We start from the raw sequence: 57,671 nt of genomic DNA on the forward strand, positions 1-57,671 counted from the left end.
CCGGCCTCCGGCCTCCGGCCTCCGGCCTCCGGCCTCCGGCCTCCGGCCTCCGACCTCCGGCCGCGGCCACTGCCCTTCCCGCGACCCGCGGAGCTCCTCCTCGCGTCCCCGGTGGGGAGCCTCCGGCCCCCGCGCCGGGTCCCGACCCTCGCCGGCGGCTCTCGTCTGCGGGCCGGGGGCGCGACCCGGAATCAGGGTGGGGTGGGAGGCTGTTATCCGCACGAACACGCGGGCTCCGTGCCCGCTGTCCGCTGACGCTGGAGGAGCGACCGTGTCCTTGCCACCCCTGGTGGAGCCCGCCGCCGACCTCTCCATCGAGGAGGTCCGCCGGTACAGCCGCCACCTGATCATCCCGGACGTCGGGATGGACGGGCAGAAGCGGCTGAAGAACGCCAAGGTGCTCGCCGTCGGCGCCGGTGGTCTCGGCTCGCCGGTGCTCATGTACCTGGCCGCGGCCGGTGTCGGCACCATCGGCATCGTCGAGTTCGACGTCGTCGACGAGTCCAACTTGCAGCGGCAGATCATCCACGGGCAGTCCGACGTCGGCCGGTCGAAGGCCGAGAGCGCGCGGGACTCCGTCAAGGAGATCAACCCGTTCATCGACGTCCGGCTGCACGAGACGCGGCTGGACAGCTCCAACGTGCTCGACATCTTCGGCGAGTACGACCTGATCGTCGACGGCACCGACAACTTCGCCACGCGCTACCTGGTGAACGATGCCTGCGTGCTGCTCGGCAAGCCGTACGTGTGGGGCTCGATCTACCGCTTCGACGGCCAGGTGTCGGTCTTCTGGGCCGAGCACGGGCCGAACTACCGCGACCTCTACCCGGTGCCCCCGCCGCCGGGCATGGTCCCGAGTTGCGCCGAGGGCGGCGTGCTCGGTGTCCTCTGCGCCACGATCGGCGCCATCCAGGCCACCGAGGCGGTCAAGCTGATCACCGGCGTCGGTGAGACGCTGCTCGGCCGGCTGATGGTCTACGACGCCCTGGAGATGACCTTCCGCACCATCAAGGTGCGCACGGACCCGGACGCCGAGCCGATCACCGGTCTCATCGACTACGAGGCGTTCTGCGGCGTGGTGTCCGACGAGGCCCAGCAGGCCGCCGCCGGCTCGACGATCACCGTCGACGAGCTCAAGGAGATGATGGACGCCGGCAAGGACTTCGAGCTGATCGACGTCCGCGAGCCGAACGAGTACGAGATCGTGTCCATCCCCGGCGCGAAGCTGATCCCCAAGGACGAGATCCTCTCCGGCCGGGCGCTGGCGCAGCTGCCGAACGACAAGCCGATCGTGCTGCACTGCAAGACCGGCGTCCGCTCCGCGGAGGCGCTGGCCGCGGTCAAGAACGCCGGTTTCCGCGACGCCGTCCACGTGCAGGGTGGCGTGACCGCGTGGGCCACCCGCATCGACAAGACGCTGCCCACCTACTGAAAGGACCACCCTTCCCCCCACGCCTCGCAGGCTCGGCGCGGGGCCCTGAAGGGTGGCCGTTCCAGTCCGTCACCAGGCCCAGGGCGGGGCCCTGACGCGGGGCCGTTCCCGTCCGTCACCAGGCTCGGGGCGGGGCCCTGAAGGGGGGCCGTTCCAGTCCGTCACCAGGCTCGGGGCGGGGCCCTGAAGGGTGGCTGTTCCAGTCCGTCACCAGGCTCGGGGCGGGGCCCTGACGCGGGGCCGTGCCCCGGACGGCGACAGCGGCCCGGTCCGTTCCCTCGGGGAGCGGGCCGGGCCGCCGCGCTGTTGACTGGCCGGCATGGCCGACTTCTCACCCGTCGAGCTGCTCGAGCTCTACCAGCGGGCGCAGGCCCAGTTCACCGATCGGGTCGACGCCGTCCCGCCCGACCAGTGGGACGACCCGGCGCTGCCCGGGTGGACCGTCGCCGACCTGGTCGCGCACCTGGTCAACGAGGCATTGTGGGTGCCCCCGCTCATGGCCGGCGAGACCGTCGCCGCGGTGGGGGACCGGATCCCCGACGGGACCCGCGAGCTGCTCGGCGACGACCCGCTGACCAGCTGGGAGTCCGCGTCGGACGGCGCGCTCGCGGCCGTCGCCGCGGACGGCGCGCTCGGCCGCACCGTGCACCTGTCCACCGGCCCGCGGCCGGCTGCCGACTACGTCCTGGAGATGACCACCGACCTCACCGTGCACGCGTGGGACCTCGCGCGCGCCACCGACGGTGACACGGAACTGGACGGCGGGCTGGTCGCCGCCGGGCTGGTCTCCGCCGAGGGGCTGCCCCCGGACGGGATCCCGGGCCTGATCGACCCGCCGCTCGACGTCCCGACCGACGCTCCGCCGCAGACCCGGCTGCTGGCCCGGTTCGGCCGCCGGGCCTGACCGGCGGTCGGACGCGTCGGCCAGGATGGCCGGGTGTCCGATCCGGCGCTGGACGTCGACGAGGCGGTGTTCGACGTCGTCGAGCGCATCCCGCCGGGCCGGGTGAGCACCTACGGTGCGATCGGCCGGCTGGTCGGCGTCGGCCCGCGGCGGGTGGCCCGGGCGCTGGCGTCCGGTGGGGGTGCGGTGCCCTGGTACCGGGTGGTGCGGGCCGACGGGACGGCGGCCGAGCCGGTCCGCGTACGGCAGCTGGAGCTGCTGGCCGCCGAGGGGGTGCCCGTGCGGAGCGGCCGCGTCGACCTCGCCGCGGTCGGCTGGCCGTGACCTCGGTCCGGGACGGCGCCCGGACCGGTCTCGTCCGGCTTCCCGCGTCATCTGTCGGGCCGACTCCTCCACGGTCCGGTGCACGGATGGGCCGACTACACCAGCTGGGCCGATGACCGGCGGACCCTGGAGCGGATCAACCGGCTGATCGAGGAAGCCCGTCGCGATCCCGGGACTGGGGCGGGGAAGCCGGAACGGCTCAGCGGTGACCTCTCGGGGTACTGGTCTCGGCGCATCGATCAGGAGCACCGGCTCGTCCACACGGTGGAAGCCGACCAGCTGATCATCGTGCAGGCCCGCTACCACTACTGACCTCGCTCGGTCGGCCGCCGGTGCACGGACGTGTCGGTCAGCCGTGCTCCAATCGCAGGCGTGGTGCAGCGGGGAGCGGCGGGGGTCGCGGAACGGACGGCGATGCCCGGGGGAGCGCCGGTCTACCGGCTGGTCGTGCCGCCGGCCGGGCCGGCTGCTGCGCCGCCCGCGCTCGACCCGACCCAGCGCGCCGTCGTCGACCACCCGGGCGGGCCGCTGCTCGTGCTCGCCGGTCCCGGCACGGGCAAGACGACGACGATCGTCGAGGCCGTCGCAGCCCGGATCGACGCCGGCGTCGATCCGGAGCAGATCCTCGTGCTCACCTTCAGCCGGAAGGCCGCGGCCGAGCTGCGCGCCCGCATCACCGCCCGCGTGGCCCGCACCATCCGCGAGCCGCTGGCCCGGACCTTCCACTCCTACGCCTTCGGGGTGCTGCGCCGGGCCGCGATGCTCCGCGGTGACCCGCCGCCGCGGCTGCTGACCGCTGCCGAGCAGGACGCCGTCATCGCCGAGCTGCTGCGCGGCGACGTCGAGGAGGAGGGCGCCGTCCGCTGGCCGGCATCGCTGACCCCGGCGCTGGGCACCGCTGGCTTCCGCGCCGAGCTGCGCGACTTCCTGCTGCGCGCCACCGAGCGCGGCGTCGACCCCGAGCGGCTCGCCGCCTGGGGACGCGACCTCGACCACGAGCAGTGGGTGCACGCGGCCGCCTTCGCCGAGCAGTACGAGGCGGTCACCGCGTTCTCGACGGCCGCGGGTGGTGATGCGTCGGGCTACGACCAGGCCGAGCTGGTCCGCGCGGCCATCGCCGAGCTCGACGGCGACCCCGACCTGCTGCGCCAGGAGCGCGAGCGCGCCCGGTGGCTGTTCGTCGACGAGTACCAGGACACCGATCCGGCGCAGGTCGAGCTGCTCGACCTGCTGGCCGGCCGCGGCGGCAACCTCGTCGCCGTCGGCGACCCCGACCAGGCCATCTACGCCTTCCGCGGATCCGAGCCGCGGGGCATCGTCGAGTTCCCCGACCGCTTCCGCGGCCCCGACGGCCGGCCGGCGCCGCGGGTCTCGCTGGGCGTCTGCCGCCGCTCCGGGGCGGAGCTGCTCGCGGTGAGCCGCCGCGTCGCCGACGGCCTGCCCGGCCCCTGGGAGCACCGACGGCTCGCGGCGGGGGAGGCGACCGCGCCCGGCGCCGCCGAGGTGCACGTGTTCGCGTCGGCGGCGGTGGAGGCCGCCTACCTCGCCGACGTCCTCCGCCGGGCCCACCTGCTCGACGGCCTGCCCTGGTCGGAGATGGCGGTCGTGGTGCGCACCGCGGCCGCGCTGGCGCCGCTCCGCCGGGCGCTGGCCCAGGCCGGGGTGCCGGTCGCGGTGTCCGCCGACGACCTGCCGCTGGCCGCCCAGCCGGCGGTCGCGCCGTTCCTCTCCGCGCTGACCGCGCTGCTGCGGCCCGCGCGCGGCGGGCCGGAGGTCGGGCTCGACGAGCCCGCCGCCGAGGCGCTGCTGGCCAGCCCGCTGGGCGGGGCCACGGTGCTCGACCTGCGCCGGCTGCGCCGCGCCGTGCGGATCGCGCTCAACGAGCGCGGCATCGACGGCGCCGAGCGAGGCGAACCGCTGGCGACCGCGCTGGCCGACGACACGCTGCTCGCCGTGCTGCCCGAGGCGGTGGCGCGCCCGGCGCTGCGGGTCGCCGGGGTGCTCGCCGCCGGCCGCCTCGCCCTGGCCGACGGCGGCTCGGCGGAGGACGTGCTGTGGGCGATGTGGCAGCGCAGCGGCCTCGCCGGCCGGTGGGCGCGGGCCAGCGCCGCCGGCGGACCGGCCGGCGCCGTCGCCGACCGCGACCTCGACGCCGTCGTCGCCCTCTTCGACGCCGCCGCGGCGTTCGTCGACCGGTTGCCCTCGGCGGAGGTCCGCGCCTTCGTCGAGCACCTGTCGGCCCAGGAGCTGCCCGGTGGCACCGATGCCGCCCGCGCCGTCCAGGGCGACACGGTCCGCCTGCTCACCGCGCACGCGGCCAAGGGCCTGGAGTGGGACCTCGTCTGCGTCGCCGGGGTGCAGGAGGGCATCTGGCCCGACCTGCGGGAGCGGGCATCGCTGCTGGGCACCGAGGAGCTCGTGGAGCGCGCCGCGGGTGGCGGCGGCACACCGGTCGACCGGCGCACGTTGGCGCTCGCCGAGGAGCGCCGGCTGTTCTACGTCGCCTGCACCCGCGCCCGGCGGCGGCTGCTGGTCTCCGCCGTCCACGGCGCCGTCGACGGGCCGGACGCCGATGCCACCGCCTCCCGCTTCCTCGACCTGGTGGAGCAACCGCCGCCGGAGGGCCGCACGCCGACCGAGCTGCCCCGGTCGCTCACCCTGCCCGCGCTGGTGGCCGAGCTGCGGCGGGCGGTCGCCGACCCGGCCACGCCGGCCACCCGCCGGTCGGTGGCCGCGTCCGTGCTGCACCGGCTGGCCGACGACGGCGTACCGGGTGCCTCGCCCGCGGACTGGTGGGGGCTCGCGCCTTTGTCCGACGACGCCCCGCTCGTGCCGGACGACGGGACCGTGCCGGTCCGCCCGTCGGCCATCGAGGGCTACCAGAAGTGCCCGCTGCGCTGGGTGCTGGGCGCGGTCGGCGCCGAGGCCGCGCCGGACACGAGCCGGACGGTCGGCTCGGCGGTGCACGCGGTCGCCCAGCGGGTGGCCGAGGGCCTGCCGCCGGCGGAGGCACCGGCCGCGCTGGCCGCCGAGCTCGACCAGCTCGACCTCGGACCCGGCTGGGCCGACCAGCGGCAGCGGCAGTCCGCCCACGAGATGCTCGACCGCTTCCTGCGCTGGCACGCCGGCAACGACCGGGAGCTGATCGCCGCCGAGGCGCGCATCGACGTCACCCTCGGCCGCGTGCAGATCACCGGCCGGGTCGACCGGCTGGAACGCGACGCCTCCGGGCGGCTGGTCGTCGTCGACCTCAAGACCGGGAAGTCCGCCGCGAAGAACACCGAGGAGCACGGCCAGCTGGCCGCCTACCAGGCCGCCGTGGCCGCGGGCGCCTTCGCCGCGCTCGGCACCACCTCCGGCGGAGCGGCGCTGCTGCAGGTGGGCACGGGCAGCAAGGCCAAGGAGCAGCACCAGGAGGCGTTGCCGGACGACGTCCCGCTGGAGCGGACCTGGGCCGCGCAGCTCGTGGCCGACGTGGGGGAGGGCATGGGCGCGGCCACCTTCGAGGTGCGCACCGGCACCCACTGCTCCCGCTGCCCGATGCGGCGCAGCTGCCCGATGCACGAGCGCGGCCGGCAGGTGACCGGATGACCCCGGCGCGCGGTCTGCCGCGTTCCGAGTTCCCTCGCGAGCCCGCGAACGGGGCGGACGGGGTCCTTCCGGGGGTCCTCGAACAGCTCTCCCTCGACGACCTGTTCGCCGGCGGGCCGGCGGACCCGGCGGCGACCCACCGCACCCTCTCCCCGGCCGAGGTGGCCGAGCGCTGCGGGCTGTCCTACGCGCCGTCCCCCGAGCAGGCCCGGGTCGTCGCCGCACCGCACGACCGGCCGCTCGTCGTCGTGGCCGGCGCCGGATCCGGCAAGACCGAGACGATGGCGGCCCGGGTGTGCTGGCTGGTGGCCAACCGGCTCGTCGAACCCGAGGCGATCCTCGGCCTGACCTTCACCCGGAAGGCGGCCGGCGAGCTCAACGAGCGGATCCTCCGGCGGCTCGCCGCGCTCGCCCGCCACCCCGCCACCGATCCGGCGCTGCGCGACCGGCTCGCGGTCGCCCTGCCCACCGTCTCCACCTACCACGGGTACGCGGCGTCGCTGGTCGCCGAGCACGGCCTGCGCATCGGGGTCGAGCCCGGCGCCGGGGTGCTCGGTCCAGCGATGTGCTGGGGCCAGGCCGCCTCCGTCGTGTCCGCCTGGACCGGCGACATGAGCGACGTGCCGCTGACCCTGCTCACCACGGTCGAGGACGTGCTCGCCCTGGCCGCGGAGATGGGCGAGCACGACGTCACCCCGGCCGCGCTGCGCGCCTGGACGACGACGCTCGAGGCGCGGATCGCCGGCTACGCCGACGCGCCGCGCAAGAAGGGGCCCTACAAGGACGTCGCGGACATGCTCGCCCGCCAGCGCGCCCGCCTGGCGCTGCTGCCGCTCGTCGAGGCCTTCCAGACGCGCAAACGGGCGCTCGGGGCCATCGACTACGCCGACCAGGTCGCCTCCGCCGCGCGGATCGCCGTCGCCTCGCCCGAGGTGGGTCGCCGCGAACGGGCCCGCTGGCGGGTCGTGCTGCTCGACGAGTACCAGGACACCAGCGTCGGCCAGCTCCGGATGCTCGAGGCGCTGTTCGGCGGCGCGACCGGCCACGCCGTCCTGGCAGTCGGCGACCCGCGGCAGTCCATCTACGGCTGGCGGGGCGCGTCGGCCGGCACGATCGAGCGCTTCTCCCGCACGTTCCCCGGCCGCGGCGAGCGGCGCGCCGAGCGGCTCGGGCTCGCGACCAGCTGGCGCAACGACCGGGCGGTGCTCGCCGTGGCGAACGCCGTCTCGGCGATGCTGCCCGCACCCGAGCAGCCGCTGCCCGACCTCGCCCCGGCGCCCGGGGCGGGCGAGGGCTGCCTCGCCGTCGGCCTGTACGGGACGGTCGCCGAGGAGACCACCGCGCTGGCCGACCGGCTGGCCGCGTGCTGGCGGGGCACCGATCCGGCCGTCCCGCCGCGCGACGGGACCCGGCCGACCGTGGCCGTGCTGGCCCGCACCCGCAAGCAGCTCCCGGGCATCGCCGCCGCCCTCCGCGAACGGGGGGTGCCGGTCGAGGTCGTCGGTCTCGGCGGCCTGCTGGAGGTGCCCGAGGTCTCCGACGTCGTCGCGACGCTGACCGTGCTGGTCGACCCCGCGGCCGGTGACGCGCTGGGCCGCCTGCTCGCCGGCGCCCGCTGGCGGGTCGGCCCGCGCGACCTCGCCGCGCTGCACGCCCGCGCCGGCGCGCTGGTGCGGGCCCGGCGATCGACCACCGGCGAGGAGACCGGATCCGGCGCACCGGCGTCCGAGACAGCGGCCGAGCGCGGCAGCATCGTCGAGGCCCTCGACGACCTCGGCAGCCCGGAGCGGTACTCCGCCGAGGGGCACCGCCGGCTCCGGCGCCTCGGCGAGGAGCTCGCCCGGTTGCGCGGCCGCCTCGGCGAGCCGGTGCCCGACCTCGTCGACGAGGTCGCCCGCACCCTCGGCCTGGAGACCGAGCTGGCCAGCGCCCCCGGCGCGAGCCCCGCCGGGGCGCGGGCGCACCTCGACGCGCTGCACACCGTCGCCGCGGAGTTCACCGAGCTCGCGGAACTGCCCTCGCTCCCGGCCTTCCTCGCCTACCTCCGCGACGCCGAGGAGCGCGAGCGCGGGCTCGAGCCCGGGGAGATCGCCGTCAACCCCGAGGCGGTCCAGCTCCTCACCGGCCACTCGGCCAAGGGCCTGGAGTGGGACGTGGTCGCCGTCCCCGGCATGACCCTCCACCAGTTCCCGGCCCGGTCCGACGCCAGCGACTCGTGGATCAAGGACCCCGGCGCGGTGCCCGCCGACCTGCGCACCACCGACCGCGAGGAGCTGCCCTCGCTCCGCCTGCCCGTGCCGGGCTCGGGCGACCAGGCCGCCGTCAAGCAGGCGCTCGAGCGGTACGTGCACGACTGGAAGCGGTTCGGTCGCGACGAGGAGGTCCGGCTCGGCTACGTCGCCGTCACCCGCGCCCGGCACCTGCTGCTGTGCTCGGGCAGCTGGTGGCGCGACGGGGTCCACCCGTGCGGACCTTCCGAGCTCCTCGAGACCGTCCGGCGGGCCTGCGCGGACGGCGCCGGCGAGGTCGTGCACTGGGCGCCACCGCCCGCCGACGGCGCGACCAACCCGGCGCTGGAGGAGTGGCCGACCGGCCTGTGGCCGGCCGATCCGCTGTCGTCCGGACGCCGCCGCGCGCTGACCGCCGCGGCCGACCTCGTCCGGTCCGCGGCTCCGCACCCGCTCGACCCCGACCGCGTGCTCGGCGAGGGGGATCCGGTGGTCACCGGCTGGGTGCGCGACGCCGACCTGCTGCTGCGCGAGCGGGCGCGGGCGCACAGCCCCACGGTCGACGTCCCGCTGCCCTCGCACCTGTCGGTGTCCGCCCTCGTCGCGCTGCGCCGCGACCCCGCCGCGCTCGCCCGCCGGCTGCGCCGCCCGATGCCCGCCGCGCCCGCGCCGCAGGCCCGCCGCGGCACCGCCTTCCACGCCTGGCTGGAGGAGCGGTTCGGCGCAGCCCGGCTGCTCGACCTCGACGAGCTGCCCGGCTCGGGCGACGAGCTGGCCGCGCCCGACGGCGCGCTGACCGCGCTGCAGGAGGCGTTCCTGGCCAGCGAGTGGGCCGACCGGCAGCCGGTCGAGGTCGAGGTGCCGTTCGAGACGCCGCTCGGTCCGATGATGCTGCGGGGCCGGATCGACGCGGTCTTCGCCGACGACCGCGGTGGCTACGAGGTAGTCGACTGGAAGACCGGGCCGCCGCCGTCGGGTGCGGAGCTGGCGGCGGCCGGGGTGCAGCTGGCGGCCTACCGGCTGGGCTGGTCGCGGCTGACCGGCGTACCGGTCGAGCGGGTCAGCGCCGGGTTCCACCACGTCGCGGCGGGCGTCACCCTGCGACCGGTCGACCTGCTCGACGAGGCCGGCCTGCTCGCCCTGGTCACCGGCGAGGCCTGAGCCGGGCAGGGGCGGAGCGGCTGCGCCGGCGCCCGGTCCGACGCCCTCGAACCGGGCGCCGCCGCACCCACCGGGCGCTGTCGTTGCAGCGACGGCGAGACCGGTCCACGGTCAGCTCGAGGCGATCCGGTCGAGGATCGCCGCGGCCAGGTCCCGGGGCGCCTGCTCCGGCACCCAGTGCGTGACGCCGCGCAGCTCGACGAAGCGGTAGTCGCCGGTGACGTGGTCCACGCAGGCCTCCGCGGCGGTGCGGCCGATCGCCACGTCGCCGTCGCTCCACACGTACGTCGTCGGCACGGCGACCGGGTCGACCCGGGTGCCCGAGCTCATCGCCCGGTACCAGTTGAGCGCCGCGGTCAGCGCGCCCGGCGCCGACAGCGCGGCCACGTACTGGTCCACCGACTCGGCGGGGACGCCGGTGGCCGGGCCGCCGTCCGCGAAGCCGGCCGCCCCCGCCGCGCCGCCGTCCCCGCCGGTGAGCATGCGGCGCAGCCGGCGGCCGCCGTCGGCGAGCAGCACCTCCTCGGCCTTGCCCGCCTGCCAGAACAGCCGGATGTAGGCCGAGCGCTCCTTCTGCTCGGGGTCGGCCCGGTACGCCGCGGCGAAGGCCGCCGGGTGCGGCACCGAGACGGCGGTCAGCGAGCGCACCCGGTCGGCGTGCCAGGCGGCCAGCCCCCAGGCGACGTTGGCGCCCCAGTCGTGCCCCACCACGTCGGCCCGCGGGGCGTCCAGCGCCGTCATCAGGTCGGCGGTGACCTGCACGAGGTGGGGCAGCGCGTAGGCACCGACCTCGGCCGGCCGGGCGCCGGGGGAGTAGCCCAGCTGGTCGGGCGCGTAGGTGCGCAGCCCCGCCTCGGTCAGCAGCGGCGTCACCGCCGCCCAGGACGCCGACGTCTGCGGGAACCCGTGCAGCAGCAGCACCGGCCGTCCGCCGTCCGGTCCGTCGGCGCGCACGTCGAAGGTCAGGTCACCGACGTCCACCTGCAGCAACTGGCCGGGCATGACCGGGACGCTAGCCGCGCGCCGGAGGGGCCGCCTCCGGCCGCTACCGTCGGCCCGGTGACCCTCCGTGCCGAGCGCGATGTCCCCGACGCCGCCCCCGACGACGCTCCGGACGACGCCCCGGACGACGCCCCGGGCAACCCCGAGCGCGCCTACGTCCACGCCCACCTGGCCGACCTGCACGCCGACCTGGACGCCTGGCTGCGCATCCCGTCGATCAGCGCCGATCCGGCGCACGCGAAGGACGTCGCCGCCAGCGCCGCCTGGCTGGCCGCGGCGCTGCGCCGGACCGGCTTCCCGACCGTGGAGATCTGGCCGACCGACGGCGCCCCCGCCGTGTTCGCCGAGTGGCCCTCGGCCGACCCGGGGGCGCCCACCGCGCTGGTCTACGGCCACCACGACGTGCAGCCGGTCGACCCGCCGGAGCAGTGGGTGCACCCGCCGTTCGAGCCGACCCTCCTCGAGGGGCCGGACGGTCCCGAGCTGCACGCCCGTGGCGCGATCGACGACAAGGGCAACGTCGCCTTCCACCTGCTCGGCCTGCGCGCGCACCTGGCCGCCACCGGCCGCGACACCCCGGCCGTCACCGTCAAGCTGCTGGTCGAGGGCGAGGAGGAGTCCGGCTCGCCGCATTTCGCCGCCATGCTCGCGGGGAACCGCGACCGGCTCGCCTGCGACGTCGTCGTCGTCAGCGACACCGGCATGGCCGCGCCCGACGTCCCCAGCGCCGTCGTGGCCATGCGCGGGCTGGCCGACGCCGAGATCACGCTGCGCGGTCCGGCCGTCGACCTGCACTCCGGTTCGTTCGGCGGCGGCGTGCCGAACCCGCTGCACGCCATGGCGAGGCTGCTGGCGAGCCTCCACGACGACGCCGGCCGGGTGACCCTGCCCGGCTTCTACGACCGGGTCCGGCCGCTCGGCGACCGTGAACGGGAGCTGCTGGGCCGGGTCCCGTTCGACGAGCGGGCCTGGCTCGCCGGGCCGGCGGCCTCGCGGGCCGCCGCCGGCGAGGCGGGGTTCAGCACGCTGGAGCGGATCGGCGCGCGCCCGACCGCCGAGGTCAACGGCATGTGGGGCGGCTACACCGGCCCGGGGCACAAGACCATCATCCCGGCCGAGGCGCACGCCAAGCTGACCTTCCGGCTGGTGCCCGACCAGCGCCCGGCCGATCTCGGCCCGCAGGTGCGGGCGTGGGTCGAGGCGAACGTGCCCGAGGGCATCGAGGCCGAGGTGCACGTCCCGCCGGGCGGCGTCGCGCCGTGCGCGAGCGACCTCGACTCCCCGGCCATGGACGCCCTGCTGCGCGCCATCGCCCGGGCCTTCGACACCGACCCCGACCAGGTGCTGTTCACCCGCGAGGGCGGCAGCGGCCCCGAGGCCGACCTGGTCGAGCAGCTCGGCGCCCCGTTGCTGTTCCTCGGCGCCGGCCTGCCCACCGACCGCATCCACTCGCCGAACGAGCGGGTCCTGCTGCCGATGCTGCACCGCGGCGCGGAGGCCGCGGCGCACCTGTGGCGGGAGCTGGCCGGCCTCCGGGTGAGCTGACGAGGGCCCTCGGCCGGCCGCCGGGGGCGCCCGCCGCCCGGCTCGCCCGGCGTCCGGCCCCCCCGGGTCCGCCTGCGCCGGCCACCGCCCGCCGGGACCTACCCTGGCCGCCGTGACCGTGCCCGGACAGCCGCCACCGCCGGGCTGGTACCCCGATCCCGACGGGGTTCCCGGCCTGCTGCGCTGGTGGCACGGTGCGGGCTGGGCCGACCTGACCGCCCCGATGGGCCCCGGTCTCTCCGCCGGCCCGGGTCCGCCGGCGGAGCGCGGGTACCCCGCCGGTCCCCCGGACGACGAGTCCACCGCGGGCGCCGGCGCGCCGGGAGCGCCTGCCCGGCGCGGTGGCCGGCGGGTCGGCTGGACGCTGGGCGGCGTCCTGCTCGTCGTCGTCGGCCTGGTGGTCGCCCTGGTGGTCGGCACCTCCGGCGACCGGGACCCGGTCGCGAACGGGACGTCGCCGTCCGCATCGCCGTCCCCGTCGCCGTTGCCGTCGCCGTTGCCGCCGCTCCCGTCACCCCCGCTGCTGCCCGGGCCGCTGCCGGAGCCGCCGCAGCAGGAGCCGGCTGCCCGCACGCCCTTCCCGCCCGGCACCGAGCGCGTGGTCGACGAGGCGGCCGGCATCGCCTACCCCTACCTCGGCGAGGGCTGGTACCGGTACGACCTCGGCGACCGGGTGGAGACGACCTCGGTCACCGGGCAGTACCTGGTGACCCAGGAGGACGCCGCGGCCGACCTGCTCTACTTCGCCGAGTGCACCTCGGGCCCGGTGGCCGACATCATCGGCTACGACGGTCCCGACGACCTGGCTCCCGCCGCGCTGGCCATGTCCGAGTGGAAACGGCTCGCCTACTACCCGGCCCCGCACTCCGTCGCCGTGCTGCGCGACGAGCCGCGCACCGTCGACGGCCGGCCGGCGCACCTCCGCGAATTCGAACTCAGCTGGGACGTCCGCGGCTACGAGGCGCACGGCGAGCGCGTGGCGGTGCTGCTCGTCGACGTCGGCGATCCGGCGCCCGCCCTGTTGTTCGTGTCGGTCCCCGACACCCACCCGGACCTGTACGGCGTGATCGACCGGGTGCTCGAGGGCGTCGACGTGCTGTGACATCGCGGTCCTCCGGACGCTTCGTCGGCGATCTTCCAGCTCGGCTACGTCGTGACGAACGTCGCGACGCTGGCAGCCGTCCTGCTCGTGACCCGGAGCCAGAGCCGGGATCGCGTGCGCGTCGGGACGACTCCCGGAGGCCGGCCGCCGACCACGTGGGTCGGCCCCCGAGCGGCGCCTCGATCGGGTGCCGGACGGCGGGCGGTCGGCGGCCGCGGTTAGTGTCGGCGGCGTGACAGCAGCTGGGGCCGAACTGACCCTGCGGCACCCGGTGGAACGGTTCGCGCTCGACAACGGGCTGCGCGTGGTGCTCGCACCCGACCGCAGCGTCCCGGTGGTGGCCGTGACCGTCTTCTACGGCGTGGGCATGCGCAACGAGCCGGAGGGCCGCACCGGGTTCGCCCACCTCTTCGAGCACATGATGTTCCAGGGGTCGGCGCACGTGCCGAAGATGGAGCACGCCCGCCTCGTCCAGGCCGCCGGCGGCAGCTTCAACGGCTCGACGCACCAGGACTACACCAACTACTACGAGGCGCTACCGGCCGAGGCGCTGGAGCGGGCGCTGTTCCTCGAGGCCGACCGCATGGCCGCCCCCGCCATCACCCAGGAGAACCTCCGCAACCAGATCGACGTGGTGAAGGAGGAGATCCGGGTCAACGTGCTCAACCGGCCCTACGGCGCCTTCCCCTGGCTGCAGCTGCCGCGCATCGCCTTCGACGGCTTCGCCAACACGCACGACGGCTACGGCTCCTTCGTCGACCTGGAGTCCTCGACCGTCGACGACGCGACCGATTTCTTCTCCCGCTACTACGCGCCGGGCAACGCCGTCCTGTGCATCGGCGGCGACCTCGACGTCGACGACACCGAGAAGCTCGTGCGGCGCTGGTTCGGCCCGGTGCCCGCGCGGGACGTGCCGCCCACGCCCCCCACCGGTGAGCCCTGGCCCAGCGAGGTCCGCCGGGACGTCGTCGAGGACGCGCTGGCCCCGGCACCGGCGGTGGCCCTCGGCTGGCGGGTGCCCGACCCGGTCGGCGACTTCGACCGCTACCTCGGCACCGTGCTGCTCGCCGAGCTGCTCAGCGAGGGCGATGCCTCCCGGCTCGAGCGCCGGCTGGTCCACGACGAGCGCATCGCGATCGCGCAGAGCAGCTACGTGGGCCTGTTCGGCGACCCGTTCGACGTCCGCGACGCCACCCTGCTCACGACGCAGGTGCACCACCCGGCCGGGGTGCCCGTCGACCGGGTGCTGGCCGCGGTCCACGAGGAGGTCCGGCGGATCGCCGAGGACGGCGTCGGGGCCGAGGAGCTGGCCCGCGTGCAGGCCCGCGCCGAGGCGCAGCTGCTCCGGCAGGCCGACTCGGTGCTCGGCCGCACCCTGGCCTTCGCCGCCGCCGAGCTCGTCCACGGGCGCGCCGAGCTGGCCGGCGAGCTCGCGGCCCGGCTGGCCGCGGTGACGCCGGCGCAGGTGCGAGCCGCCACCGGCGACCTCGACCCCGGCACCGTCGCGGTGCTGGAACTGCGCGCCACGGGCGGCCGGCGGTGAGCGCCGCGCAGCTGGACCTGTCGCTGATCCCACCGCTGGGCGAGCCGCGCCCGCAGCCGGTGCCGGAGGTCGCCGAGACGACGCTCGCCAACGGCCTGCGCGTCGTCGTCGTGCCGCGCCCGGGTGTCCCGCTGGTGGAACTGCGGCTGCGGGTGCCCTTCGCGGCCGCCAGCGCGGGTGAGGCGGCGGAGCACACCGCGCGCGCGATGGTGCTGTCCGGGGCGATGCTGCTCGGCACCGCCGACCGCGACCAGGCGGGGATCGCCGAGCTGCTGCAGAGCCACGGCGCCGAGCTGTCGATCGCGAGCGACCCGGACCGGCTGCTGTTCGGCACCACGCTGCTGCCCGGTGGCCTGGCGCCCGTCCTCGGCCTGCTCTCCGAGCTGCTGACCGGTGCCGCCTACCCCGAGCACCCGGTCGAGGGGGAGCGTGACCGCACGGCGGAGCGGATCGCCATCGCCCGATCCCAGCCCGCGGTCATCGCACGGACGGCGCTGGCCGCCCGGCGCTACGGCGACCACCCCTACGCCGTCCCCTTGCCCCCGGCCGAGCTGGTCGCCGAGGTCGACGCGCCGGCGCTGCGCCGCCTGCACGCCGAGCGGGTGCTGCCGGCCGGCAGCTCGCTGGTGCTCGTCGGCGAGCTGGACCCGCGGGCGGCCACCGACGCGGTCGCCGCGGCGCTGGAGCCGTGGTCGGCCTCGGGCCGCGCCGTCGAGGCACCTCCCGCGGCCGAGCGGCGCGCAGCCACCCTGCAGCTGGTCGACCGCCCCGGGGCCGTGCAGTCCAACCTGCGGCTCGGCGGGCCCGCGCCGCAGCGCACCGACCCGGAGCTGGCGGCCGTCCGGCTGGCCAACATGATCTACGGCGGGTACTTCTCCTCGCGGCTGGTGGAGAACATCCGCGAGCGGCGCGGCTACAGCTACAGCCCCCGCAGCACGGTCGACCACCAGGCGGCGGCCTCGTCCTTCCTCGTGGACGCCGACGTCGCCACCGAGGTGACCGCGCCGGCGCTGCTCGAGGCCTGGTACGAGCTGGGCCGGATGGCGCTGGCCCCGGTCACCGCGGCGGAACTGGACGGCGCCCGCCGTTACGTCCTGGGCAGCATGGCGCTGACCACCGCGACGCACGCCGGCCTGGCCAGCACCCTGGCCGCGCTCGTCGGCGCGGGGCTCCCCGCCGACTGGCTCGCCGAGCACCAGCAGGCGCTGTCCGCGGTGACCGTCGACGACGTGGGCGCGGCCGCCCAGCGGTACCTGGCGCCCGGCGCCCTCACCGCCGTCGCCGTCGGTGACGCCGAGCGGGTGTCCGCGCCCCTCGAGGCGCTCGGGGCGGTCGAGGTCGGGGTCGCCGAGGTGGACGCCCATCCGGGGGCGGGAGGAGGCGCGTGACCGTCGACGAGACCGCGTTACCGGACGCCGCGGGCGGGCCGCGGCACCCCGTGCCGGTGCTGTCCCGCGTCGCCCACGACCGGGGGCACGTGGCGCGGGCACTGCCCGACCCGGCGGGCGGTCGCCCGGTGCAGGTGCTCACCGTCGGTCCCGACGGCACCGTCCCCGTCGCCGAGGACGGCGGTGGTCCACGGCTGCTGTGGGAGCAGCGGCCGGCGTTGCCCGGCGGCTCGGTGTACCTCGGCGAGGCCGGGGGCGTCCCCTACGCGGCCGTCCGCGGCGAGCGGGCGCTGACCGTCAGCGGCCGGCCGGTCGACCGCTGGGCCGGTCTGCGCGAGATCGGCGCCGACCTCGACGACCTCGACGCGGGCCTGCTCGCGCAGGCCGTCGCCATCCTCGAGTGGCACGACCGGCACCGGTTCAGCCCGCTCACCGGCGCGCCGACGACCGTCGAGCAGGGCGGGTGGGTGCAGCGCGACCCGACCGACGGGACGACGTTCTTCCCCCGCACCGACCCCGCGGTGATCATGCTGGTCCACGACGGCGGCGACCGCGTCGTCCTCGGGCGCAAGGCGGAGTGGCCGCCGGGGCGCTTCTCCATCCTGGCCGGCTTCGTCGAGCCGGGGGAGTCGGCCGAGGCCGCGGTCGCCCGCGAGGTGGCCGAGGAGGTCGGCCTCGCCGTCACCGACGTCCGCTACGTGGGCAGCCAGCCGTGGCCGTTCCCCCAGTCGCTGATGCTCGGCTTCGTCGCCCGCGTCGACGGCGAGGACGCGCTGACCGTCGACCCCGAGGAGCTCGAGGAGGCCCGCTGGTTCACCCGTGACGAGCTCCGCACGGGCACCGGTCCGCGCGCCCTGCCGCCGCCGGTCTCCATCGCCCGGCACATCCTCGACCGTTGGGTCGTCGGCGACCTGCGCTGACGGAGGACCCCGTCCTCCTCACCCCTCGCGGGCTCGGGGTGACCCTCGGGACGGGGCCGGGACCGGGACCGGGACGGGGCCGTTACGCGAAGCGGCCCTGGAGCACCAGGGCGGGCCGGTCCGGCGAGTCCGCCAGCACCACCGCGTCGGCGAGGTCGGCAGGCGCCACCTCGTCGTCGTAGCGGTCGAAGGCCGGCAGTTCCCAGGCCCGCTCCGGAGAGGTGCGGCGGGCCCGCGCCGCCGGCGACACGCGCAGGTGCACCGTCACGTCGAAGGGCAGGCCGACGCCCTGCAGCAGCGCGCCGGCCACCAGGAGCACCCCGGCCGGCGGTGCCGGCCGCCGACGGGCGCGGGCGGCGCGGTCGCGGGTGAGGTCCCAGAGCACGGGCAGGTAGGTGCCGTCGCCGCCCGGGCCCACCCGGGCCAGGACCTCGCGGATCAGCGCTCCGGCGTCGAGCCAGTCGGTGTAGCGCGCGTCCGGGTCGGTGCGACCGTGCTCGAGCCGCAGCGATGCGGGCCGGTAGAAGCCCGCGGCCGGGACGACCGCGCAGCCCCGGCCCAGGGCGGGCAGCCGCTCGGCGATCGCCTCGGCCAGCGCCGCGGGCGCGGCGACGTCCGGTCCGTCGACGGCGACCCGCAGCGCCGCGGCGCCGGGCTCGGGCGGGACGTCGGCCAGCAGGGCGGCCAGCCGCTCGGCCAGCGCGGCGGGGGTGAGGGGCTCGGGCCGGGTCAGGACCGGCCGTCCGCGCCGGCCGGCAGCTGCGCGGACCTCTCGGCGCGGCGGGGGGCGGGATCGGTGGCTCCGCGAGCGGCGGCGGACGGGCAGCCGCCGAGCACCGCCCGCGCCGCGGCCTCCACGACGGCGCGGTCGTCGAGGCCCTCGAGCACCTCGCGGGCGAGGTCGTGCACGGCCCGGCCCTCCGACCGAGCCCGGCCGCGGAGCGCCTCGAAGGCGTCGCGGGGGTTCGTGCGGTGCCGCTCGGCCAGCACGCCGATCGCCCGCTCGATCGCCACCCGTGCGGCGAGTGCGTGCTCGAGCTGGGCGACGGTGCGTTCGAGGGCGGCCACGCGCGCGTCCACGGGCTCGGCGTCCTCGGTGTCCGCCGTGCCCGCGGCGCCGCGGGCCGACCGACGGGCGCCGCGGTCGGGATCGGCCGCGACCCCGTACTGCTCGGCGACCAGGTCGGCCAGCGACAGGCCTTCGACGAGGTCCGCGACCGGCTCCACACCGTCGGGAGAGACGACCTGCCAGCCCTGGGGGGTGCGGGCCAGGGCGACCGGGAACGGCCCCGTGCTCTGCCCGTCCGGTCGAGCGGCGGATGCCGTCCGATCGGACGGCGGGGGGGAACCCGTTCCCCGCTCGGCGTGCAGGCCGGAGCGGGGCGGACGGTGGGCGGCGCGACCGCGGTCACGGGCCCCGGCGGGGCGATCGAGCCCCTTGGAGGGCCGGGGACCGGGGATCACGGGACGTCACGCCTCCGGGAGCTGGGCGAGCTGGGACTTGATCTGGTCGATGCTCGGGTTGGTCAGGGCGCTGCCGTCGGGGAACAGGAGCGTGGGGACCGTGCGGTTGCCACCGTTCGCCCGCATGACCAGGTCGGCCGCGTTCGCGTCGAACTCGATGTCGACCTCGGTGAAACCGATGCCCTCCCGCTGCATGAGCCTCTTCAGTCGCACACAGTAGCCACACCATGTCGTCGTGTACATCGTCACGGAAGCGGCAACGGCGGTCATCGGCAGTGATCCTCCATGGTCGTCTCGGGCCGGTCCACCCCACGAAGAGGTATCGGCAGTCCGAGGAGCGGAACGCGTGCCTCCCGGGGATGCTTCCCGCCGCCCTCCCCGGGGGCTGGGAGGATCGCTCCGGCAGGACGGCACCGGACGACGGAGCCGGCCGTCGGTCGCCGGGAGAGGAGCGGGGGAGCAGGATGCGCCGGATCGACGCGGACGCCGGACCGCGGGCCCGGGCCGAGGCCGTCCTGGCGGGCCTGGACGACGAGCAGCGGGCCGCCGCGCAGGCCGTCTCCGGCCCGGTGTGCATCCTCGCCGGCGCCGGCACCGGCAAGACCCGCACCATCACGCACCGCATCGCCTACGGCGTGCACACCGGGGTCTTCGTGCCCGAGCAGGTGCTCGCGGTCACCTTCACCGCGCGGGCCGCCGGAGAGCTGCGGGCCCGGCTCGCGGGGCTGGGCGTCGGCGGGGTCCAGGCGCGCACGTTCCACGCCGCGGCCATGCGGCAGCTGCGCTACTTCGCGCCACGGGTCCTCGGCGGCCCGATGCCCGGCTTGGTCGAGAACAAGCTGCGCCTCGTCGCGGCCGCGGCGTCGCGATCCCGGCTGACCACCGACCGCACCAGCCTGCGCGATCTGGCCGGTGAGATCGAGTGGGCCAAGACGACGCTGGCCACCCCCGAGGACTACCCGGCCCGGGCGCGGGCGGCCGGGCGGGAGCCCCCGTTCGAGGCGGCGGCGGTCGCCGCGGTCTACGGCAGCTACGAGTCGGCCAAGCAGCGCGACGGCGTCCTCGACTTCGAGGACCTGCTGCTGGTCACCGCCTACGCGCTGGAGGAGCATCCCGACGTCGCCCGCCAGGTGCGCGGCCAGTACCGGCACTTCGTCGTCGACGAGTACCAGGACGTCAACCCGCTGCAGCAGCGGCTGCTCGACGCGTGGCTCGGCGGTCGCGCCGAGGTCTGCGTCGTCGGCGACCCCAACCAGACCATCTACTCGTTCACCGGCGCCGACCCCGACTACCTGCTCGGCTTCGCCGACCGCTATCCCGACGCGCAGGTCGTCAAGCTGGAGCGCGACTACCGCTCCACCCCGCAGGTCGTCGGCCTGGCCAACCGGCTGATCGGCCAGGCGCCCCGGCGGAGGGGCCTGCCCGGGCTGCGACTGCTCGGCCAGCGCGCGCAGGGCCCCGAGCCGCGCTTCGCCGAGCACCCCGACGAGCCCGCCGAGGCCGCCGCCGTCGCGGCGCGCTGCCGGGCGCTCGTCGACGGCGGGACGCCGGCGGCCGAGATCGCCGTGCTGTTCCGCATCAACGCCCAGTCGGAGGTCTACGAGAACGCGCTCGCCGGTGCGGGCGTGCCCTACGTGCTCAGAGGCGGCGAACGGTTCTTCGAGCGGCCCGAGGTGCGCGAGGCCGTCGTCCTGCTCCGCGGCGCGGCCGCCGGCGGCAACGAGCCGGGCATGCTCGTGCCCGCCGTCCGCGACGTGCTGGCCTCGACCGGCTGGGTGGAGCACCGGCCGCCGCCCGGCGGCGCGGCTCGCGACCGCTGGCAGTCGCTGGCCGCGCTGGTCGACCTGGCCGTCGACCTGGTCGCGGAGAACCCGCAGCTGGACCTGGCCGGGTTCGTCGCCCACCTGGCCGAGCGTGCCGACGCGCAGCACGCCCCGACCGTGCAGGGCGTCACGCTCGCGTCCATGCACGCCGCCAAGGGCCTGGAGTGGGACGTCGTCTTCGTCGTCGGCCTGGTCGACGGCGTGGTGCCCATCGCCCAGTCGCTGTCCCGCCCGGAGGCGGTGGAGGAGGAGCGGCGGCTGCTCTACGTCGCCGTGACCCGCGCGCGGGAGCAGCTCGCGCTGTCCTGGTCGCTGGCCCGCAATCCCGGCGCCAAGCGCACGCGGCCGCGCAGCCGCTTCCTGACCGGGCTGGCGCCCGAGTCGGCGCCGACGGCCCCGCCGGCCCGCCGCGCCGGCAAGCGCGGGAAGGTCGTGCTCGAGGGCGAGGCGGGCGAGCTGTTCGAGCGGCTGCGCGCGTGGCGCAGCCAGGCGGCCCAGTCGGCCTCGGTGCCGGCCTACGTCGTCTTCACCGACGCCACGCTGCAGGCCATCGCCGAGACCCGCCCGGCCACCCTCCGCGAGCTCTCCGGGCTGCCGGGCGTCGGCGCGCGCAAGCTCGAGCTCTACGGCGAGGACGTGCTGGCCACGGTCGGCAGCTGACGGCCCCCGCGGTCCTTCGCGGAACCCGCCGCCGACCCGACCGGGGAGCCGCGCGACGGCGTGCCGCCCGGCGCGTCGGCACCTCGGGAGGACGCGGCCGTCAATTCGATTGACCCGCCTCCCGGGGCGGGTCCATAGTGGCCCGGCACGCGCGAGTTCCGCCCGCACCGACCCGGCCGACCGGCCGGGCCGCGCACGAGAGGAGGGGCGAGACATGATCAGCATGACGATTGCCATGCCGTCGACCGCCCCCACCGGCCCCGGTGCGGGCCGCGTCGCCGCGCGTCCCCTCGGCTCCGCCGTCCTGCGCGCCGGCTCGGCTCTCGCAGAGCGCGGTAGCGCCGGTACCCCGACCCGTCGGCGCGCGCCCGAAGCGTTCACCGCCCCGTTCCGGGGGACCGGTCTGCCCGTCGCCGGCCGCACCGTCGCCGGCCACACCGTCGACGTCCTGCCGGCGACCTGCACGGTCCCCGCCGACGTCCCGGCCCAGCAGCAGCCCATCACCTACACCGACCCCACCACCCTCGGGATCCACTCCCCGGGGAGACCGCAGAGCTAGCCGCTCGTCGGTCCTCCTCGAGGCCGCGGAACCCGAACCCGGGATCCGCGGCCTCTCGCTTTCCTCCGCGGCACCCGGCCCCGACCACCGGTCGGCGGGCCGTCCGCCGGCCGTCGCTGACGACGAGTACGAGGAGGAGCGGCAGTGCAGCAGACGATCGTCCGCCCGACGTCACACCGCCGAACCGGGCTCCCCCGGACCGGCGGCCCCACCCCGCGCCAGCCCAGGATCCCGACGGCACCCGCCCCGGTCCGGCGCCCGCTGCCGTGCCGGGCCGGCGACCCGGACCTGTGGTTCGGCGAGACACCGGCCCAGCTTGAGGAGGCCAAGGCGCGGTGCGGGTCCTGTCCCGTGCGGAACGCGTGCCTGGCCGGCGCGCTCGACCGGGGCGAGCCCTGGGGCGTCTGGGGCGGCGAGATCTTCGAGCGCGGCGTGGTCATCGCCCGCAAGCGGCCGCGGGGACGCCCGCGCAAGGTCGTCGCGGCATGACCCGACCGCAGACCTGGCCGCAGACCCCGCCCGGGACCCCGCCCGCCGACCGGCCCACCCCGGCCGGCTCCCCCCAACCGGACACCGACATCGATGACGCCGACATCCCCGCCGGTGCCGACATCCCCACCGACATCCCCACCGACATCCCCATGACCGCACCCGGAGGACCCGAGATGTTGCTCGAGACCGAACTGGCCCGCAGCCGCATGCGCGAGCTCGCGGAAGAGGCGCGGGCGGCCAGCCGCGCCCGGCGGCTGTACGTCGCGCGCCGCGCGGCCCGGCGCGCCGAACGCGCGACGCGCCGCGCCGCCCGCGCCAGCGCCGCCGTCTTCTGACGGCGGCGCCCCGGGCCGCGCCGGTGGCGGCGGCCCGCATCCCCGGACGACCCGGACCCGGGTCGTCCCGATCGAGGGCCGGGCGGCCGGCCCTCCCGACCGAGGCCGGGTCCGGACGCTCCCGGTGCGTCCGGACCCGGCCTCCTCGTCGCCACCGGCCGTGCCGCCCCGCCGCCCGTCGGGCGCCGGCGTGGTCGCACCGGTCGGCCCGGGAGGGCACGCTGGAACCGTGCCCTCGCCGGACCTCCAGTTCACGTGCCTCCGCTGCGGGCGCCGCGGCACCCCGGACGACGTCGCCACCGGCTGGTCGCTGTCGACGCCGCCGCGGCCGACCGGGTCGGACGCGCCGCGGGAGGAGACGGTCACCGCGCTGTGCCCGGCCTGCGCCCGGGACGCCGTCCGGGACCTGGAGGGGCGGCTCGACCCGTGATCCCGAGTCCCCGGCCCGGCCGGGAACTCACCCGACGAAGCCGGGCAGCCACTCCTCGATCACGCCGCGGAAGTCGCCCGCCGCGTCGAGCTGGCACAGCACGCCGATCGAGCCGATGGTCACCCGGTGGATGAGCAGGTAGGCGGGCGGCAGGTTGAGCTGCCGGCCGAGCCGGTTGGCCTCCGACCGGGGGTCGCCGATGCGCATGGCCTGCTCCTGCATCCAGGCGCGGGTGAAGTGGAAGTGCCGGCTGACGACCGGCTCGATGAGCGGCCGGATGTAGTCCAGCACGCCGACGGCGTCCACCTGCACCGACGGCAGGATGAACCCCTCGGCGCGCAGGTCGGCGAGGACGTCCTCGGCGCGCCCCTCCAGCGCCCAGCGCAGCAGCCGGCCGATCGGCTCCGGGTGCCCGTCGGGCAGCCGGGCCGTGGCGCCGAAGTCGATGACGCCGAGGCGGCCGTCGGCCAGCAGGCGGAAGTTGCCGGGGTGCGGGTCGGCGTGGAGCAACCCCGCCCGCTGCGGCCCGCTGAAGTGCAGCACCGCCAGCAGCCGGCCGGCACGGTCGCGCTGCTCGCGGCTGCCCTCGGCGATGATCCGCGACAGGGGAGTGCCCTCCAGCCACTCCGACACGATCACCTTCGGCGCGCTGGCCACCACCCGCGGGACGACGATCTGCTCGTCGCCGGCGTACGCGGCCGCGAAGGCGCGCTGCGCGTCGGCCTCCAGCCCGTAGTCCAGCTCCTCGACCACCCGGGCCTTGAGCTCGGCGATCAGCGGCTTGACGTCCAGGCCGGGGAAGAGCGCCGCGAACAGGCGTGCGAAGCGGGCGAGCTGGTTGAGGTCGGCCATCAGCGCGGTGGCGGCACCCGGATACTGGATCTTGACGGCGACGTCGCGGCCGTCGCGCCAGGTCGCCCGGTGCACCTGGCCGATGCTGGCCGCGGCGGCCGGCTGGTCGTCGAAGTGCCGGAAGCGTTGCCGCCACGTGCCGCCGAGCTGCTGGGACAGCACGGCGTGCACCGTGCGCACCGGCATCGGCGGCGCCTCCTCCTGCAGCTTGACCAGCGCCTCGCGGTAGGGCGCCGCCACCTCCTCGGGGACGGCGGCCTCGAACACCGAGAGCGTCTGGCCGAGCTTCATCGCGCCGCCCTTGAGCTGCCCGAGGACGGCGAACAGCTGTTCGGCGGTGCGCTGCTGCAGCTCGGCGGTCACGGCCTCGGCCGGGCGTCCGGACAGCCGTTTGCCGATGCCGAGGGTCGCCCGCCCCGCTGCACCGAGCGGGAGCGACGCGAGGCGGGCCGTCCGCGCGACCGACCCCCGCGGGATCACCGGTCCGTCGTCCGTCACGACTCCTCCTCGCCGGCGCCCTCGGCAGCGTCCTTCCTCAGCCGCGTCCGCCGCACTGGTGCGCCCGCGAGCCCGTGTCGGGGCTCATTGTCCCCCGTGGGCCTGCCGGACCGCCCGCAGTCGGCGATCGCAGGCCCCGGCGCCGCCCGGTCGGGGGACCGGGCCGTCGGCGATGACGCCGGGGACCGGGTCGTCGGCGGCCGGTCGTTCGGCCGGCGGAGGCGAGGGAGTGGCGTGGCGGCAGCCGCAGGCCGGGTGCGGTGGCCACCGGCGCAGCCGCGGCAGCAGGTCCGGCGGCCGCAGCTCGAGCGTCGCGTCGAGCACCGCGGGCGCGGCCGCCCGGTCGAGGTAGGCCAGCGCCTGGACGGCGGCCAGGGCGGCGGTCAGCAGGCAGGTCACGGTGGACCCGCTCGGCGGCTGCTCACCACCGGTCAGCTGGGCGGCCAGCACCGGCCAGGACGGGTCGGCATCGCGCCGGTGGAGGTCACCGCAGCGCAGGCAGCCCGTGGCACCGGGGACGACCAGCGGCCCGACGACGCCGGTCTGGCCGCGCACGGTCGCGACGAGGTGCGGCACACCGGCCCGGCGCAGACCGGCGACCAACGGGTCGGAGGCGGCCCACGGGCGGGCGAGCACCACCAGATCGGGCTCGGCACCGGCGGGCAGCGGGCGCAGGTCGGTCGACGGGTTGGCGCGCCGGACCGCGTCCGCCGCGGCCGGCGCCCGCGGCCGGCCCTCGTCAGCGGCGGTCAGCCCGCCGACCACCGCGTCACCGGCCGTGGTGGTCCCCGCGTCGCGGACGGTGACCCGGCCGACGCCGCTGGCGGCAAGCGCGGCGGCGAGCGGGACGCCGACCCGGGTGGCGCCCTCCACGACCACCGCGGCGGCGCGGCGCGCCTGCCAGGCGCGGCCGCCGGCGGGCACCGCAGCCGGCAGCTCGGGCGCGGTCCGCTCCGCGGCGGACGAGCCGGCGTCGGCCACCAGGAGGTCAGCCGGGTCCAGCTCCACCAGCAGCCCGACGGCGGTGAGCTCGCCGAGCAACTCCTCGACCGCCTCCGGCTCTGCGCCGGCGCGCAGCGCGTCGGCGACGACGGCCCGCCGGGACCGGCGCCCGTCGAGGCCGCGCAGCAGGGGTCCGACCCATCCGCCGGCGGCGGCGACGCGCAGGCCGTCGGTCGAGTCGACCCCGCCGATCCGGACCGTGCCGCCGCCCTCGGCCAGGACGGGCGTCGAGAGGGGCAGCAGCGGGTGGTTCGCGTCGCTCACGCCGGCCAGCCTCGCAGCGACGGCCCCGGCTCCGCCGGCTCCGTCCACAGGGCCGGGGCAGGCGGCCCCGTCCCGGGTCCCGCCCCGAGCGTGCGAGGGGTGGGGAGGACGGCGGCCTCTTTCAGGCCTTGCCGAGGATCCGGTTCATCCGGGTGCCGCACACCGGGCAGGTGCCCTGCGCCATGCGGCGGCCGGACTCGCTCACCTTGACCTCGCCGTCGAAGTCGCGCTTCTCCTTGCACTTCACGCAGTAGCCGTTGTAGCTCTCCGCCACGCCGCTCTCCTCGTCCGCCGGTGCGCCCGGCCCGCCGCCGGGTGCCACGGGCGAGGACGCTACCCGCGCGGTGGCCCAGCCCCGCGCCGTGCGCGAACCCTCCGCCCACACCTGTGGACGGTCCTGTGGACGGCATGGGGACGCGTCGGCGTGTCGCTGTGCGTCCGCGGGGGACGAGGTGGGGACGCGCGCCCGCGGACGGGGCGACACGCACTTCCACCTGCGCGGATACGGAACGGACTCGTCACCTGACGGTGCCGCGCGGCGCGCGCTGTCACCGGACGGGGCGCCTCGTGTCCACCATCCGTGCGGACGTGCACACGAGTGGGTGCCAGCGGACGACCGTGCCCGGCGCGATCCCTTACGGTGCTGCCGTGCTCGGACCCACTCCCGACGTCCCCCGTGCGCCCGAGGCGGCCGGTGTCCCGTCGTCCCGCCGACGGGTCGGCCGTGCGCTGCCCGCAGCCGGGAGCGGACCGGGGGGCGTTGGGGGGCAGCTCGGGGACGTCGAAGTGCGGCGCAGCGCGCGGCGGCGGCGCACGGTGACCGCCTACCGGGAGAGCGGGCGCACGGTCGTGCTCATCCCCGCGGCCTTCAGCCCGGCCGAGGAACGCCGGTGGGTGGCCCAGATGGTCGCGAAGCTGCAGACCCGCGAGGAGCGTCGCCGCCGGTCGCTCGGCAGCGACGAGGACCTCGTGGCCCGCGCCCGGGCGCTCTCGTCGGCGCACTTCGACGGCACCGCCCAGCCGGCCAGCGTGCGCTGGGTCGACAACCAGCAGCGGCGGTGGGGGTCCTGCACCCCGGCCGACCGCAGCATCCGGCTGTCGAGCCGGCTGCGGGCGATGCCGGAGTACGTCGTCGACTACGTGCTCGTGCACGAGCTGGCGCACCTGCTCGAACCCGGCCACGACGCGCGCTTCTGGGCGCTGGTGGCCCGCTACCCCAAGGCGGAGCGGGCCCGCGGCTTCCTGGAGGGCGTCGAGCAGGCCGCTGCGGCGGGCTCCTCCGGGTCGCCCGCCGGCGACCTCGTCGACTGACCGTCGGTCGGGCTCGGCCGACGCCGGCTCAGCTCCGGGGGGCGCCGCCCTCCGGAGCGGGCCCGTCGTCGTCCGCCGGGGCCTCCGGCGGTGCCGACGTGCCCGGGCTCCGCTCGGGGGTGTCGCCGGGCTCCGGGGCGTCGGGGCCGCCCTCCTCGGCGGTCAGCGCGGCGAGGGCGTCGTCCATGCCCTGGCGGGCGACGAAGTCCATCGGCTCGTCGAGATCGTGGGACGTCGGCAGCAGGTCGGGGTGCGACCACAGGCGGTCGCGGTCGGCGATGCCGTGCTGCTGGCCCAGCGCGGCCCAGACCGTCGCCGCGTCGCGCAGCCGGCGCGGCCGCAGCTGCAGGCCCACCAGGGACGCGAAGGTCTGCTCGGCCGGCCCGCCCGAGGCGCGGCGCCGCCGCATCGTCTCGGCCAGCGCGGCGGAGCCGGGCAGCCGCTCGCCGGCGGCGGCGGTCACGACCGTGTCCACCCAGCCCTCGACCAGCGCCAGCAGCGTCTCCAGCCGGCGCAGGGCCATCTGCTGCTCAGGTGTCTCCTCCGGTTCGAGCAGCCCGCTGCCGAGCAGCCGCTGGATGCTCTCCGGGTCGCTCGGGTCGATGCCGCCCATCCCGCCGGGGCCGCCCATCCCGCCCATCGCCTCGGCGATGCCGCGCTCGATCGCCTCGCGGTCGATGGTGATGCCCCGGGCGTAGGCGTGGACCGCGTCGAGCAGCTGCTGGCGCAGCCACGGCACGTGCCCGAACAGCCGCTGGGCGGCCGCCTCGCGCAGCGCGAGGAACAGGCGCACCTCGTCGGCCGGACGGTCGTGCCCGGCGGCGAACTCCGCGGCGTTCTGCGGGACCAGCACACCGGCGCCCGCGGGCGCGAGCGGGATCCCGACGTCGGTGCTGGTGAGCACCTCGTCGGCGAGCCGGCCGAGCGCCTGGCCGACCTGGGCGCCGAACATGAGGCCGCCCATCCGCCCCATGATCCCGGCCAGCGGGCCGGCCATCGCCGCCGCCTCGGCGGGCAGTGCCCCGGTCATGGCCGCGACCACCTTCTCGGCCAGCGGGTCGACCAGCGCGGCCCAGGCCGGCTGGGTCTGCTCCACCCACTCGACGCGGGACCACGCCAGCGGCCGGTCGATGCCCGACGGCAGCTCGGTGACCTCGTCCAGCCAGAGGTCGGCCAGCCGCAGCGCCTCCGCGACAGCGGTGCGCTCGGCCTCCGAGGTGGGCTGGTGGCCGGCGGCGAGCTGGCTGATCGCGCCCTGCCGGGCGAGGTCCCAGTTCACCGGCCCGCCCGACCAGCTCATCAGCTTCTGCAGCTCGGCGAACAGCGGCATCTTGCCGAGGAGGTCGTCCGGCGAGCCACCGCCGGCGGCGCCTCCGCCGAAGAGCGCGCCGAGGCCGAAGGGGTCGGCCGGCCCGGGGGTGCCCCCCTCGTCCCGGCGCTCGGGATCGCGGTCGGGGAGCCCGAAGCCGAACGGCAGGTCGCTCATGCGTCCACGGTAGACGCGTGATCACCGCCGGGGTGGGCCGCCTGCCCGCCGTCCGCTCCGGGCGGAACGGCGCCCGAGCGGGCGGAGGGCGGTCCGCACCGCCGGCCGGCGGCACCCGCCGGCGCGGGCGGCATAGGCTGGCCGGTCGTGACCGGGCCTGCGCGGTCACGGACAGCGTGCTGCGCGGCCACGGGGCACCGTGGGCACGGCTCCGACGATCGCCGGCGAGGAGGAGACGTGACGCGGCGGACCGCCGTCCTGACCGCAGCCTCGGTGCTGCTCGTGCTCTTCGGGCTGCTCGGCTCCGCCGTCCCGGTGCCGTACGTGGCGCAGATCCCCGGCCCGACCTACGACACGCTCGGTGACATCGACGGCGAACCGGTGATCAGCGTCAACGGCCGAGAGCGCGACGAGTCCGACGGCAACCTGAACTTCACCACCGTCTACGTCAGCCGCGGCGGGATCAGCCTCGTCCAGGCCATCCGCGGCTGGTTCGACGACGAGACCAGCATCGTGCCGGAGGAGACGGTGTACCCGCCCGACCTCACGCCGGAGCAGACGCGGGAGGCCAACCGGGAGGCGTTCCTCACCTCCGGCCAGGCGGCGGAGGCGGTGGCGATGGAGCACCTGGGGTACCCGGAGAAGGTGGTCGTCGCCGGGCTCGCCGACGACTCGCCGTCCGAGGGGCTGCTGGAGGAGGGCGACGCGGTCGAGGCCGTGGACGGCCGCCCGACGCCCGACCTCGACACGCTGACCGAGGTGCTGACCTCGATCCCGGCCGGCACGGAGGTCGAGGTCCGGTACACCCGGCTGGGCGAACCGGGCGCGGCCACCATCACCACCGGTGCCGCCGAGGAGCGGCAGGGATCGCTGCTCGGGGTGACGGTCCGCCAGGTGCCCTCGGCTCCCTTCGACGTCGACGTCCAGGCGGAGAAGGTGGGCGGCCCGTCGGCCGGCCTGATGCTGACCCTGGGCATCATCGACGTGCTCAGCGAGGAGGACCTCACCGGCGGTGCCCTGGTCGCCGGCAGCGGCACCATCGACGCCGACGGCACCGTCGGCCCGATCGGCGGTATCGGGCTGAAGATGGTCGCCGCCGACGACGCCGGTGCCGAGCTGTTCCTCGTGCCCGAGGCCAACTGCGAGGAGGCGCTGCTGGCCGACCGGCCGGGACTGCGCACCGCCCGGGTGGCCACCCTCGACGACGCCCTGCAGGCCCTGGAGGACCTCCGGGCCGGGGAGGCGCCCACCCCGTGCTGATCGCCGGCGCCGCCGGCCGGGAACCCCTCGCCGCCCGGCGCGTTGTGGAGGGGGAACCGCCGTCCCGGAGGACGGCCGGCGCCGACGCCCCGGCTCGGACGACGACCCGACCGCTCCCGGTCGACCGGAGCGCGGCCCCGCCCGCGCCTAGCACCTGAAGGAGACCGCTCGTGGCCATGCGGCCCCCCGTGTCGGTACCGACGCTGTCGCGACGCGCGAAGCTGGTCATCGGGGCCATCGCCGTGCTGCTCGTGCTGTTCACGGCGATCGGCACCCTCACCAACGTCTACGTCGACTACCTGTGGTTCGACGAGACCGGCTTCACCGAGGTGTTCTGGACCGAGCTCCAGACCCGCCTGCTGCTGTTCGCCGTGGCCGGCGTGGCCACCGGCGGCCTGGTGGCACTGGCGGTCTACCTCGCCTACCGCTTCCGGCCGACGTTCCGGCCGATGTCGCTCGAGCAGCAGAACCTGGAGCGCTACCGCCAGTCGCTCGAGCCGCGCCGCGGCCTGGTGCTCACCGGCGTCGGCGTCGTCCTCGGACTGTTCGCCGGATTCACCGCGCAGGGCAGCTGGGAGACCTGGCTCACCTACCGCAACGGCACCGACTTCGGCCGGGACGACCCGCAGTTCGGGCTGGACATCTCGTTCTTCGTCTTCGACTACCCCTTCTACCGGCTGGTGCTGGGCTTCGGCTTCGCCATCGTGCTGCTGGCGCTCATCGGCTCGGTGCTCACCCACTACGTGTTCGGCGGGCTGCGGCTGCAGACGCCCGGGCAGAAGCTCACCGCCGCGGCGCGGGTCCAGCTGTCGGTGCTGCTGGGCGTGTTCGTGGCGCTCAAGGCCGTCGCCTACTGGCTCGACCGCTACGGGCTGGTCTACTCCGACCGCGGTGACGTCTTCACCGGCGCCAGCTACACCGACGTCAACGCGCTGCTGGTGCCCAAGACGATCCTCGTGTTCGTCGCCGCCGCGTGCGCGCTGGCGTTCTTCGCGAACATCGTCGTCCGCAACTTCGTGCTGCCGGCCATGGCCCTGGTGCTGCTGCTGGTCTCCAGCCTGGTCATCGGCGTGGCCTACCCGGCGATCGTGCAGCAGTTCGTCGTCCGGCCCAGCGCCGACCAGCGGGAGGCGCCCTACATCGAGCGGGCCATCGGGTCGACGCTGGACGCCTACAACCTCTCCGACGTCGACTACATCCAGTACGCGCAGAGCTCCGAGGGCTCCGAGGTCGACCCCGAGGTCGTGGTGGCCGACCTGCGCAACGACACCGAGACCATCCCGAACGCGCGGCTGCTGGACCCCAACGTGCTGTCGGACACGTTCACGGCGCGCCAGCAGATCCGCAACGTGTACGGCTTCCCGGAGAAGCTGGACATCGACCGCTACACGGTCGACGGGCAGACCCAGGACTACGTCGTCGCCGTCCGCGAGCTCGACAGCGCCAGCCTGTCGGACAACCAGTCGTCGTGGATCAACCGGCACACCGTGTTCACCCACGGCAACGGCTTCGTGGCCGCACCGGCCAACGAGGTCATCGCCGGTCAGGAGGGCGGCGAGCCCAACTTCACGACCGGTGACCTGCCCACCACCGGCAACATCGACGTCGAGCAGGCGCGGATCTACTACGGCGAGCTGATGGAGGACTACTCCGTGGTGGGCGCCCCGGAGGGGGCCGAGCCGCGTGAGTTCGACCTGCCCGAGGGCGGCTCGGACGAGCGGCAGATCAACAACACCTACGACGGCGAGGGCGGCGTCGAGATCGGCAGCTTCTTCCGCCAGCTGACCTACGCCATCTACTACCGGGAGCGGAACTTCCTGCTCTCCGGCGCGGTGAACGAGGCCTCGAAGGTGCTCTACGTCCGCGACCCGCTGGCCCGCGTGGAGAAGGCCGCGCCGTTCCTCCAGGTCGACGGCGACCCGTACCCGGCGGTCATCGGCGGCAGGGTCAGCTGGATCCTCGACGCCTACACGACCTCGGACGCCTACCCGTACTCCGAGCTCATGGAGCTGGGCGAGGCGGCCTCGGACGCGCTGACCGGCACCGGCACGACGGCGCTGCCCGACGAGCTGATCAACTACATCCGCAACTCGGTGAAGGCGACCGTCGACGCCTACGACGGCACGGTGACCCTCTACGAGTGGGACCAGCAGGACCCGGTGCTGAAGACCTTCATGAAGGCCTTCCCGGGCGTGATCACGCCGCGCGAAGAGATGCCCGAAGAGCTGGTCGACCACGTCCGGTACCCGGAGGACCTGTTCAAGGTGCAGCGGGAGATCCTGACCCGCTACCACGTGGAGGACCCGGTCGACTTCTACAACCAGAGCGACCGCTGGCAGGTCTCGGCCGACCCGACGCAGAGCAACGCGACCGAGCAGGACCAGCCGCCGTACTACATCCTGGCGCAGCGGCCCGGCGACGAGCGGGCGAGCTTCCAGCTCACCAGCGCGCTCAACGCGTTCCGGCGCGACAACCTGTCGGCGTTCGTCTCGGCATCGAGCGCGCCGGACACCTACGGCGAGATCCAGGTGCTGGAGCTGCCGGGCAACACGCCGTTCCGCGGGCCGCGCCAGGTGCAGAACGCCTTCCTGACCAACAACCAGGTGCGGCCGGACCTCACGCTGTTCAACAGCGAGAACTCCAGCGCGGTGTTCGGGAACCTGCTGACCCTGCCGATCGGCGGTGACGGCCTGCTCTACGTCGAGCCGCTGTACGTGCGCGGGTCGGGGGAGAACTCCTTCCCGCTGCTGCAGAAGGTGCTGGTCAACTTCGCCGACCGGATCGGCTACGCCGACACCCTGTCCGAGGCGCTCGACCAGGTCTTCGGCGCGGGGGTGGGCGAGCAGGCCACCGATGCCGACAACGTCGCCGACACCGCCACGGACGACGCCCAGCCGAGCCCCACCCCCGACGCCCCGGCGACCGAGGCGCCGGCCGACGGGGGCGAGGCCGCGCCCAGCCCCGACCTGGCGCAGGCGATCGCCGACATCAACGCCGCGCTCGCCGCGCTCGAGGAGGCCCAGCGCAACGGCGACTTCGCGGCGCAGGGCCAGGCACTGGAGGACCTGCAGGCGGCGACCGAGGCCTACCAGCAGATCCAGCCGGGTGGCCCGCCGGCGGCGGCGTCCCCGACCGGCTGACCCGCGCCGGGGTCGGGGGGGCACCGGAACCGGCGCCCCCCGACCCCGCGGGGCTGGTACAGTGGAACCACCGACGCGGGGTGGAGCAGCTCGGTAGCTCGCTGGGCTCATAACCCAGAGGTCGCAGGTTCGAATCCTGCCCCCGCTACTTCCCGACGAGGGCCAGCGCAACCGCGCTGGCCCTCGTCGCATCTGACGGCGAGACGTCCTCGCCCCCTGACGGGTCACTTCTGCGAGCACCGCCCGGGGCGATCCAGCAACGGCACGTATCCCCCGTTCAGCGCCCGTCGGAGCGTGCGCCGTCGACCCGTCTCACTGTCGATGTCAGGTCACCGTGAGCCGCGCTCGTGAACGGCGTCGTCCCTCGGACGGCGGGAGCCACCACACGTGGCGGCTCATGACGCTGCGACCCTGCGCGCCGACGCCCGGGTGGTCGAGGCCTCCTCGCAGCCTGCCGGGGGCGCGGGGATGGTCCTCCGCGCAGCCTCGGGGGAGGGTGCCCGTGCCGGTGTCCGTCGGGCGCCGGCCCAGACGAGAGGGGTGCGGCATGCCTCGGGTGGCGATCGTGACCGGAGGGGCGTCCGGCATCGGGCGTGCGCTGGGTGCGGCGCTCGTGCGGCGAGGGGACGACGTGGTGCTCGCCGACGTCGACGGCGGTGCCGCCACCGATGTCGCCGAGCAGCTCACCGCCCTCGGCCCCGGCACGGCTTCGGCGGCCGGCATCGACGTGCGCGAGGCGGCGGCGGTCACCACGTTGGTCACCGGCACCGTGGACAGGCGCGGCCGGCTGGACCTGATGTTCAACAACGCCGGCGTCGGGATGGGCGGCCCCGCCGAGGAGTTGACGCTGGCGCACTGGGAGCGGGCCATCGACGTCAATCTGCGCGGGGTGGTGCACGGGGTGCACGCGGCCTACCCGGTGATGGTCCGGCAGGGGTCCGGGCACATCGTGAACACCGCCTCCCTCGCCGGCTTGCTGCCCGCACCGGGGTCCGCGCCGTACGGCACGACGAAGTGGGCCGTGGTCGGGCTCTCGCTGAGCCTGCGCGGCGAGGGCGCGGCCCGGGGGGTCAAGGTCAGCGTGGTCTGCCCAGGTGGTGTGGACACCCCGATCCTGGACAAGGGCATGTCGCCGGACCTGCCCCGCGTGCCCGGCGCCGAGGGCGTGGACGCCCGCGCGCTCGTCACCAGGATGAGCGGAGGGCGGCTCTACAGCGCCGACGCCCTGGCGCTCGACGTTCTCCGGGGTGTCGACCGGAACCGGGCGGTCATCGTCGCACCTCGGCAGGCGCGCATCCCGTGGTGGCTGATGCGTCTGTCCCCGTCGCTGCTGATGCGCCTCGGTGCAGCGATGGCCGCGCGGGACCCGGACCTCGTGCGGATCCGACGCGGCCGGGTCGCCGCGCCGAGGACCGACGTGACCGCCGAGGAGTTGCCGCACCCGGCCGAGAGAGGCCCACCCCGTTGACCGAAGCGGCCAACCCGCCGGACGAGATGCTGCGGAGGGCCCGATCGCGCCGGCGCCGATCGACGACCGACCTCCGTGCTCCCGCACGCCCAGCCAGCAGCCGCCGATGTCGGCCGGCGCGGCCAGGAGAACGCAGGAGCCCGCGGGCCGTCATCTGGTGCCGGCCGGGCCGCGGAGTTGTCGGCGCCGGTCGTCGTCGTCCTCCAACCCCCACCATTCGACGATCCGGCCACCGCGGACGGTGAACCAGTAGACCTCGCGGACGTCGCGGAAGGCCCGGCCGGTGGGCGGTCCGCCCCTCCACGGCCCGGTGTGCGTGCCCGAGCAGCGGAACTCTCCGACGACCGTGTCGCCCTCGCCGACCAGGGCGACGGTCTCCATCCGCACGTCGGGGAAAGCGATCCGGAACGGCGCCACCCAGTCCTTCGCCGCCTTCGCGATCTCCGGCGCGTAGAGCTCGTCGATCGCGTCGAGGTCGCCGCCGTTGATGACCTCGGCGACAGCGCGGGCGACCAGCAGCTTGTTCTCCTCGGCGCTCACCCGCGCCGCCGGCGTCCGGTCGGGCCTGTGCAGCCGACGGTCGCAGCGGCGTGCCGCACCGCACGGGCGGCCGTCGCGTCACCGGGGCGGCCGGGGCAGCCGGTCATGCCGACGCCCTGACGACGGGCAGGCCGGCGGCCGCCCACTCCGGCAGCCCGTCGACCAGCCGCAGCGCCGGCCGGCCGGCGGCCGCCAGGGCGCGCACGGCGGCGTCGGCGTAGGCGCACAGCGGCCCGCGGCAGTACGCCACGACCGGCCGGCCGGCGGGCAGGTCGGCCAGCCGGGCCCCGAGCTCGTCGGGCGGGACGTTGACCGCGTCGGGCAGGTGACCGGCGGCGTACTCGGCCGGCGGCCGGACGTCGAGGACGACGACCTCCCCGGCTCGCATCCGCGCCAGCAGCTCCTCGCGGCTGATCGTGACCAGGTGCGACCGGTCGCCGAGGTAGCCGGCGGCCAGGTCGTCGACCCGGGCCACGTGCTCGTGGGCGACCTCGCGCATCGCCCGCCACAGCGCGCCGACCGCCTCGCTGGTCAGCGAGTAGCGCACCCGCGGGCCGTCGCGCCGGGTGCGGACCAGCCCGGCGCGCAACAGGAACTGCAGGTGCTGGCTGGTGTTCGCCACGGACTGACCGATCTCGCCGGCCAGCTCCTCCACACAGCGCTCGCCCTGGGCGAGGACGTCGACCAACTCGGCCCGACGCCCGTTGCCCAACGCCTTCCCGACCGAGGCCAGGGCCTCGTACAGCGCGTCCTTCGCCTGCCGATCCCCCACGTCAGCCCCTTGTTCAAGCGATCGCTTGACAGCGTACGCGGCCCGCGACATCGTTCGAGCATCCCTCGACCGAGGAGGCGTCATGGCGCCGGAGCTCGTCCCGGTCGCGGACGGCGGCCTGGGCAACACGACCTGGCTGGTCGGGCTGGGAGAGGGGCGGGCGCTCGTCGTCGACGCCAGTCGCGATCTGCGCGCGGTGCGGGCGGCCGCGGGGGAGCGCGGCTGGACGGTGGCCTACGCGGCGGACACGCACCTGCACGCCGACTTCGTGACCGGCGCGGTCGACCTCGCCGCCGGCGGAGCCCAGCTGCTCGCCTCCGCGGCGGGAGGGCGGGCCTACGGCCACCGCGGCCTGCGCGACGGCGACGTGGTCGACCTGGGCGGGTCGACCCTCCGCGCGCTGGGCACGCCGGGGCACACGGACGAGCACCTGGCCTACCTGCTGTCGGACGGCGACCGCCCGATCGGGGTCTTCACCGGCGGCTCGCTGATCGTCGGCGCCGCCGCCCGCACCGACCTCGTCGACCCGGACCGCGCCGAGGAGCTCGCCCGCGCGCAGTACGCGTCGCTGCGCCGACTGGCCACGCTGCCCGACGACGTGCGGGTGTGGCCGACCCACGGCGCCGGCTCGTTCTGCTCCGCCCCGCCCGGCGCCGCCCGCAGCAGCAGCATCGGCCGGGAGAAGCTGGTCAACCCGCTGTTGACCGCACCGGACGAGGACGCCTTCGTCAGCCGGCTGCTCGGCAGCCTCGGCACCTTCCCGGCGTACTTCCGGCGGCTCGCCGAGGTCAACCGGCGCGGCCCGTCGCCGCTGCCGACCGACGCCGCCCTGCCGCCGCTCGCGGTCGAGCGGGTCCTCGCCCTGCGCGCCGCGGGGGCCGTGGTGGTCGACGTCCGCCCACCGGCGGCGTACGCCGCAGGCCACGTCCCCGGGGCGCTGGCGATCAGCTTGCGCCCGGTCTTCGCCACGTGGCTGGGCTGGCTGGTGCCCGACCCGACCACACCCCTCGTGTTCGTGCGCGCCGCGGAGCAGGACCCCGACGAGGTCGTCTGGCAGGCCCGCAAGATCGGCCACGACGTCCTCGCCGGTGAGCTGGCGGGTGGGATGACCGCCTGGGCCGGCGCCGGGCAGCCGCTCGCCACCGTGCCACGGGTGGGCCCCGACCAGGTGGACCCGGCCCGGGTGCTCGACGTCCGGCAGGACCGGGAGTACGCCGCCGGGCACCTGCCGGCCGCGCGGCACGTCGAGCTCGGTGCGCTGCCGGACGCCGACCTGCCACCCGGGCCGCTCGTGACCATGTGCGCGCACGGCGAGCGCGCCACCACCGCCGCCAGCGTGCTGGAACGCGCCGGCCACTCCGGCATCGCGGTGCTCACCGCCGGCGCCGAGGACTGGGCGAAGGTGACCGGTCACCCCCTGGAGGCGACCGTGTGAGCGCTCCCCTCCCCGCGACTGCGGCGGCCGGAGCCACCGCCGGCGCGGCGGGGGAGCCGGTCCCCCGGGGGACGCCCGTGCGGCTGGGTCTGCGCGCGAACCTGCCCCAGTTCCTGCTGCTGGTCGTGGTCAACGCCCTCGTCGGCGCCACCCTCGGCCAGGAGCGCACCGTCCTCCCCCTGCTGGCGGAGCAGGAGTTCCGGCTCGGCGGGTACAGCGCGGCGCTCACGTACATCCTCGTATTCGGGCTGGTGAAGGCGGGCACCAACTTCTTCGCCGGCACCTGGTCGGACCGGTTCGGTCGCAAGCCGGTGCTCGTGGCCGGCTGGCTGGTCGCGCTGCCGGTACCGGCGATGCTGATCTGGGGCCCGAGCTGGTGGTGGGTGATCGCCGCCAACGTGCTGCTCGGCGTCAACCAGGGGCTGACCTGGTCGACCACCGTGATCATGAAGATCGACCTGGTCGGTCCGGCCCGCCGCGGCCTGGCCCTCGGGCTGAACGAGGCGAGCGGGTACGGCGCGGTGGCCCTGGCCGCGCTGGTCACCGGCTGGCTCGCGGCCGCGCACGGCCTGCGGCCCGCACCGTTCCTGTTCGGCGCCGCCGTGATCGCCCTCGGCCTCGGCCTGTCCGGGCTGGCCGTGCGCGAGACCCGCGACCACGCCCGCCTGGAGGCCGCCACCTCCGTCCACGCCGGCGGCGAGCTGTCCACCCGGCAGGTCGCCGTCCTCACCTCGTTCCGCGAGAGGGCGCTGTCGGCGGTCAGCCAGGCCGGCCTGGTCAACAACCTCAACGACGGCCTGGCCTGGGGCATCTTCCCGCTGCTGTTCGCCGCGCGGGGGCTTCCCGTGGGCCAGATCGGTGTGCTGGTGGCGCTGTACCCGGCCGTCTGGGGAGCCGGGCAGCTGGTCACCGGCGCGGTCTCGGACCGGCTCGGCCGCAAGCGGCTCATCGTCGCGGGCATGTGGGTCCAGGCCGTCGCGCTGGGGCTGGTCGCGCTCGGCACCACGTTCGGCACCTGGGCGGTCGCGGCCGTGCTGCTCGGCGCCGGCACCGCGATGGTCTACCCGACGCTGCTCGCCGCGATCGGCGACGTCGCCCACCCGGCCTGGCGGGCCCGGTCGATCGGGGTGTACCGGCTGTGGCGCGACGGCGGGTTCGCCGTGGGTGCGGTGCTGGCCGGCGTCGTCGCCGACGCCCTCGGCCTGGTCGCCGCCGTCTGGGTCGTCGCCGCGCTCACCGCCGCCTCCGGCGCGGTCGTGGCGGTGCGCATGTACGAGACCCACCGGCGACCGGCGACCGCCGTGGACCCGGCGGCACCGGTGGCGTGGTCGGGGCGGGATGTCGACCGCTGTCCTCCCGGGGGGACCCGACGAACCGATGACATCGCTTGACATCGCTGCCGCGCTCGTTGACCCCGACGGCCGGTCGGCGGAACAGTGCCTGCACCCGACGGGGCGGGCACGCGGTGCCGCCGCACCCGGGAGGAAGCAGCCCCTCCCATCCCCGCTCCTACGGCGGCACCCCACCACCTGGCCTCCAGCCCCGTGGGTCCCCACCAGGAGGTCCTCATGGCTCTCGACCAGAACAAGCTCGACGATCTGCTGGGCCGCTTCGTCACCGACGTGGGTGGCAGCTTCCAGGCCCTGAACGCGATCCTCGGCGATCGGTTGGGGCTGTACCGGGCGCTGCAGATGACCATGCCCGCCAAGCCGGAGGACGTGGCGTCCGAGGCGCGTGTCGCGGAGCGATACGTCCGGGAGTGGCTGGCCGGCCAGGCCGCCGGCGGCTACGTGACCTACGACCCCGGCAGCGGCCGTTACTCGCTGACGGAGGAGCAGGCGTTCCTCCTCGCAGCACCGGACGGCATGCAAGCGGCGGCGGCCTTCCACATCCCCGTCGCGGTGGCCAAGAACATCGAACGGATCACCGAGGCCTTCCGCACCGGCGGTGGCTTCCCGTGGCACGACCACGACCCCGCGCTGTTCGAGGGCACCGAGCGGTTCTTCCGCCCGGGCTACGTGATGAACCTCGTCTCCGCGTGGATCCCCGCCCTCGACGGCGTCGAGGCCAGGCTCCGGTCCGGCGCCCGCGTGGCCGACGTCGGCTGCGGGCACGGCGCGTCGACCCTGCTCATGGCCGAGGCCTTCCCGGCCTCCGAGATCACCGGCTTCGACTACCACCCCGCGTCGGTCGACCTGGCCCGCAAGCGGGCCGTCGACGCCGGGCTCGCCGACCGGGTCTCCTTCGAGGTGGCGTCCGCCGCCGACTTCCCCGGCGCCGGCTACGACCTGGTCACGATCTTCGACGCGCTCCACGACATGCCCGACCCCTCGGGCGCGGCGAAGCACATCCGCGCTGCGCTGGGGGACGACGGAACGCTCCTGCTCGTGGAGCCGATGGCCGGTGACCGGGTGGAGGAGAACCTCAACCCGGTGGGACGGCTGTACTACGGAGCCTCCACGGTCATCTGCGTCGCGCACTCCATGTCGGAGGAACCCCGGACCGCCCTCGGCGCACAGGCGGGCGAGGCCGCGCTGACCGACCTGCTGCACGACGCCGGATTCGGCCGGGTCCGGCGGGCGGCCGAGACGCCCTTCAACCTCGTGCTGGAGGCGCGGGCCTGACCGTCCGGCCCCGTGCGGAGCCCCGGTCCTCGCCGAGGACCGGGGCTCCGAGCTCCCCGGCGCCGCCGCCCGGCCGCCCGCGGGCGGCGGTCCCGGCACGGTGCCGGTCGGCCGTCAGGGCCGGATCTCGTACACCACGTTGAACGGCGACTGCGCGGCCACCCGGAACCGGGTGAAGCCCGCCTCGGCGGCCACCTGGCGGATGGGCGCCTCGCCGGCCTGGGCGCCGAGCGAGTGGCCACCAGGCTGCGAGAGCCCGTTCGGCACGCACAGGAACAGCGATCCGGCGTAGTAGAGCCTGCCCACGGGGTTGAAGTTGTCCTCGACGCGGTCGGACGCGAACGGCTCCACGAGCAGCCAGGTGCCGTCGGGAGCCAGCGCCTCCCGGATCTGCCGCGCCGCCCCCACCGGGTCGCCCATGTCGTGCAGCGCGTCGAACATGGCCACCAGGTCGTAGCCGGCGCCGGTGAAGGTCTGCGCCGAGGCCACCTCGAAGGTGACCCGGTCGGCCACCCCGGCCTCCGCGGCGTGCTTGCGGGCCTGCTCGATCGACTCGGCGTGGTAGTCCGAGCCCACGACCGTGGTCCGCGGGTACGCCTCGGCGATGAGCACGGACGACGAGCCGAAGCCGCAACCGACGTCGGCCACCTTGGCCCCGGCGGTCAGCTTGGCCTCGACGCCGTCCAGCGCGGGAATCCAGTTCTGCACCAGTTCGGTGACGTAACCGGGGCGGAAGAACGCGTCGCACCCGACGAAGACGTCCTCCTCGTGCTCGTGCCACCCGATGCCGGCACCGGTGCGGAACGCCTCGGTGAGCTTCGGCTCGTCGCGCAGGTACCCGAGCATGATGCGGAACGCCGCGGGCAAGTTGGGGCCACGCGGGTCGGCCAGGCAGAAGGCCTGTTCCTCCGTGAGGTAGAACGCGCCCGTCGCCGGGTCGTAGCTGACATACCCCCCGGCCGCCTGCCCCCGCATCCACTCGGTCAGGTACCGCTCGGCGCAGCCCGTGCGCGCGGCGAACTGCTCGGGGGTGGCGGGGCCCTCGGCGAGGGAGCGGTAGAGGCCCAGCCGGTCCCCGATCACGACCCCGCCGGTCGCTCCCGTCGCGCCGGCGTCCGCGACGAACCGCCCGAGGAACTCCGTCAGCTTGCTCTGGTCCATCCTGTCTCCTCCTCCGTCCGGCCGGCACCTGCCGGTCGGGAGGAACCCTCGACCGCCCGGCTTCCACGGCGCTGGCACGCGCTGCCACGCGGCTGACCGCTGGCTGATCGCGACCGGCCGGCCGCCGGTCGGGCCCGCAGGGCTCCCGCCGCGGCCGGTTCCACCGGCATGCTGGGCGGTGCGCGCGCGGAGGTGGGCATGACCGGGCAGACGGCGACCCCGGTGCGGGTCGAGGTGCTCGGGCCGCTGCGGCTGGTCGTCGACGGCGCCGACGTCGAGGTCCGCGGCCCGAAGCGGCGGGCGGTGCTCGCGCTGCTGGCCCTGGCCGAGGGCCGGACCGTGCCGATCGGGTCCCTGGTGGACGCGCTCTGGCCGGCGGAGGCGCCGGAGTCGGGTCGGCAGGCGCTGCACAGCCACGTCTTCCGGCTGCGCGGCCACCTCGGGCCGGCCGCGGAGCGGCTGGAGACCGGGCACGAGGGGTACCGGCTCGTCCTCCGGGACGGCGACCTCGACCTCGCGCGCGCCCGGGCCCTGCTGGCGGCCGCTCGGGCGGCGGAGGGCCGGGACCCGGCGAGCGCGCTCACCCTGCTGCAGGAGGCGCACGCCCTGTGGCACGGTCCGGTCCTGCCCGACCTCACCGACGTCGAGCCGGTCGCCGTCGCCGCGGAGGCCTGCCGCCGCCTCCACGGCGAGGTGACCGACGCGCTGGTCGCGGCCGCGATCGCCGCCGGCCGGGCCGGCGAGGTGCTGGGCCTCGCGGGGGAGTCCCTGGCCGACGACCCGCTGCGCGAGCCCGCCGTCCTGCTCCTGATGCGGGCGCTCGCGGCCTGCGGGCAGGCACCGGAGGCCCTCCGCGCCGGGCGGGAGTACCGCCGCCGGCTGGCCGAGGAGACCGGGCTGGACCCGTCACCGGCGCTGGCCGACGTGGAGCGCGACATCGCCGGCGGGGTCGCGGCGCCGGCCCGGCCCCGCCCGCCGGCGCACCCACGGCCGACCACACCGCTGATCGGCCGGGAGGACTCCGTCGCGGCGCTGCGCCGCCTGCTGGGGGCCGAGCGGCTGGTCACCGTCGTCGGGCCCGGCGGCGTCGGCAAGACCCGGCTCGCCCTCGAGGTCGCCGCCCGGGCGGGGACGGCGACGGTCCTGCCGCTCGCCGCGGTGTCCGATGCCGCCGCCGTTCCGCACGCGCTGGCGGCCGCCCTGGACCTGGCGGTGGTCCAGGGCGACGTCCTGGGCGCCTGCCTCGCCGTGCTCGGCGACCGGCCCGGCCTGCTGGTGGTCGACAACTGCGAGCACCTGCTCGACTCGGTCCGCGACACGGTCGCGACCGTGCTGGCCTCCTGCCCCCGGTTGTCGGTCCTGGCGACCAGCCGCGAGCGCCTCGGCCTCGCCGCGGAGTACGCGTTCCGGCTGCCGGCCCTGCCGCTGCCCGACTCCGAGCCGGACCTCGCGGCGGTCCCCTCCGTCGCGCTCTTCCTCGACCGGGCCCGCCGGGTGCGCGCCGGCCCGCCGCCGTCGCCGGCGGAGCTGCGCACCGTGGCCGAGGTCGTCCGCCGCCTCGACGGCATGCCGCTGGCCATCGAGCTGGCCGCCGGGCGGCTGTCCACCTTCTCCCTCACCGACCTGCGGGACCGCCTCGACCGCTCGCTGGACCTGCTGGGCGGGAGCGGCCCCAGCGGCGACCCCCGGCACCGCACGCTGCGCGCCACCGCCGAGTGGTCCTACCAGCTGCTGCCCGACGACGAGAAGCGGTTGTTCCGGCACCTGGCCGTCTTCGTCGACGGCGCCGACCTCGACGCCGCGGAGCGGCTCGCCGCCGGGCTGCACCCGGACGGCGATCCGGGCAGCGTGCTCGCCCACCTGGTCGACGCCTCGGTGCTCGACGTCGACTTCACCGCGGGCACGCGGTACCGCATGCCCGAGGCGCTGCGCGCGTTCGGGCTGGACCGGCTCGCCGCGGCCGGCGAGGAGGACCAGGCGGCCGACGCGCTGCTGGGCTGGGCCGTCGACCTGAGCGGGTGGATCCGCGACACCCTCGACTCGGCGGACGAGCCCCGGGCCGACGCCGTCCTGCGCCGCGAGCTGGCCAACCTGCGGGAGGCCTGGCGGACGGCGCGCACCCGGGGACGGCTCGACGCGGCGGTGGGGATCGTGGCCGCGCTGTTCGACGCCATCGCTTACCGCGACCTCGTCGAGCTGCGCGGCTGGGCGCTGGAGCTGGCGGCCGACCCGGAGCTGCGCGGGCACCCGCGCGAGGCGGCCGTGCTCGGCACGGCGGGGGAGTCGGCCTACCACCGCGGCGACCGGGCGGCGGCCGAGCGGCTCGCCCGCGCCGGGCTGCGGATCGGCGCCCACGAGCGCAGCGCCGAAGCCCCCGGTGCCGAGGAACCGGGTGCCGAGGAATCCGGTGCCGGGGGATCCGGTGCCGGGGGATCCGGTGTCGAGGACCACGGCACCGACGCCCACGACCGCGGCGTCTGGGCCTGCCGGTCGACGCTGTCGGTGGTGGCCCTGGCCCGGGGCGCGTACACCGAGGCCGTCGAGCACGCACTCGCGGCGGCCGCCGCGGCCGGCACCGGCCGCGAGAACCTGGGGCTGGCGGCGCTCGCGACGGCCTACGCGGGCGACCTGGCGCACGCCCGGTCGCTCGTCGACCGGGGCCGGGTGGGCGCGGTGTCGCACAGCATGCGGGCGTGGGGGGACTACGTCGCCGGCGAGATCGACAGCCTCGCCGGCCGCCACGACGAGGCCGAACGGCACTACCGGAGTGCCGTCGACCTGGCCCGCGCCGCGGGTGCGACCTTCCTCGTCGGGGTGGCGACGGTGGGCCGGCTGGCCGAGCGGGCCCGTGCCGGCCGGGTGGCCGAGGCGCTGCGCGGATACCGCGAGGTCATCGACTACTTCGACCGCACCGGCAACTGGACCCACCAGTGGGTCGCGCTGCGCAACCTGGCCGACCTGCTGAGGCGGATCGGTGACGATGGCCCGGCGGCGGCGATCGACGACGCGGCCGACCGCGCTCCGGACGCCCCGGCCGACGACCGGCCGCGCGCGGGCGCTCCGCCGGACACGCCCCTGCCCGGCCGGGCCGCCGTCCTGGAGCTGGCCCGCCGGGTCATCGACGGGCACCTCGCCCGGTCATGACGGCCGCCCCGGGCCGCTCGACGAACGCCTCCTCGCCGACCCACGCCGTGTACCCGTCGATCCCCATCGCGGCCATGATCCCGGCGGTCTGGGTCGCCTGCGCCGCCAGGGCCCGCACCTTGCGTGCCGCGGTCTCCGGGGGGAGAACCAGGTCGACCGCGAGCTGCTCGTCGGGCACGGTGACCGGGTAGCCGGGCTGGTAGACGCCGAGCCGCGCGCTCACGTCGCTCCACCGCGGCGCCCGCCGCGCGGGCACGGCGGCCTGCAGCAACCGCGCACCGGACGGCGCCGCGCGGTCGAACGCCGCGGCCGCCCACGCCGCGACCACCTGGTGGTCGGGGTGGCCGGTGATGCCGTCCGGGCCGAACGTCAGCACGGTGTCCGGGGCGATCCGCCCGACCAGGTCGGCCACCCGGGCGACGGCCTCCTCGGCGGGGACCGACGAGCACTCCCCGTCGTGGTAGCCGAGCCAGTGGTGCTCGCGCACGCCGAGGACGTCCAGGCAGCGGGCCAGTTCGACGGTGCGCGCTGCGCCCAGCCGGTCCGGTGGCCAGGCCACCGGATCCGGCGTGCCCAGCTCGCCACGCGTCGCCGTCACGCAGACGACCCGCGAGCCCGCCTCGCGGGCGATCGCCATGAGCCCGCCGGACAGGTACGCCTCGTCGTCGGGGTGGGCCCAGACGCCGAGGACGGTGCCCAGCCCGGCGACGTCGCCGGGCCGGACGACCACGCCCGCCGCGCGGTGTCCCGGTGCGGCTGCCGTCCGGGCCGGCACGGTCTGCACGGTGTCGTCGAGCATGTCGTCCTCCTGGCCGGCTGTCCCCGCCGTCGGTGTCCTGGCCGTCGGTGTCCTGGCCGTCGGTGTCCTGGCCGTCGGTGTCCTGGCCGTCGGTGCGGACGATGGTCGCGACGCCGGCTTCCAACCCGCTGTCGCGTGCCTGACACGGCCGCTGGTCCCGGCCCGGCGCTCACGACGCGGCGTAGACGGCCTGCTCGAACTCGACGTAGGTCCGCCAGGCGTCCCGCTCCGGGATGAAGGGCAGCGAGTTGGTGTAGATCGAGCCGCAGATTCCGGCGGCGCGGTCGACCCAGAAGTGGGTGTTGAACAGACCGGCCCACGCGCCGCTGCCGGCGCGCCGCCGGCCGGGCAGGTCGACGGTGTTCACCAGCAGCCCGTGGCCCCAGGTCCAGCCCGGCCCCAGGCGCAGCGAGTCCGTCGTCGCCGGATCGGCGGTCGGGATCACCTCGGGGAAGGGGATGTCGCCGATCTGGCTGCGGAAGGCCGCGTCGACCGTCTCCGGGCGGAGGATCCGGGTGCCGTCGAGCTCGCCGTCGCGCAGCAGGGCCCGCTGGAACCGGACGTAGTCGCGCGGGGTCGAGTACAGGCCGTGCCCCGCGGCCCACCACTCCGGCTGCTGGGGCAGCGGCTCGCCGATCGCCCTCCAGCCGCCGTCCGCCCCGCGGACGTGCAGGTCGACGCAGTTGTCCCGGCGCGCGTCGTCCAGCAGGAACATGGTGTCGTCCATCCCGAGCGGGCCGGTGATCTGCTCCTCGACGACGACGTCGAGCGACCGGCCCGCCACGGCCTCCACGACCTTGCCGAGCCAGTCGGTGCCGATGCCGTAGACGAAGGCCGTGCCCGGGTCGGCCACCATGGGCGCCATCAGGGCGCGGGCCCCGCCGAGCACCGTGGGCAGCCCGGTGGCGTCCTGGTAGCGGACCAGCTGCTCGTTCCAGAACCAGTAACCCAGCCCCGAGGTGTGGGTGACCAGGTGGTGCACGGTGGCCGGCGTCCGCGGAGGGCGCAGCCGCGGGGTGTCGCCGTCCCAGCCTTCGAGCACCTGGATCTGCCCGAACTCGGGGCGGTACTCGGTCACCGGCGCGGCGAGGTCGAGCTCACCGCGCTCCACCTGCTGCAGCGCGGCCACGGTGGCGACCATCTTGGTCATCGACATGATGCGGAAATGGGTGCCGGCGTCGACCGTCCCGGGGTCCTCACCGACCGCCCGCGGTCCGGCGCCGCCCTCGTGCAGCACGCCGTCCCGGTCGGCCACGATCGCCGCCACGTGCGGCACCGCGCCCCGCTCGACCGCGTCCTGCAGCACCCCGTCGATGCCCGAACCGTCCACCGCAGCCTCCGCTCAGCCGGTCATCGGCGAAACGTCGGTCACCCTGACCACGCCGGGCGGGCGTGTCAAACCCGCAGGCTCACACCCGGCTGAGCCGGCTCCCGCGGCGCAGGTGCGACCAGTCGCCCCGGCCGTCACCGCGCCGTCCGGTGGCGGCCTGCGGCGCGGCGGCCTCGTACGGGCCGGCTCCGTGCGGGGCGGCCTCCTGCGGGGCGGCCTCCTGCGGGGTGGTCACCCGCGGGGTGGACCGACCGGGCCCCGGCCGCGGGTCCGGACGTCCCGCGGCCGCCGGAACCCACCGGGGCGGGGGGACGAGGGCGTGCGCCGGCGGGCGGGGCCGGGTGCGCAGGTCGGCCAGGAGCACGTGCGGTCGAGTGTCGTCGTCGTCGCCGTCGTCGGTGGCCGGCTCGTCGACGCCGATCGGCTCGGGCAGCCGGAGGTCGGCGAGGTCCTTCCACGCCGAGTGCCGCAGGCCGTCGACGACGCAACGGACGCGCGCCAGGCAGCGCCCGTCGCCCTCGTGCCGCCAGCCGAGCAGTTCGCCGAGGTACCAGATGCCCCGGTGGTAGACCTCCACCGGCTGCGGGTCACCGGCGAAGGCGCTCGTCGTCCCGTCCCCCGCCACGGCCCGGACTCTAGGTCGCCGGAGCGACACGCTCCGGAAGGCGCGCGTGGCGGTGGGACGGGTGTGACGGGGCTGTCACACCCGACGCGCGCCGGCCGGTGCCGCCGGGTGGTCGTGCGGCCGCCGGTGCCGCCGACCCGCCGTCCGCAGCCCGGCCAGCCGCCGCAGGTGCCGGGGATCGCCCCGGCGGGCGGCCTGGGCGACGTACTCGCCGAGGATGGCGCCGGCCGCCAGCGCCAGGCCGATGGCGATGGCCTGGCCGAGCAGCGTGATGCCGGTCGTGCTCGCGCCCTCGACGAACTGGCGCATGCCCCGGTAGATGGTGAGCCCGGGCAGCAACGGGATGATGCCCGCGGCGACGTACACCAGGGTGGGCACCCGCTGCCGCCCGGCCAGCGCGTAGCCCCCCATGCCGATCACCACCGCGCCGGCGGCCGACGCCAGCGTCGGTGACACGACGATCCGCTCGACGGCCGCGAAGACGCCCCAGCCGAGAGCACCGGCCACGCCGGCGGCGGGCACGGTGCGTCGCGGCGCGTAGTTGGAGACGGCGAAGGCCGCCGACACGACGGCGGCGGCGAGCAGCTGCACGGGCACCTCGTCCAGGCCGCGGATCGGCGGGTCGCCGATGCGCACCGGCAAGCCGGCGCGCACCCCGATCGACAGGGCGACCGCGATGCCGGCGACGATCCCGGCGGCCAGCAGGAAGGTCTCGAAGGCCCGGGCGCTCGCCGTCACGTAGGAACCGGTGATGGCGTCCTGCACCGCGCCGACCAGGGTGACCCCGGGCAGCAGCAGGACGATGCCGGCGGCGACCACCAGCGAGGGCTGCACGTCCGTGTCCGCGGCCACGAGCGCCAGCGCGGCGGCGGTGGCCACCGCGCCGCCGGCCGCGTTCTGGTAGAAGGCCGGCAGCTGCGCGCGGGCGAGCGCGGCGATGACCAGGTCGATGACGACGGTGGCAGCCAGTGCGACGGCGGTCACCACGGGGCCGGCGCCGAGCAGCACGGCCACCGACCCGGCCAGGGCGGCGCGGGCCAGCGTCACCACTCCGCGCCGGTAGGGGTGGCGGGCCCGGACGACGGTGCGCAGCCGCCGCTCGGCCGCGGCCCGGTCGATCCGTCCGTCGACGAGGTCGGTGACGATGTTGTGCACGCCGGTCACCCGCGTGTAGTCCAGCGCCCGCTCGTGCACCAGGCGCATGCCGCTGACCGGCGGGGCGTCCGGACCGGGCCGCCCGCTGATCGAGATGGACGTGAAGGTGATGTCGCACTCGACGCGCTCCAGCCCGGCGGCCTCGGCGACCGCGGTGCAGGTGGCGGTCACCTCCGAGACGCTCGCGCCGCCGGAGAGCAGCACGTCGCCGATGCGGAGCGCCAGCTCCAGCGTCCGGTCGGCGGAGCGCCGGTCGGTGGAGTCCTCCTCGGCGTCGTCCGGGAGGGCGGGCACGGGGGGCTCGGGCGGGGTGCCGTCGATCGGGGGAGGGACCGTGCGGATCGGGTCGGGCGCGGTGCTCACCGCCCCACCATGACGGACGCCGCCGTCCGGACGGGCGTGCGACCCGTCACGTGCGGGAAAGGTTTGCCGGAGCCGTCGCCTTGTGAAAGGAGGTCCGGGTGACCGACTGCCGTCGATCCTGAGGAGTTTCCTTCGTGCAACGGACGTCGTCCGTGTTCTGGGCCGCGCTCGCCGTGGTCGTCCCGTTCGTCCTGTGGGGCGTGCTCTCGTCGGGCTCGCTGGCGACCGCCACCCAGGAGGCCCGGGCCTTCCTGGTCGACCGGTTCGGTTGGTTCTACCTGATCACGGCCACCGTGCTGCTGATCGCCGCCATCGCGCTGGCCGCCTCCCGCTTCGGGCGCATCCGGCTGGGTCGCGACGCGGACCGCCCCGAGTACAGCGCCGGCGCCTGGTTCGCCATGCTGTTCAGCGCCGGGATGGGCGTCGGCTTGGTGTTCTGGGGCGTGGCCGAGCCGGTCGCCCACTTCGTCACGCCGCCGACCGCCGAGCCGGGCAGCGAGCAGGCCGCCCGCGATGCGCTGCGCTACTCCTTCTTCCACTGGGGCCTGCACCCGTGGGCGATCTACGCGGTGCTGGCGATGGCGCTGGCCTACGCGCGGTTCCGCCAGGGCTGGAAGGCCACGATCAGCGGCGCGCTGCGCCCCGTGCTCGGCGACCGGGTGGACGGTCCGCTGGGCACGGTCATCGACACGGTCGCCGTGGTCGCCACGGTCTTCGGCGTCGCCACCTCGCTGGGGCTCGGTGCCGCGCAGGTCAACGGCGGCCTGGCCGCCCTCGTCGACGGGGTCGGGATCGGCTCCGGCGTCCAGCTCGCCGTCATCGCCGTGGTGACCGTGCTGTTCCTCGTCTCGGCCATGTCCGGCATCGACCGGGGCATCAAGTGGCTGTCGACGGCCAACGTCGTCCTGGCCGTGGCGATCTTCCTGTTCGTCTTCCTCACCGCCTCGACCGGCAGGCTGGCCGGAGCCTTCACCACCACGCTGGGCGGCTACCTCGCCGAGCTGCCGCGGATGAGCCTGCAGACCGGTCCCTTCGACGACGAGCGGTCGGCGTGGATCAACGGCTGGACCGTCTTCTACTGGGCGTGGTGGATCTCCTGGTCGCCGTTCGTGGCCACCTTCATCTCCCGCATCTCCCGCGGCCGCACGATCCGCGAGTTCGTCGTCGGCGTCCTGGCCGTGCCCACGCTGGTGAGCGGGCTGTGGTTCTCCGTGTTCGGCGGCGCCGGCGTCCTGGCCGAGCGGGACGGCGCGGGCCTGTCCGAGCTGCCGACCGAGTCGGCGCTGTTCGGCCTGTTCGACACGCTGCCGTTCGGCGTGCTGGCCGGCGTCGCGGCGATGGTGCTGATCGTGACCTTCTTCGTCACCAGCGCCGACTCGGCCACCTTCGTGCTCGGGTCGCTGTCGAGCGAGGACGGGCGCGACCCGGCCCGATCGGTCACCGTCACCTGGGGGCTGGTCATCGCGGCCGCGGCCGCGGTGCTGCTGGTGAGCGGCGGCCTCGAGGGCGTGCAGACGGCGTCGATCGTGGCGGCCTTCCCGTTCGCCGTGGTCCTGCTGCTCGTCCTGGTGTCGCTGGTGCGGGCGCTGCGCGGGGAGCAGGTCCCGGCCGGGCACCGGCCGGCCGTGGCCGTCGCCGGCGACGGCCACGCATCCGACGGCGGTCGGGACGGCGGCTCCGACGGCCGTGACCCGGTGGGTGCGGGGAGCGGCAAGGCGTGACCGGCCGCGACCTCGCGTACGGCGCCTACGTCCTGGGCAGCGCGCTCTTCCTGGTCGTCGCGGTCTCCCAGGGTTCGGCGCTGCTCCTCGCCGGCAGCTCGCTGTTCCTGCTCGGCACGCTCGTCCTGCTCGTGCCCGACATCACGCGGGCCCACCGGGCGCGGCGCGGACGGCACGGGGCATCCCGTGTACGGTGGAGAGCACCGACGCGGGGTGGAGCAGCTCGGTAGCTCGCTGGGCTCATAACCCAGAGGTCACAGGTTCGAATCCTGTCCCCGCTACTGCACGACGAGGGCCTGGTCACCGCGGTGACCGGGCCCTCGTCGCGTCCGGGCCGGCCGACCCGGGCACCGTGCGCGCCGGAACAGCGGTGGGGGACGCCGGGTTGGGGCGGGCATGGAGACCACCGTCACCGACGCCCCCGACGCCGGCCGCTACGAGATCCGGAACGGCGACACGGTGCTCGGCATCGCCGCCTACGAGCGCCGCGGCGGCCTGCGCGTGTTCACCCACACCGAGGTCGACCCCGACGCCGGCGAGTCCGGCCTCGGCAGCCGGCTGGTGCGCGCGGCGCTCGACGACGTCCGGTCCCGCGGCGAGCGGGTGGTGGCCTCGTGCCCGTTCGTCCGCGGCTGGATCGAGCGGCACCCGGAGTACGCCGACCTGGTCGCGCGGGCCGAGGAGCGGTCCTGACGGTGAGCGTGTGCGCTGACGCCCCCTGTCCGGCTCGCAAACCGGGCGTCGGCGCCCACGCTCGACTCTGCGTCAGAGGACCTTCGCGCCGTACATCTCCCCGAGCGGGTCGGCGATGAGCTCGATGCGGGCGCCGTCCGGGTCGCGGAAGTAGACCGAGACGCCGCTGTGGACGACGTGCTCCACGCCGGCGTCGGTGAGCCGCTGCACCAGCTCGTGCCAGCGCTCCGGCTCGACGCTGATCGCCATGTGGTGCAGCCCGCCGAGCACCTCGGCGTACGGGCCCACGTCGAGGCCGGGGAAGTCGAAGAAGGCCAGCAGGTTGCCGTGGCCGATGTCGAAGAAGAAGTGCGAGGAGCCGGGGTAGTCGCGGTTCTCGATCAGCTCGGTGAGCGGGAAGCCGAGCACGTCTTGGTAGAAGCGGACGGTCCGCTCCACGTCGCTGCTGATCAGCGCGGTGTGGTGCAGCCCGCGTGCGGTGGAGGCCGGCCGTTCGCCGGCCGGGCGCAGGTGCGCCCGCCGGATGCGCTCGCGCTCGGCCTCCAGCGCGGTCAGGTCCCGGGTGCCTTCGGCGGTGCTCATGCCGCGCATCCTCCTCGATCGACGGGCTCGGTGGCGGGGAACAACCGCGCGCGGGCGGCCCGGCTTCCCGCCGACCGCCGTCGCGGGCGCGTCCGGGGAGCGGCACCCCGGCCGCCCCGCGGGTCTGGTGGGATGGCGTCGGCGGGTGGAGGTCCGCGGGCGCCGGTGCCCGGTCCGCCCGCCAGGCCCCGAGGAGGCGCTCCCGTGCAGTACGCCGAGTCCGTGCTCGACCTGATCGGCGGCACCCCGCTGGTCCGGCTCGTCTCGGTTCCCCGCGACCTCGGCCCGGACGCGCCGCTGGTGCTGGCCAAGGTCGAGTTCTTCAACCCCGGCGGCTCGGTGAAGGACCGGATCGCCGTCCGGATGGTCGACGAGGCCGAGGCCAGCGGCGCGCTGCGGCCCGGCGGCACCATCGTCGAGCCGACCAGCGGCAACACCGGCATCGGGCTGGCCCTCGTCGCCCAGCGGCGCGGCTACCGGTGCATCTTCGTGTGCCCCGACAAGGTGGCCGAGGACAAGGTCAACACGCTGCGGGCCTACGGCGCCGAGGTCGTCGTCTGCCCCACCGCCGTCGACCCCGCCGACCCGCGCTCCTACTACTCGGTGTCCGACCGGCTGGCCCGCGAGACGCCGGGCGGCTGGAAGCCCGACCAGTACGCCAACCCGGCCAACCCGCGGTCGCACTACGAGACCACCGGCCCGGAGATCTGGGCGCAGACCGAGGGGCGCATCACGCACTTCGTCGCCGGCGTCGGCACCGGCGGGACGATCAGCGGGACCGGCCGCTACCTCAAGGAGGCCTCCGGCGGGCGGGTGCGGGTCGTCGGCGTCGACCCGGAGGGGTCGGTCTATTCCGGCGGCACCGGCCGGCCCTACCTCGTCGAGGGCGTGGGCGAGGACTTCTGGCCCGACGCCTACGACCGGTCCATCGCCGACGAGATCGTCGCCGTCAGCGACGGCGACTCCTTCGCCATGACCCGGCGGATGGCGCGCGAGGAGGGCCTGCTGGTCGGCGGCTCGTGCGGCATGGCGGTGGCGGGCGCGCTGCGGGTGGCGCAGCGCCTCGGTCCGGACGACGTGGTCGTCGTGCTGCTGCCGGACGGCGGACGCGGCTACCTGGCCAAGATCTTCAACGACAAGTGGATGGCCGACTACGGCTTCCTCGCCGTCGGTGGCGGCGAGACGGTCGGCGAGCTGCTGCAGGCCAAGGACGGCGCGACGCCGTCGCTGGTCCACACCCACCCGAACGAGACGGTGCGCGAGGCGATCAACATCCTGCGGGAGTACGGCGTCAGCCAGATGCCGGTGGTCAGGGCCGAGCCGCCGATCACCGCGGGCGAGGTGGTCGGCGCCGTCGAGGAGAAGTCACTGCTCGACGCGCTCTTCGCCGGCAAGGCCAGCCTGTCCGACCGGGTCGAGAAGCACATGTCCCCGCCGCTGCCGATCATCGGTTCGGGCGAGCCGGTGGCCGCCGCCGTGGCGGCGCTGGGCACCGCCGACGCGCTCGTCGTGCACGTCGACGGCAAGCCGGCCGGTGTGGTCACCCGGCAGGACGTGCTCGGCCACCTGGCGGGGGTGGCCCGGTGAGCGGTCCGGTGCCGATGGACGGGGACGACACGAGGACGGCCGTCGGCGCCGGGGCCACCGGCCCCGGCCGGTACCGCGGCTTCACGACGCGCGCCATCCACGCCGGCCAGGAGCCGGACCCCGCGACCGGGGCGGTGATCGTGCCGGTGCACCTCACCACCACCTACAAGCAGGACGGCGTCGGCGGGCTGCGCGGCGGTTACGAGTACAGCCGCAGCGCCAACCCCACCCGGACGGCGCTGCAGGAGGCGCTGGCCGCGCTGGAGGAGGGTGCGGCCGGGCTGGCGTTCGCCTCGGGGCTGGCCGCCGAGGACACCCTGCTGCGCACCGTCTGCGCCCCCGGCGACCACGTCGTCCTCACCGGCGACGCCTACGGCGGCACGTTCCGGCTGCTGTCGAAGGTGCTCGCGCGGTGGGGGTTGGAGCACACGCCGACCGACCTGACCGATCTCGACGCCGTCCGGGCGGCGGTGCGGCCGACGACACGGGTGGTCTGGTGCGAGACGCCGACCAACCCGCTGCTCGGCATCGCCGACATCGCGGCGCTGGCCGAGATCGCGCACGCCGCGGGCGCGCTGCTCGTCGTCGACAACACCTTCGCCTCGCCGTACCTGCAGCAGCCGCTCACCCTCGGTGCCGACGTCGTAGTCCACTCGACCACCAAGTACCTGGGCGGGCACTCCGACGTCGTCGGGGGAGCCCTGGTCGCTGCCGACGGCGGCCTCGGCGAGCAGCTGGCCTACCACCAGAACGCGATGGGCGCGGTGGCCGGACCGTTCGACGCGTGGCTGGTGCTGCGCGGCATCAAGACGCTGGCCGTGCGGATGGACCGGCACCAGGACAACGCGGCGCGGATCGCCGCGTGGCTGGCCGGGCACCCGGCGGTGGCCTCGGTGCTGTACCCGGGGCTGCCCGACCACCCCGGCCACGACGTCGCGGCCGAGCAGATGTCCGGCTTCGGCGGCATGCTCTCGTTCCGCATGCGCGACGGCGAGGAGGCCGCGCTGCGGGTGTGCGAGCGGGCGCGGCTGTTCACGCTGGCCGAGTCGCTGGGCGGGGTCGAGTCGCTGATCGAGCACCCTGGCCGGATGACGCACGCGAGCGCCGCGGGCTCGCCGCTGGAGGTGCCGGCCGACCTGGTGCGCCTGTCGGTGGGCATCGAGGAGGCCGACGACCTGCTCGCCGACCTCGACCAGGCCCTCGGCTGACTGTGGGTGCCGGCGTCGGATGTCCACCTGAGCACCGCTGGTCCTCCCGGGACCGTCGGGTCCGGCCGCCGGCGCACCCGGCGGTTCCGCATCCAGCATGACCACCGTCGAGCGCCGGGCCACGTCGCGCGTTGGCGGGACGGTCGCGCGAGGCGGGAGGCCCGCAACCCCACGCGGGTCTCGCTCGACCTTGTTGTCCAGAGGGTCCTGACCTGCGGTTTCGTGTTGCCGGGCCCCTTGTCTGGCGGGTATCCTTCGAACAGCTGATCGAATCTAGGGAGGGGTCGTGGGCGAGCTGCAGTCGGCACTCGACGCGCTCGCCGCCGACGACCTGCACGTCATGTTCGGCCCCCAGCTGCTCGAGCGCGCCGCCCAACTGCTCGCCGCCCGCAACCGCCTCGACGCCGAGCTCACCCGCACCATCCGCGAGGCCGACCTCACCTCCGCGGCCGAGTTCGACGGCCTGGCCACCATGCAGTCCTGGCTGCGCGGCCGCGGACACGCCGCGCCCGGCACGGCCGCCCGGCTCGTCCGCCACGGCCGCGCGCTGGAGCACCTGCCGGCCCTCACCGCCGCCCACGCCGCCGGCGCCGTCACCACCGACCAGGTCGACGTCGTCGCCCCGATCGCCGACCAGGCGCGGCGCACCGCCACCGCCGCGCAAGGCGTCGACCTGGGCGAGGTCGACCGGACGCTGGCGGCGCTCGCCGCCGAGGGGTCGGTCGCCCGGCTGCGGGCCGCGGTCGGGCACTACCTCGCGCGGCTGGACACCGATGGCCCCGAACCCGACCCGACCGAGGGCCGCGCGCTGTCCATCGCCGGCTACGGCGCCGGCAGTGTGCTGATCCGCGGCCAGCTCGACGCCGTCGGCGGGGAGAAGCTCCTGGCCGCGCTCGAGTCGATCGTGCAGGCCAACCGCCCCCAGGGCGACCGGCGCACCCGGGCGCAGCAGCTCGCCGACGCGCTGGTGCAGCTGGCCGACAAGCAGCTGGCCGCCGGCGACCTGCCGATCCTGCGCACCGTCAAGCCCACCGTCGTGGTCACCGTGCCGGCGGCCGACTTCCTCGACCCGACGACCGGGCCGGGCGCCGCGACCACGGCCTTCGGCAGCCCGCTGTCCGCCGCCGGTGCGCGCCGGCTCGCCTGCGACGGCAGCGTCCTCCGCGTCCTGCTCGACCCCGACGGGCTCCCGCTGGACGTCGGGCGCACCCGGCGGGTCGTCCCGCCGCACATCCGCAAGGCCGTCGAGCTGCGCGACCGGGCCTGCGTGTTCGCCGGCTGCGCGGCGCCCAAGCACTGGTGCGACGTCCACCACCTGATCGAATGGGTGCTCGGAGGCGTGACCAGCGTCGGGAACTCGGCGCTGCTCTGCGAGCGTCACCACACCAAGGTCCACCACGGCTTCCGGGTCCAGCGAGATCCCGGCGGCCGATGGCGCACCTACCGGCCCGACGGCACCGAGATCACGCTCAGCCCACCGCTGCTCGTCTGACAATGCGGCTGGCCGGGTCGGTCCATCGGTGATGGGCCATCACCGCTGCGGGAGCCGGTGTCCGGACGGCGTCGGCGGGGCAGGGGAGGGGGCATGACGCAGACCGCGGTCCCCGCAGCCCGGCTCCCCGGTGGCGGCAGCATGCCGCTCCTCGGATTCGGCACCTGGCAGATCACCGGCTCGCAGTGCTACGACGCCGTCCGCACGGCCCTGGACGTCGGTTACCGGCACCTCGACACCGCCACGCTCTACCGCAACGAGGCCGAGGTCGGCCGGGCGCTGCGCGACTCCGGCGTACCGCGGGACGAGGTCTTCGTGACGACCAAGCTGCCGCCCCGCAACGCCGACCGCGCCGCGCAGACGCTCGACGCCTCGCTCGACGCCCTCGGCGTCGACGCCGTCGACCTGTGGCTGGTCCACTGGCCGCCCGGCGGCGCCGGTGAGGACCTCTGGGCGCACTTCGTCGAGGAGCGGGAGGCCGGCCGCGCCCGGGACATCGGCGTGAGCAACTACTCGCTCGCCCAGATCGACGCGGTGACGGACGCGACCGGCGTCGCGCCCGCCGTCAACCAGGTGAGCTGGGCCCCGTCGAAGTACGACGCGGCGGTCGAGGCCGGGCACCGGGAGCGTGGTGTCGTCCTCGAGGGGTACAGCCCGTTCAAGAACACCGACCTCGACGATCCCGTCCTGCGCGGGATCGCCGACGCGCACGGGGTGAGCACCGCGCAGGTGGTGCTGCGCTGGCACCTCGACCACGGCGTGGTGGTCATCCCCAAGTCGGCCACCCCCGAGCGGATCCGCGCCAACGCCGCCGTCACCGGTTTCTCGCTGGACGACGACGAGGTGCGCCGGATCGACGGCCTGGCCCGGGGCTGACCGGCCCGGCCTGGCGGGGGCCGGGCCCCGGCGGCGAGGATGCGGGCATGACCTCTTCGCTGGGCACCCGCACCCTCGGCCGCGACGGCCTCGTGGTCCCCGCCCTCGGCCTCGGCTGCATGGGCATGAGCCAGATGTACGGGGCGGCCGACCGCGACGAGTCGATCGCCACGATCCACCGCGCGCTCGAGCTCGGCGTGACCTTCCTCGACACCGCCGACGTCTACGGCGACGGGCACAACGAGGAGCTGGTCGGCGAGGCGATCACCGGACGGCGCGAGGAGGTGCAGCTGGCCACGAAGTTCTCGCTGTCGCACAGCGGACGGCGGATCGACGGGCGGCCGGAGACCGTGCGCGCCCGCGCCGAGGCGAGCCTGCGCCGGCTGCGGGTCGACACGATCGACCTCTACTACCAGCACCGGGTCGACCCCGAGGTGCCGATCGAGGACACCGTCGGGGCGATGGCCGAGCTCGTGCAGCAGGGCAAGGTGCGCCACCTCGGGCTGTCCGAGGCCAGCGCGGCGTCGCTGCGGCGGGCGGTCGCGGTGCATCCCATCGCGGCGCTGCAGAGCGAGTGGTCGCTGTGGACCCGCGACCTCGAGGTGGCCGGGGGCGGTGGGACGGGCGAGGACACGGTGCTGGGGACCGCCCGGGAGCTCGGTATCGGCATCGTGCCGTTCAGCCCGCTCGGCCGCGGCTTCCTCACCGGGCAGATCAAGGATCCGTCGGACTTCGACGAGGACGACTTCCGGCGCAGCCACCCGCGCTTCCAGGGGGAGGCCTTCACCGCCAACCTCCGGCTCGTCGACGCCGTCCGCGCGCTGGCCGACGAGAAGGGGGTGTCACCCGGCCAGCTCGCGCTGGCCTGGGTGCTGGCCCAGGGCGACGACGTCGTCCCCATCCCGGGCACCAAGCGGCGCGCCTACCTGGAGGAGAACGTCGCGGCCGCCGCGGTCGAGCTCTCGACCGACGACCTGGCGCGGCTGGAGGCCATCGCGCCGCCGGGTGCGGCGACCGGCGGGCGGTACGCCGACGCGTCCTACCGGTACGGCGACAGCCCGGAGAAGGTGGCGTGACCGCCGACCCGACCTGCGGCGTCGCGCACGGCTCCGCGGCCGGCGAGGTGCACGGCGACCGGCTGCTGGTCGCCGTCTTCGCGTCGCCGGTGGCGGCGGCGCTGGTCCGCTACGGCGCCGACCTCGGCTACCGCACCGTGCTCGTCGAGCCCGACCCCGACCGGCAGCCGGACGGCTCGCCGGACGTGGTCGCGCGCGGCTTCGCGGAGCTGGGCGCCGAGCTGGCCGGCGGGCACGCCGACGTCGTCGTCACCGACCACCACCGCCCCGAGCTGGGCGAGCTGCTGCGCGACGCCCTGGCCTG

General features: G+C 75.9%; 49 protein-coding genes and 2 tRNA genes (1 of these 51 cut by a window edge). 35 read left to right on the forward strand and 16 right to left on the reverse strand.

Annotated features, from left to right (window positions below; all coding sequences use genetic code 11):
- Window positions 1–271: 271 nt before the first annotated feature.
- From moeZ to OF117_RS04695, 6 genes are all read left to right on the forward strand, one after another.
- Window positions 272–1,432, forward strand: coding sequence for an adenylyltransferase/sulfurtransferase MoeZ (gene moeZ / locus OF117_RS04670; RefSeq protein ID WP_263551640.1), 1,161 nt, complete (start codon window positions 272–274; stop codon window positions 1,430–1,432).
- 319 nt (window positions 1,433–1,751) lie between these two features.
- Complete coding sequence (locus OF117_RS04675) at window positions 1,752–2,336, forward strand: TIGR03086 family metal-binding protein (protein WP_263551641.1); 585 nt, start codon at window positions 1,752–1,754, stop codon at window positions 2,334–2,336.
- A 33-nt stretch (window positions 2,337–2,369) separates the two neighbouring features.
- Entirely contained in the window at window positions 2,370–2,660 is a 291-nt protein-coding gene (locus OF117_RS04680) for an MGMT family protein (RefSeq protein WP_263551642.1), read from the forward strand.
- A 78-nt stretch (window positions 2,661–2,738) separates the two neighbouring features.
- The gene (locus OF117_RS04685; RefSeq protein WP_263551643.1) at window positions 2,739–2,972 is read left to right on the forward strand and encodes a Txe/YoeB family addiction module toxin; all 234 of its coding nucleotides are present in this window, start codon (window positions 2,739–2,741) and stop codon (window positions 2,970–2,972) included.
- 60 nt (window positions 2,973–3,032) lie between these two features.
- Window positions 3,033–6,251 (forward strand): ATP-dependent helicase, encoded by a 3,219-nt coding sequence (locus OF117_RS04690; protein WP_263551644.1) that lies wholly within the window; start codon window positions 3,033–3,035, stop codon window positions 6,249–6,251.
- Window positions 6,248–9,640 carry an ATP-dependent helicase gene (locus OF117_RS04695; protein WP_263551645.1) on the forward strand — a complete coding sequence of 1,131 codons (3,393 nt, stop codon included), beginning with the start codon at window positions 6,248–6,250 and terminating at the stop codon, window positions 9,638–9,640. Before OF117_RS04690 ends, OF117_RS04695 begins: the two co-directional genes overlap by 4 nt.
- A gap of 111 nt (window positions 9,641–9,751) precedes the next feature.
- Here OF117_RS04695 and OF117_RS04700 read toward each other — a convergent pair whose 3' ends face one another.
- Window positions 9,752–10,642, reverse strand: coding sequence for an alpha/beta fold hydrolase (locus OF117_RS04700; RefSeq protein ID WP_263551646.1), 891 nt, complete (start codon window positions 10,640–10,642; stop codon window positions 9,752–9,754).
- Window positions 10,643–10,699: 57 nt separating this feature from the next.
- Here OF117_RS04700 and OF117_RS04705 point away from each other — a divergent pair, with 57 nt between their 5' ends.
- From OF117_RS04705 to nudC, 5 genes are all read left to right on the forward strand, one after another.
- Window positions 10,700–12,187 (forward strand): M20/M25/M40 family metallo-hydrolase, encoded by a 1,488-nt coding sequence (locus OF117_RS04705; RefSeq protein WP_263551647.1) that lies wholly within the window; start codon window positions 10,700–10,702, stop codon window positions 12,185–12,187.
- Between the two features lie 112 nt (window positions 12,188–12,299).
- A complete protein-coding gene (locus OF117_RS04710; RefSeq protein ID WP_263551648.1) occupies window positions 12,300–13,289 on the forward strand; it encodes a DUF2510 domain-containing protein in 990 nt (329 codons plus the stop codon).
- Between the two features lie 232 nt (window positions 13,290–13,521).
- Window positions 13,522–14,832, forward strand: coding sequence for a M16 family metallopeptidase (locus OF117_RS04715; RefSeq protein ID WP_263551649.1), 1,311 nt, complete (start codon window positions 13,522–13,524; stop codon window positions 14,830–14,832).
- The gene (locus OF117_RS04720) at window positions 14,829–16,220 is read left to right on the forward strand and encodes a M16 family metallopeptidase (RefSeq protein ID WP_263551650.1); all 1,392 of its coding nucleotides are present in this window, start codon (window positions 14,829–14,831) and stop codon (window positions 16,218–16,220) included. Before OF117_RS04715 ends, OF117_RS04720 begins: the two co-directional genes overlap by 4 nt.
- A complete protein-coding gene (gene nudC / locus OF117_RS04725) occupies window positions 16,217–17,140 on the forward strand; it encodes an NAD(+) diphosphatase (protein WP_263551651.1) in 924 nt (307 codons plus the stop codon). Before OF117_RS04720 ends, nudC begins: the two co-directional genes overlap by 4 nt.
- Before the next feature lie 82 nt (window positions 17,141–17,222).
- Here nudC and OF117_RS04730 read toward each other — a convergent pair whose 3' ends face one another.
- The 3 genes from OF117_RS04730 to OF117_RS04740 all read right to left on the reverse strand — a co-directional run bounded on the left by OF117_RS04730 (window position 17,223) and on the right by OF117_RS04740 (window position 18,874).
- The gene (locus OF117_RS04730; RefSeq protein WP_263551652.1) at window positions 17,223–17,558 is read right to left on the reverse strand and encodes a hypothetical protein; all 336 of its coding nucleotides are present in this window, start codon (window positions 17,556–17,558) and stop codon (window positions 17,223–17,225) included.
- Between the two features lie 311 nt (window positions 17,559–17,869).
- A complete protein-coding gene (locus OF117_RS04735; protein WP_263551653.1) occupies window positions 17,870–18,367 on the reverse strand; it encodes an ANTAR domain-containing protein in 498 nt (165 codons plus the stop codon).
- Window positions 18,368–18,610: 243 nt separating this feature from the next.
- Window positions 18,611–18,874, reverse strand: a complete 264-nt coding sequence (locus tag OF117_RS04740; protein ID WP_263551654.1) for a mycoredoxin — start codon at window positions 18,872–18,874, stop codon at window positions 18,611–18,613.
- 194 nt (window positions 18,875–19,068) lie between these two features.
- On the opposite strand from OF117_RS04740, the gene OF117_RS04745 reads away from it, so the two are divergent.
- From OF117_RS04745 to OF117_RS04765, 5 genes are all read left to right on the forward strand, one after another.
- The gene (locus OF117_RS04745; protein WP_263551655.1) at window positions 19,069–21,087 is read left to right on the forward strand and encodes an ATP-dependent helicase; all 2,019 of its coding nucleotides are present in this window, start codon (window positions 19,069–19,071) and stop codon (window positions 21,085–21,087) included.
- A 214-nt stretch (window positions 21,088–21,301) separates the two neighbouring features.
- Window positions 21,302–21,646, forward strand: a complete 345-nt coding sequence (locus OF117_RS04750) for a hypothetical protein (protein ID WP_263551656.1) — start codon at window positions 21,302–21,304, stop codon at window positions 21,644–21,646.
- 144 nt (window positions 21,647–21,790) lie between these two features.
- On the forward strand, window positions 21,791–22,135 hold the full coding sequence (locus OF117_RS04755; RefSeq protein ID WP_411969412.1) for a WhiB family transcriptional regulator: 345 nt from the start codon (window positions 21,791–21,793) through the stop codon (window positions 22,133–22,135).
- Window positions 22,132–22,473, forward strand: a complete 342-nt coding sequence (locus OF117_RS04760) for a hypothetical protein (RefSeq protein ID WP_263551657.1) — start codon at window positions 22,132–22,134, stop codon at window positions 22,471–22,473. Before OF117_RS04755 ends, OF117_RS04760 begins: the two co-directional genes overlap by 4 nt.
- A gap of 229 nt (window positions 22,474–22,702) precedes the next feature.
- On the forward strand, window positions 22,703–22,903 hold the full coding sequence (locus OF117_RS04765) for a hypothetical protein (RefSeq protein ID WP_263551658.1): 201 nt from the start codon (window positions 22,703–22,705) through the stop codon (window positions 22,901–22,903).
- Window positions 22,904–22,930: 27 nt separating this feature from the next.
- Here the strand turns inward: OF117_RS04765 and OF117_RS04770 are convergent, their stop codons facing one another.
- The 3 genes from OF117_RS04770 to OF117_RS04780 all read right to left on the reverse strand — a co-directional run bounded on the left by OF117_RS04770 (window position 22,931) and on the right by OF117_RS04780 (window position 25,841).
- The gene (locus OF117_RS04770) at window positions 22,931–24,253 is read right to left on the reverse strand and encodes an ABC1 kinase family protein (RefSeq protein WP_263551659.1); all 1,323 of its coding nucleotides are present in this window, start codon (window positions 24,251–24,253) and stop codon (window positions 22,931–22,933) included.
- An 84-nt stretch (window positions 24,254–24,337) separates the two neighbouring features.
- Window positions 24,338–25,519, reverse strand: coding sequence for a ThiF family adenylyltransferase (locus OF117_RS04775; RefSeq protein ID WP_263551660.1), 1,182 nt, complete (start codon window positions 25,517–25,519; stop codon window positions 24,338–24,340).
- 121 nt (window positions 25,520–25,640) lie between these two features.
- A complete protein-coding gene (locus OF117_RS04780) occupies window positions 25,641–25,841 on the reverse strand; it encodes a DUF5679 domain-containing protein (protein WP_263551661.1) in 201 nt (66 codons plus the stop codon).
- A gap of 464 nt (window positions 25,842–26,305) precedes the next feature.
- Between OF117_RS04780 and OF117_RS04785 the strand changes: the two genes are divergently transcribed.
- A complete protein-coding gene (locus OF117_RS04785; protein ID WP_263551662.1) occupies window positions 26,306–26,830 on the forward strand; it encodes a M48 family metallopeptidase in 525 nt (174 codons plus the stop codon).
- Window positions 26,831–26,858: 28 nt separating this feature from the next.
- On the opposite strand, the gene OF117_RS04790 is transcribed toward OF117_RS04785, so the two are convergent.
- On the reverse strand, window positions 26,859–28,316 hold the full coding sequence (locus tag OF117_RS04790; RefSeq protein WP_263551663.1) for a zinc-dependent metalloprotease: 1,458 nt from the start codon (window positions 28,314–28,316) through the stop codon (window positions 26,859–26,861).
- 237 nt (window positions 28,317–28,553) lie between these two features.
- Between OF117_RS04790 and OF117_RS04795 the strand changes: the two genes are divergently transcribed.
- From OF117_RS04795 to OF117_RS04810, 4 genes are all read left to right on the forward strand, one after another.
- A complete protein-coding gene (locus OF117_RS04795; protein ID WP_263551664.1) occupies window positions 28,554–29,576 on the forward strand; it encodes a PDZ domain-containing protein in 1,023 nt (340 codons plus the stop codon).
- Between the two features lie 176 nt (window positions 29,577–29,752).
- The gene (locus tag OF117_RS04800; protein WP_263551982.1) at window positions 29,753–32,716 is read left to right on the forward strand and encodes a UPF0182 family protein; all 2,964 of its coding nucleotides are present in this window, start codon (window positions 29,753–29,755) and stop codon (window positions 32,714–32,716) included.
- Window positions 32,717–32,790: 74 nt separating this feature from the next.
- Window positions 32,791–32,864 (forward strand) — tRNA-Met (locus OF117_RS04805).
- Between the two features lie 417 nt (window positions 32,865–33,281).
- A complete protein-coding gene (locus OF117_RS04810) occupies window positions 33,282–34,184 on the forward strand; it encodes an SDR family NAD(P)-dependent oxidoreductase (RefSeq protein ID WP_263551665.1) in 903 nt (300 codons plus the stop codon).
- A gap of 150 nt (window positions 34,185–34,334) precedes the next feature.
- On the opposite strand, the gene OF117_RS04815 is transcribed toward OF117_RS04810, so the two are convergent.
- Together OF117_RS04815 and OF117_RS04820 are read right to left on the reverse strand one after the other, a co-directional pair.
- Window positions 34,335–34,724 (reverse strand): ester cyclase, encoded by a 390-nt coding sequence (locus OF117_RS04815; protein ID WP_263551666.1) that lies wholly within the window; start codon window positions 34,722–34,724, stop codon window positions 34,335–34,337.
- Between the two features lie 103 nt (window positions 34,725–34,827).
- On the reverse strand, window positions 34,828–35,496 hold the full coding sequence (locus tag OF117_RS04820) for an ArsR/SmtB family transcription factor (protein WP_263551667.1): 669 nt from the start codon (window positions 35,494–35,496) through the stop codon (window positions 34,828–34,830).
- Window positions 35,497–35,578: 82 nt separating this feature from the next.
- Between OF117_RS04820 and OF117_RS04825 the strand changes: the two genes are divergently transcribed.
- The 3 genes from OF117_RS04825 (at window position 35,579) to OF117_RS04835 (ending at window position 39,555) form a co-directional block, all read left to right on the forward strand.
- On the forward strand, window positions 35,579–36,931 hold the full coding sequence (locus OF117_RS04825; protein ID WP_263551668.1) for an MBL fold metallo-hydrolase: 1,353 nt from the start codon (window positions 35,579–35,581) through the stop codon (window positions 36,929–36,931).
- Complete coding sequence (locus OF117_RS04830) at window positions 36,928–38,322, forward strand: MFS transporter (protein ID WP_263551669.1); 1,395 nt, start codon at window positions 36,928–36,930, stop codon at window positions 38,320–38,322. Before OF117_RS04825 ends, OF117_RS04830 begins: the two co-directional genes overlap by 4 nt.
- Window positions 38,323–38,499: 177 nt before the next feature.
- A complete protein-coding gene (locus OF117_RS04835) occupies window positions 38,500–39,555 on the forward strand; it encodes a class I SAM-dependent methyltransferase (protein ID WP_263551670.1) in 1,056 nt (351 codons plus the stop codon).
- 114 nt (window positions 39,556–39,669) lie between these two features.
- On the opposite strand, the gene OF117_RS04840 is transcribed toward OF117_RS04835, so the two are convergent.
- Entirely contained in the window at window positions 39,670–40,716 is a 1,047-nt protein-coding gene (locus OF117_RS04840) for a class I SAM-dependent methyltransferase (RefSeq protein WP_263551671.1), read from the reverse strand.
- 198 nt (window positions 40,717–40,914) lie between these two features.
- On the opposite strand from OF117_RS04840, the gene OF117_RS04845 reads away from it, so the two are divergent.
- On the forward strand, window positions 40,915–43,860 hold the full coding sequence (locus OF117_RS04845) for an ATP-binding protein (protein WP_263551672.1): 2,946 nt from the start codon (window positions 40,915–40,917) through the stop codon (window positions 43,858–43,860).
- Here OF117_RS04845 and OF117_RS04850 read toward each other — a convergent pair.
- The 4 genes from OF117_RS04850 to OF117_RS04865 form a co-directional block, all read right to left on the reverse strand.
- Window positions 43,832–44,659, reverse strand: coding sequence for a PIG-L family deacetylase (locus OF117_RS04850; protein WP_263551673.1), 828 nt, complete (start codon window positions 44,657–44,659; stop codon window positions 43,832–43,834). The two genes, OF117_RS04845 and OF117_RS04850, sit on opposite strands and share 29 nt — an antisense overlap.
- 169 nt (window positions 44,660–44,828) lie before the next feature.
- Window positions 44,829–45,989 carry a serine hydrolase domain-containing protein gene (locus OF117_RS04855; protein ID WP_263551674.1) on the reverse strand — a complete coding sequence of 387 codons (1,161 nt, stop codon included), beginning with the start codon at window positions 45,987–45,989 and terminating at the stop codon, window positions 44,829–44,831.
- Between the two features lie 79 nt (window positions 45,990–46,068).
- Window positions 46,069–46,614 carry a hypothetical protein gene (locus OF117_RS04860; RefSeq protein ID WP_263551675.1) on the reverse strand — a complete coding sequence of 182 codons (546 nt, stop codon included), beginning with the start codon at window positions 46,612–46,614 and terminating at the stop codon, window positions 46,069–46,071.
- A gap of 75 nt (window positions 46,615–46,689) precedes the next feature.
- Window positions 46,690–48,132 (reverse strand): threonine/serine exporter ThrE family protein, encoded by a 1,443-nt coding sequence (locus OF117_RS04865; protein WP_263551676.1) that lies wholly within the window; start codon window positions 48,130–48,132, stop codon window positions 46,690–46,692.
- Between the two features lie 134 nt (window positions 48,133–48,266).
- Between OF117_RS04865 and OF117_RS04870 the strand changes: the two genes are divergently transcribed.
- The 4 genes from OF117_RS04870 (at window position 48,267) to OF117_RS04885 (ending at window position 50,546) form a co-directional block, all read left to right on the forward strand.
- A complete protein-coding gene (locus OF117_RS04870; protein WP_263551677.1) occupies window positions 48,267–49,853 on the forward strand; it encodes a BCCT family transporter in 1,587 nt (528 codons plus the stop codon).
- The gene (locus OF117_RS04875) at window positions 49,850–50,083 is read left to right on the forward strand and encodes a hypothetical protein (protein WP_263551678.1); all 234 of its coding nucleotides are present in this window, start codon (window positions 49,850–49,852) and stop codon (window positions 50,081–50,083) included. Before OF117_RS04870 ends, OF117_RS04875 begins: the two co-directional genes overlap by 4 nt.
- Window positions 50,061–50,134: transfer RNA gene (locus tag OF117_RS04880), tRNA-Met, on the forward strand. Before OF117_RS04875 ends, OF117_RS04880 begins: the two co-directional genes overlap by 23 nt.
- 115 nt (window positions 50,135–50,249) lie before the next feature.
- A complete protein-coding gene (locus OF117_RS04885; protein ID WP_263551679.1) occupies window positions 50,250–50,546 on the forward strand; it encodes a GNAT family N-acetyltransferase in 297 nt (98 codons plus the stop codon).
- A gap of 72 nt (window positions 50,547–50,618) precedes the next feature.
- Here OF117_RS04885 and OF117_RS04890 read toward each other — a convergent pair whose 3' ends face one another.
- Window positions 50,619–51,128 carry a VOC family protein gene (locus OF117_RS04890; protein ID WP_263551680.1) on the reverse strand — a complete coding sequence of 170 codons (510 nt, stop codon included), beginning with the start codon at window positions 51,126–51,128 and terminating at the stop codon, window positions 50,619–50,621.
- Between the two features lie 204 nt (window positions 51,129–51,332).
- On the opposite strand from OF117_RS04890, the gene OF117_RS04895 reads away from it, so the two are divergent.
- From OF117_RS04895 to OF117_RS04920, 6 genes are all read left to right on the forward strand, one after another.
- The gene (locus OF117_RS04895) at window positions 51,333–52,715 is read left to right on the forward strand and encodes a cystathionine beta-synthase (protein ID WP_263551681.1); all 1,383 of its coding nucleotides are present in this window, start codon (window positions 51,333–51,335) and stop codon (window positions 52,713–52,715) included.
- On the forward strand, window positions 52,712–53,923 hold the full coding sequence (locus tag OF117_RS04900; RefSeq protein WP_263551682.1) for a cystathionine gamma-synthase: 1,212 nt from the start codon (window positions 52,712–52,714) through the stop codon (window positions 53,921–53,923). The genes OF117_RS04895 and OF117_RS04900 overlap by 4 nt, the downstream gene beginning before the upstream one ends.
- A 286-nt stretch (window positions 53,924–54,209) precedes the next feature.
- Complete coding sequence (locus OF117_RS04905) at window positions 54,210–55,415, forward strand: HNH endonuclease signature motif containing protein (protein ID WP_263551683.1); 1,206 nt, start codon at window positions 54,210–54,212, stop codon at window positions 55,413–55,415.
- A gap of 93 nt (window positions 55,416–55,508) precedes the next feature.
- Window positions 55,509–56,291: an aldo/keto reductase gene (locus OF117_RS04910; protein ID WP_263551684.1), complete on the forward strand. Its 783-nt coding sequence runs from the start codon at window positions 55,509–55,511 to the stop codon at window positions 56,289–56,291.
- Window positions 56,292–56,338: 47 nt separating this feature from the next.
- Window positions 56,339–57,367 (forward strand): aldo/keto reductase, encoded by a 1,029-nt coding sequence (locus OF117_RS04915; protein ID WP_263551685.1) that lies wholly within the window; start codon window positions 56,339–56,341, stop codon window positions 57,365–57,367.
- A protein-coding gene (locus OF117_RS04920) for an XdhC family protein (RefSeq protein WP_263551686.1) crosses the window boundary here: on the forward strand, window positions 57,364–57,671 show its 5' portion. The gene runs 232 nt beyond the window's last position; the window shows 308 of its 540 coding nt (coding positions 1–308); its start codon is at window positions 57,364–57,366; the stop codon falls past the right edge of the window. Before OF117_RS04915 ends, OF117_RS04920 begins: the two co-directional genes overlap by 4 nt.

The sequence above is a fragment of the Geodermatophilus sp. YIM 151500 genome (genome assembly GCF_025716945.1).
In the GTDB taxonomy this organism is placed as follows: Bacteria; Actinomycetota; Actinomycetes; order Mycobacteriales; family Geodermatophilaceae; genus YIM-151500.

What these genes read in the sequence shown, in the direction of transcription:
- OF117_RS04675 (WP_263551641.1), top strand. Translation starts at nt 1,752, where the DNA reads ATGGCCGACTTCTCACCCGTCGAGCTGCTCGAGCTCTACCAGCGGGCG.
- OF117_RS04695 (WP_263551645.1), top strand. Translation starts at nt 6,248, where the DNA reads ATGACCCCGGCGCGCGGTCTGCCGCGTTCCGAGTTCCCTCGCGAGCCC.
- OF117_RS04700 (WP_263551646.1), bottom strand. Translation starts at nt 10,642, where the DNA reads ATGCCCGGCCAGTTGCTGCAGGTGGACGTCGGTGACCTGACCTTCGAC.
- OF117_RS04740 (WP_263551654.1), bottom strand. Translation starts at nt 18,874, where the DNA reads ATGACCGCCGTTGCCGCTTCCGTGACGATGTACACGACGACATGGTGT.
- OF117_RS04745 (WP_263551655.1), top strand. Translation starts at nt 19,069, where the DNA reads ATGCGCCGGATCGACGCGGACGCCGGACCGCGGGCCCGGGCCGAGGCC.
- OF117_RS04750 (WP_263551656.1), top strand. Translation starts at nt 21,302, where the DNA reads ATGATCAGCATGACGATTGCCATGCCGTCGACCGCCCCCACCGGCCCC.
- OF117_RS04760 (WP_263551657.1), top strand. Translation starts at nt 22,132, where the DNA reads ATGACCCGACCGCAGACCTGGCCGCAGACCCCGCCCGGGACCCCGCCC.
- OF117_RS04790 (WP_263551663.1), bottom strand. Translation starts at nt 28,316, where the DNA reads ATGAGCGACCTGCCGTTCGGCTTCGGGCTCCCCGACCGCGATCCCGAG.
- OF117_RS04800 (WP_263551982.1), top strand. Translation starts at nt 29,753, where the DNA reads ATGCGGCCCCCCGTGTCGGTACCGACGCTGTCGCGACGCGCGAAGCTG.
- OF117_RS04825 (WP_263551668.1), top strand. Translation starts at nt 35,579, where the DNA reads ATGGCGCCGGAGCTCGTCCCGGTCGCGGACGGCGGCCTGGGCAACACG.
- OF117_RS04835 (WP_263551670.1), top strand. Translation starts at nt 38,500, where the DNA reads ATGGCTCTCGACCAGAACAAGCTCGACGATCTGCTGGGCCGCTTCGTC.
- OF117_RS04840 (WP_263551671.1), bottom strand. Translation starts at nt 40,716, where the DNA reads ATGGACCAGAGCAAGCTGACGGAGTTCCTCGGGCGGTTCGTCGCGGAC.
- OF117_RS04845 (WP_263551672.1), top strand. Translation starts at nt 40,915, where the DNA reads ATGACCGGGCAGACGGCGACCCCGGTGCGGGTCGAGGTGCTCGGGCCG.
- OF117_RS04850 (WP_263551673.1), bottom strand. Translation starts at nt 44,659, where the DNA reads ATGCTCGACGACACCGTGCAGACCGTGCCGGCCCGGACGGCAGCCGCA.
- OF117_RS04885 (WP_263551679.1), top strand. Translation starts at nt 50,250, where the DNA reads ATGGAGACCACCGTCACCGACGCCCCCGACGCCGGCCGCTACGAGATC.
- OF117_RS04890 (WP_263551680.1), bottom strand. Translation starts at nt 51,128, where the DNA reads ATGAGCACCGCCGAAGGCACCCGGGACCTGACCGCGCTGGAGGCCGAG.
- OF117_RS04910 (WP_263551684.1), top strand. Translation starts at nt 55,509, where the DNA reads ATGACGCAGACCGCGGTCCCCGCAGCCCGGCTCCCCGGTGGCGGCAGC.
- OF117_RS04915 (WP_263551685.1), top strand. Translation starts at nt 56,339, where the DNA reads ATGACCTCTTCGCTGGGCACCCGCACCCTCGGCCGCGACGGCCTCGTG.